The organism is Pseudomonas sp. USHLN015, assembly GCF_037153275.1.
In the GTDB taxonomy this organism is placed as follows: Bacteria; Pseudomonadota; Gammaproteobacteria; order Pseudomonadales; family Pseudomonadaceae; genus Metapseudomonas; species Metapseudomonas tohonis.
Window position 1 is genome coordinate 1 of record NZ_JBBCKP010000010.1, and the last position, 57,671, is coordinate 57,671.

General features: G+C 60.4%; 54 protein-coding genes. 16 read left to right on the forward strand and 38 right to left on the reverse strand.

Translation table 11 applies throughout. From position 1 onward, the window contains the following. Positions 1-166 precede the first annotated feature (166 nt). The 28 genes from WFQ67_RS20350 to mtnA form a co-directional block, all read right to left on the reverse strand. The gene (locus tag WFQ67_RS20350) at positions 167-484 is read right to left on the reverse strand and encodes a ComEA family DNA-binding protein (protein ID WP_285962594.1); all 318 of its coding nucleotides are present in this window, start codon (positions 482-484) and stop codon (positions 167-169) included. Between the two features lie 319 nt (positions 485-803). After that, the gene (locus tag WFQ67_RS20355) at positions 804-1,436 is read right to left on the reverse strand and encodes a hypothetical protein (RefSeq protein WP_285962261.1); all 633 of its coding nucleotides are present in this window, start codon (positions 1,434-1,436) and stop codon (positions 804-806) included. A 156-nt stretch (positions 1,437-1,592) separates the two neighbouring features. Then, entirely contained in the window at positions 1,593-3,626 is a 2,034-nt protein-coding gene (locus WFQ67_RS20360; RefSeq protein WP_285962262.1) for a polysaccharide biosynthesis protein, read from the reverse strand. 361 nt (positions 3,627-3,987) lie between these two features. Continuing rightward, a complete protein-coding gene (locus WFQ67_RS20365) occupies positions 3,988-5,463 on the reverse strand; it encodes an aminotransferase class I/II-fold pyridoxal phosphate-dependent enzyme (RefSeq protein ID WP_337058027.1) in 1,476 nt (491 codons plus the stop codon). Next, positions 5,463-6,074, reverse strand: coding sequence for an acetyltransferase (locus WFQ67_RS30465; protein ID WP_285962264.1), 612 nt, complete (start codon positions 6,072-6,074; stop codon positions 5,463-5,465). The genes WFQ67_RS20365 and WFQ67_RS30465 overlap by 1 nt, the downstream gene beginning before the upstream one ends. Continuing rightward, a complete protein-coding gene (gene neuC / locus WFQ67_RS20370) occupies positions 6,064-7,191 on the reverse strand; it encodes a UDP-N-acetylglucosamine 2-epimerase (RefSeq protein ID WP_337058028.1) in 1,128 nt (375 codons plus the stop codon). The genes WFQ67_RS30465 and neuC overlap by 11 nt, the downstream gene beginning before the upstream one ends. Continuing rightward, positions 7,191-8,225, reverse strand: a complete 1,035-nt coding sequence (gene neuB / locus WFQ67_RS20375; RefSeq protein WP_285962266.1) for an N-acetylneuraminate synthase — start codon at positions 8,223-8,225, stop codon at positions 7,191-7,193. Before neuB ends, neuC begins: the two co-directional genes overlap by 1 nt. 2 nt (positions 8,226-8,227) lie before the next feature. Continuing rightward, entirely contained in the window at positions 8,228-9,016 is a 789-nt protein-coding gene (locus WFQ67_RS20380) for an SDR family oxidoreductase (RefSeq protein ID WP_279804279.1), read from the reverse strand. Beyond that, positions 9,009-9,710 (reverse strand): acylneuraminate cytidylyltransferase family protein, encoded by a 702-nt coding sequence (locus WFQ67_RS20385; RefSeq protein ID WP_337058029.1) that lies wholly within the window; start codon positions 9,708-9,710, stop codon positions 9,009-9,011. Before WFQ67_RS20385 ends, WFQ67_RS20380 begins: the two co-directional genes overlap by 8 nt. Continuing rightward, positions 9,707-10,696, reverse strand: coding sequence for a Gfo/Idh/MocA family protein (locus WFQ67_RS20390; protein WP_337058030.1), 990 nt, complete (start codon positions 10,694-10,696; stop codon positions 9,707-9,709). The genes WFQ67_RS20385 and WFQ67_RS20390 overlap by 4 nt, the downstream gene beginning before the upstream one ends. Positions 10,697-10,763: 67 nt before the next feature. After that, on the reverse strand, positions 10,764-11,411 hold the full coding sequence (gene hisH, locus WFQ67_RS20395; RefSeq protein WP_285962269.1) for an imidazole glycerol phosphate synthase subunit HisH: 648 nt from the start codon (positions 11,409-11,411) through the stop codon (positions 10,764-10,766). Further along, positions 11,401-12,174 (reverse strand): imidazole glycerol phosphate synthase subunit HisF, encoded by a 774-nt coding sequence (gene hisF / locus WFQ67_RS20400; RefSeq protein WP_285962270.1) that lies wholly within the window; start codon positions 12,172-12,174, stop codon positions 11,401-11,403. Before hisF ends, hisH begins: the two co-directional genes overlap by 11 nt. 16 nt (positions 12,175-12,190) lie before the next feature. Next, complete coding sequence (locus WFQ67_RS20405) at positions 12,191-13,519, reverse strand: N-acetyl sugar amidotransferase (RefSeq protein WP_337058031.1); 1,329 nt, start codon at positions 13,517-13,519, stop codon at positions 12,191-12,193. Positions 13,520-13,749: 230 nt separating this feature from the next. After that, a complete protein-coding gene (locus tag WFQ67_RS20410) occupies positions 13,750-14,991 on the reverse strand; it encodes a CDP-glycerol glycerophosphotransferase family protein (RefSeq protein ID WP_337058032.1) in 1,242 nt (413 codons plus the stop codon). Continuing rightward, positions 14,988-15,977, reverse strand: a complete 990-nt coding sequence (locus WFQ67_RS20415; RefSeq protein WP_337058033.1) for a hypothetical protein — start codon at positions 15,975-15,977, stop codon at positions 14,988-14,990. The genes WFQ67_RS20410 and WFQ67_RS20415 overlap by 4 nt, the downstream gene beginning before the upstream one ends. 44 nt (positions 15,978-16,021) lie before the next feature. Next, positions 16,022-17,776 carry an asparagine synthase (glutamine-hydrolyzing) gene (gene asnB, locus WFQ67_RS20420; protein ID WP_337058034.1) on the reverse strand — a complete coding sequence of 585 codons (1,755 nt, stop codon included), beginning with the start codon at positions 17,774-17,776 and terminating at the stop codon, positions 16,022-16,024. A gap of 1 nt (position 17,777) precedes the next feature. Continuing rightward, positions 17,778-18,332 carry a sugar transferase gene (locus WFQ67_RS20425; protein ID WP_285962276.1) on the reverse strand — a complete coding sequence of 185 codons (555 nt, stop codon included), beginning with the start codon at positions 18,330-18,332 and terminating at the stop codon, positions 17,778-17,780. After that, the gene (gene murJ / locus WFQ67_RS20430) at positions 18,316-19,851 is read right to left on the reverse strand and encodes a murein biosynthesis integral membrane protein MurJ (RefSeq protein WP_337058035.1); all 1,536 of its coding nucleotides are present in this window, start codon (positions 19,849-19,851) and stop codon (positions 18,316-18,318) included. Before murJ ends, WFQ67_RS20425 begins: the two co-directional genes overlap by 17 nt. Continuing rightward, on the reverse strand, positions 19,851-20,681 hold the full coding sequence (locus WFQ67_RS20435) for an aldolase/citrate lyase family protein (RefSeq protein WP_285962278.1): 831 nt from the start codon (positions 20,679-20,681) through the stop codon (positions 19,851-19,853). The genes murJ and WFQ67_RS20435 overlap by 1 nt, the downstream gene beginning before the upstream one ends. A gap of 689 nt (positions 20,682-21,370) precedes the next feature. Continuing rightward, the gene (gene ihfB / locus WFQ67_RS20440) at positions 21,371-21,655 is read right to left on the reverse strand and encodes an integration host factor subunit beta (protein ID WP_021221182.1); all 285 of its coding nucleotides are present in this window, start codon (positions 21,653-21,655) and stop codon (positions 21,371-21,373) included. A gap of 149 nt (positions 21,656-21,804) precedes the next feature. Continuing rightward, positions 21,805-23,484, reverse strand: coding sequence for a 30S ribosomal protein S1 (gene rpsA, locus WFQ67_RS20445; RefSeq protein ID WP_337058036.1), 1,680 nt, complete (start codon positions 23,482-23,484; stop codon positions 21,805-21,807). A gap of 351 nt (positions 23,485-23,835) precedes the next feature. Continuing rightward, positions 23,836-24,522: a (d)CMP kinase gene (cmk, locus tag WFQ67_RS20450; protein WP_271105310.1), complete on the reverse strand. Its 687-nt coding sequence runs from the start codon at positions 24,520-24,522 to the stop codon at positions 23,836-23,838. Beyond that, complete coding sequence (locus WFQ67_RS20455) at positions 24,522-26,762, reverse strand: bifunctional prephenate dehydrogenase/3-phosphoshikimate 1-carboxyvinyltransferase (protein WP_337058037.1); 2,241 nt, start codon at positions 26,760-26,762, stop codon at positions 24,522-24,524. The genes cmk and WFQ67_RS20455 overlap by 1 nt, the downstream gene beginning before the upstream one ends. Next, complete coding sequence (gene hisC / locus WFQ67_RS20460) at positions 26,755-27,867, reverse strand: histidinol-phosphate transaminase (RefSeq protein ID WP_337058038.1); 1,113 nt, start codon at positions 27,865-27,867, stop codon at positions 26,755-26,757. The genes WFQ67_RS20455 and hisC overlap by 8 nt, the downstream gene beginning before the upstream one ends. A gap of 26 nt (positions 27,868-27,893) precedes the next feature. Continuing rightward, positions 27,894-28,988 carry a prephenate dehydratase gene (gene pheA, locus WFQ67_RS20465; protein ID WP_111259469.1) on the reverse strand — a complete coding sequence of 365 codons (1,095 nt, stop codon included), beginning with the start codon at positions 28,986-28,988 and terminating at the stop codon, positions 27,894-27,896. Then, positions 28,988-30,073, reverse strand: coding sequence for a 3-phosphoserine/phosphohydroxythreonine transaminase (serC, locus tag WFQ67_RS20470; protein WP_213628808.1), 1,086 nt, complete (start codon positions 30,071-30,073; stop codon positions 28,988-28,990). The genes pheA and serC overlap by 1 nt, the downstream gene beginning before the upstream one ends. A gap of 98 nt (positions 30,074-30,171) precedes the next feature. Beyond that, positions 30,172-32,943 (reverse strand): DNA gyrase subunit A, encoded by a 2,772-nt coding sequence (gene gyrA / locus WFQ67_RS20475; protein WP_213628807.1) that lies wholly within the window; start codon positions 32,941-32,943, stop codon positions 30,172-30,174. A 217-nt stretch (positions 32,944-33,160) separates the two neighbouring features. Continuing rightward, positions 33,161-34,237 carry an S-methyl-5-thioribose-1-phosphate isomerase gene (mtnA, locus tag WFQ67_RS20480; protein ID WP_173177101.1) on the reverse strand — a complete coding sequence of 359 codons (1,077 nt, stop codon included), beginning with the start codon at positions 34,235-34,237 and terminating at the stop codon, positions 33,161-33,163. Positions 34,238-34,350: 113 nt separating this feature from the next. On the opposite strand from mtnA, the gene WFQ67_RS20485 reads away from it, so the two are divergent. From WFQ67_RS20485 to WFQ67_RS20505, 5 genes are all read left to right on the forward strand, one after another. Continuing rightward, positions 34,351-35,676, forward strand: a complete 1,326-nt coding sequence (locus tag WFQ67_RS20485) for a TRZ/ATZ family hydrolase (RefSeq protein ID WP_213628805.1) — start codon at positions 34,351-34,353, stop codon at positions 35,674-35,676. 27 nt (positions 35,677-35,703) lie between these two features. After that, positions 35,704-36,402, forward strand: coding sequence for a bifunctional 2-polyprenyl-6-hydroxyphenol methylase/3-demethylubiquinol 3-O-methyltransferase UbiG (ubiG, locus tag WFQ67_RS20490; RefSeq protein WP_111259474.1), 699 nt, complete (start codon positions 35,704-35,706; stop codon positions 36,400-36,402). 5 nt (positions 36,403-36,407) lie between these two features. After that, complete coding sequence (gene mupP / locus WFQ67_RS20495; RefSeq protein WP_213628804.1) at positions 36,408-37,079, forward strand: N-acetylmuramic acid 6-phosphate phosphatase MupP; 672 nt, start codon at positions 36,408-36,410, stop codon at positions 37,077-37,079. Positions 37,080-37,179: 100 nt separating this feature from the next. Then, on the forward strand, positions 37,180-37,920 hold the full coding sequence (locus WFQ67_RS20500; protein ID WP_337058039.1) for a YciK family oxidoreductase: 741 nt from the start codon (positions 37,180-37,182) through the stop codon (positions 37,918-37,920). 241 nt (positions 37,921-38,161) lie between these two features. Beyond that, positions 38,162-39,088, forward strand: coding sequence for a GGDEF domain-containing protein (locus WFQ67_RS20505; RefSeq protein WP_213628803.1), 927 nt, complete (start codon positions 38,162-38,164; stop codon positions 39,086-39,088). Between the two features lie 69 nt (positions 39,089-39,157). On the opposite strand, the gene rluB is transcribed toward WFQ67_RS20505, so the two are convergent. From rluB to WFQ67_RS20535, 6 genes are all read right to left on the reverse strand, one after another. Then, positions 39,158-40,393 (reverse strand): 23S rRNA pseudouridine(2605) synthase RluB, encoded by a 1,236-nt coding sequence (rluB, locus tag WFQ67_RS20510; RefSeq protein WP_337058040.1) that lies wholly within the window; start codon positions 40,391-40,393, stop codon positions 39,158-39,160. Between the two features lie 87 nt (positions 40,394-40,480). Then, positions 40,481-40,660 (reverse strand): DUF1289 domain-containing protein, encoded by a 180-nt coding sequence (locus WFQ67_RS20515; RefSeq protein ID WP_173177091.1) that lies wholly within the window; start codon positions 40,658-40,660, stop codon positions 40,481-40,483. 22 nt (positions 40,661-40,682) lie between these two features. Continuing rightward, on the reverse strand, positions 40,683-41,486 hold the full coding sequence (scpB, locus tag WFQ67_RS20520; RefSeq protein WP_337058041.1) for an SMC-Scp complex subunit ScpB: 804 nt from the start codon (positions 41,484-41,486) through the stop codon (positions 40,683-40,685). Further along, positions 41,487-42,185 carry a segregation and condensation protein A gene (locus WFQ67_RS20525; protein WP_337058153.1) on the reverse strand — a complete coding sequence of 233 codons (699 nt, stop codon included), beginning with the start codon at positions 42,183-42,185 and terminating at the stop codon, positions 41,487-41,489. Between the two features lie 122 nt (positions 42,186-42,307). Next, positions 42,308-42,943 (reverse strand): L-threonylcarbamoyladenylate synthase, encoded by a 636-nt coding sequence (locus tag WFQ67_RS20530; RefSeq protein ID WP_173177087.1) that lies wholly within the window; start codon positions 42,941-42,943, stop codon positions 42,308-42,310. A 13-nt stretch (positions 42,944-42,956) separates the two neighbouring features. Continuing rightward, complete coding sequence (locus WFQ67_RS20535) at positions 42,957-43,820, reverse strand: PHP domain-containing protein (RefSeq protein ID WP_337058042.1); 864 nt, start codon at positions 43,818-43,820, stop codon at positions 42,957-42,959. Positions 43,821-43,886: 66 nt separating this feature from the next. On the opposite strand from WFQ67_RS20535, the gene WFQ67_RS20540 reads away from it, so the two are divergent. The 6 genes from WFQ67_RS20540 (at position 43,887) to WFQ67_RS20565 (ending at position 47,947) form a co-directional block, all read left to right on the forward strand. Next, positions 43,887-44,477, forward strand: coding sequence for a septation protein A (locus WFQ67_RS20540; RefSeq protein WP_337058043.1), 591 nt, complete (start codon positions 43,887-43,889; stop codon positions 44,475-44,477). Positions 44,478-44,485: 8 nt separating this feature from the next. Beyond that, entirely contained in the window at positions 44,486-44,782 is a 297-nt protein-coding gene (locus WFQ67_RS20545) for a YciI family protein (protein WP_173177083.1), read from the forward strand. 39 nt (positions 44,783-44,821) lie between these two features. Beyond that, positions 44,822-45,253, forward strand: coding sequence for a hypothetical protein (locus WFQ67_RS20550; RefSeq protein ID WP_337058044.1), 432 nt, complete (start codon positions 44,822-44,824; stop codon positions 45,251-45,253). A gap of 13 nt (positions 45,254-45,266) precedes the next feature. Continuing rightward, complete coding sequence (locus tag WFQ67_RS20555; RefSeq protein ID WP_173177079.1) at positions 45,267-45,944, forward strand: response regulator transcription factor; 678 nt, start codon at positions 45,267-45,269, stop codon at positions 45,942-45,944. Between the two features lie 154 nt (positions 45,945-46,098). After that, positions 46,099-46,527, forward strand: a complete 429-nt coding sequence (locus tag WFQ67_RS20560; RefSeq protein ID WP_271105302.1) for an LTXXQ domain protein — start codon at positions 46,099-46,101, stop codon at positions 46,525-46,527. A 79-nt stretch (positions 46,528-46,606) separates the two neighbouring features. Next, on the forward strand, positions 46,607-47,947 hold the full coding sequence (locus WFQ67_RS20565) for a sensor histidine kinase (protein WP_337058045.1): 1,341 nt from the start codon (positions 46,607-46,609) through the stop codon (positions 47,945-47,947). 57 nt (positions 47,948-48,004) lie between these two features. Here the strand turns inward: WFQ67_RS20565 and WFQ67_RS20570 are convergent, their stop codons facing one another. Then, positions 48,005-48,562, reverse strand: a complete 558-nt coding sequence (locus WFQ67_RS20570; protein ID WP_213628794.1) for a nitroreductase family protein — start codon at positions 48,560-48,562, stop codon at positions 48,005-48,007. 132 nt (positions 48,563-48,694) lie between these two features. On the opposite strand from WFQ67_RS20570, the gene WFQ67_RS20575 reads away from it, so the two are divergent. After that, positions 48,695-50,149: a TrkH family potassium uptake protein gene (locus tag WFQ67_RS20575; protein ID WP_213628793.1), complete on the forward strand. Its 1,455-nt coding sequence runs from the start codon at positions 48,695-48,697 to the stop codon at positions 50,147-50,149. A 76-nt stretch (positions 50,150-50,225) separates the two neighbouring features. Then, positions 50,226-51,680: a TrkH family potassium uptake protein gene (locus WFQ67_RS20580; protein WP_173177068.1), complete on the forward strand. Its 1,455-nt coding sequence runs from the start codon at positions 50,226-50,228 to the stop codon at positions 51,678-51,680. Positions 51,681-51,833: 153 nt separating this feature from the next. Here WFQ67_RS20580 and WFQ67_RS20585 read toward each other — a convergent pair whose 3' ends face one another. After that, on the reverse strand, positions 51,834-52,835 hold the full coding sequence (locus tag WFQ67_RS20585) for an AraC family transcriptional regulator (RefSeq protein WP_337058046.1): 1,002 nt from the start codon (positions 52,833-52,835) through the stop codon (positions 51,834-51,836). Between the two features lie 138 nt (positions 52,836-52,973). On the opposite strand from WFQ67_RS20585, the gene WFQ67_RS20590 reads away from it, so the two are divergent. The 3 genes from WFQ67_RS20590 to WFQ67_RS20600 all read left to right on the forward strand — a co-directional run bounded on the left by WFQ67_RS20590 (position 52,974) and on the right by WFQ67_RS20600 (position 55,456). Further along, entirely contained in the window at positions 52,974-53,291 is a 318-nt protein-coding gene (locus WFQ67_RS20590) for an Mpo1-like protein (protein WP_173177064.1), read from the forward strand. A gap of 35 nt (positions 53,292-53,326) precedes the next feature. Further along, a complete protein-coding gene (locus tag WFQ67_RS20595; RefSeq protein WP_173177061.1) occupies positions 53,327-53,914 on the forward strand; it encodes an HD domain-containing protein in 588 nt (195 codons plus the stop codon). Positions 53,915-54,067: 153 nt separating this feature from the next. Next, complete coding sequence (locus tag WFQ67_RS20600) at positions 54,068-55,456, forward strand: adenylate/guanylate cyclase domain-containing protein (RefSeq protein WP_111259502.1); 1,389 nt, start codon at positions 54,068-54,070, stop codon at positions 55,454-55,456. Between the two features lie 225 nt (positions 55,457-55,681). On the opposite strand, the gene WFQ67_RS20605 is transcribed toward WFQ67_RS20600, so the two are convergent. Together WFQ67_RS20605 and WFQ67_RS20610 are read right to left on the reverse strand one after the other, a co-directional pair. Then, the gene (locus WFQ67_RS20605; RefSeq protein ID WP_337058047.1) at positions 55,682-56,719 is read right to left on the reverse strand and encodes a glycosyltransferase family 4 protein; all 1,038 of its coding nucleotides are present in this window, start codon (positions 56,717-56,719) and stop codon (positions 55,682-55,684) included. Then, a complete protein-coding gene (locus WFQ67_RS20610; protein ID WP_173177057.1) occupies positions 56,716-57,549 on the reverse strand; it encodes a UDP-2,3-diacylglucosamine diphosphatase in 834 nt (277 codons plus the stop codon). Before WFQ67_RS20610 ends, WFQ67_RS20605 begins: the two co-directional genes overlap by 4 nt. Between the last annotated feature and the right edge of the window lie 122 nt (positions 57,550-57,671).

Consider the following 57,671-nt stretch of genomic DNA (forward strand, 5'->3'; position numbering starts at 1 on the left):
CTGCCAGTTTAAAAGCCTGCGTGTAATCACGCTGACTGCGACGGATACCTTCTGCCATCGGGGCTCTCCTGAAATAAGGGCGAAGGTGTAAACCTTATTCAGGACGGGACATAAGACACAAAAAAGCCGACTATAAAGCCGGCTTTTCTCCTTTGGGCATCAATGCTTATTCGACGCTAAGCCTGTCGCGGTTGGCCTCAAGGGTCTTGGCGCCAATCCCCTTGACCTGCAATAGATCGTCTACGGACGAGAAAGCTCCATTGGCTTCACGATATTCCACTATCGCCTTGGCCTTCAATTCACCGACTCCGATCATCACCTCCTGCAGTGCAACAGCGTCGGCCTTGTTGATATCGATCTTCTTGCTGACCTGTTCGGTGGCGACCTTCGCCGGCTCGCTCTTGGTTGGCACCTCTGCAGCAATGGCAGAACCGGCGAAGCCGAGAAAAACGAACAACAGGGACAGAATCCGTACGAGAATCATCACTTAAATCTCCATGTGACTAGCTTAAGGGGCGGTACTTCTAGACCCGCCGAGCCAAACTAGCCCTTAGTAGAGAGGCAGTTCAACTCTACGCTATTGATGGACTCAGTCAAAAACTTCCTATTCAGAGGGTAACTATTGACTGCTTCCTGTAGGATCTCACGAATCAATCCATGGCCATCCGTTTGAGAACCTCCTTACGGGTATAAGATCACCTCGAGAGCTCCTTGTTTCTCTTGGCGAAGATCAAGCGATCAAGAGCGTAACCCATCACGATAATAACCAGCCCTAACCAGACTGCGTAATATTGAAGCACCAATCAAACAGACCGGGATAATCTCGAATACAAACCGGTGACCATATTTCGCAAATCATTGAAAATCGCCATCATGGTATCAAGAGCACCATACTCTCCATCTAGGTATCCCTCCATATAAACGGCGAACTCGACAGTTCCACGAAGCCTTACTTCTCGCCCCACATCAACGGTAACCTCTCCGTTAACAATAGGGAGATAGACGCTGGAGAAAGTTACACGCCGGCGCTCCTCCTGCCAGTCGACGCCCCCACCCCAAGCTTCGCAATGAATAAAGTGGTTATTGTCAGGAACTCTCGCAAAAATCTGCGCATAGTTCATTCCACCACTAGCCGCATCAATAGGTATATAGGCTTTCATCTTGACCAATACTAGTACATGAGTCGCCGTAGATGGAATTTTCGATGGATCGACTTTATAGACATACCTAACCTGGCTGGCAGTCTCCGCAGCAGGCGAATTTGAAAGAACCGGTTCAAGCTCATCGTATACGATAGGTACAGCAGCACTACCAGTCATAATCATGGAATCATGCTTGGCTGGCGCTCCTGGAAACAAAAATAGTCGACCGCTTTTAGACTCACTCAAAGAATAAAAGCCCAGAAGAAAAAACAAGAAAAGCCAAAAATACTTCAATCAGCCCCCTATTAAAATAATGCCAATTCATAGCCCTGAACGACCATACCCAGGGCATAAAAACAGATTAAGAGATGCCGATTTCTACTCGCATGATATTCAAAAATCAAGCCAACAGCCTACTCCACAGGAAATAGACTAAACCCCAACAGGAACTCAGCTCGATGTGCGCTTCGAGTACATCCAGTCAACTATTTCACCCTCCGGGGCATAACCAGAAACTGCCTCACGCAGTAACTGACGCACGCGATCATAGTCATCCTGCTCGACCGAATCGATCAAATTTACAATAACTTCCTTGAAAGCTTCCCACGGTAGATGCTCTTCATTGGCGCGCATGATCATCGGGTGATCAGTAGGACTTACGTTGTCACCGATCAAGAGTTCTTCATAAAGCTTCTCACCAGGACGCAAGCCTGTGAATTCGATCGAGATGTCTCCATGGGGATTAGTCTCGGAGCAAACACTTAGCCCTGTTAGATGAATCATCTTCTCGGCCAATTCGGCAATCTTCACAGGCTGCCCCATATCTAGAACGAATACATCACCACCCTGCCCCATTGAGCCTGCCTGGATCACCAACTGTGCGGCCTCGGGAATAGTCATGAAGTAGCGGGTTATATTCGGATGAGTGACCGTTACGGGTCCGCCCTTACGAATCTGATCGTAAAAGCGCGGAATTACAGAGCCCGAAGAGCCCAGCACATTGCCAAAGCGCACCATGGTGAAGCGTGTCTTGTTTTCTTGATGCAGTTGCTCTTCATCACCGAATAATACCGGCGCAGCTTCTTGACTCAGCGCCTGCAAGACCATTTCAGCTAAACGCTTTGTGCTACCCATGACATTTGTAGGGCGTACCGCCTTGTCAGTAGAGATCAGCACGAAGTGCTCAACCCCGGCGCGTAGTGCTGCCTGAGCCGTATACAACGACCCCAGTACATTATTCATGACTCCTTCGGCAATATTGTGCTCAACCATCGGCACATGCTTATAAGCTGCCGCATGATAAACGGTGTTAACCGCCCATACTCGCATCAGCTCGTATAGACGATCCTGATTGCGGACTGAACCGAGAACTGGGAACAACCGCACGCTGAGAGACTCTCTGCGAATACGTTGCTCCAATTCCGTGTGAATGCTGTAGAGATTAAATTCGCTGTGCTCGAACAACAGTAATATCTTTGCATCAGTAGAAAGAATCTGCCGACACAACTCCGAGCCGATGGAACCACCTGCCCCCGTCACCATGACCACTTGGCCTCGGATGCAACGCTCAAACAACTCTTGTTGTGGTGGCACTGCGTCGCGCCCAAGAAGGTCGGCGATGTCTACTTCCTGAACATCCTCTACCTTTACACGACCACTCGCCAAGTCCATGAAACCGGGTACGGTTCGAACATGCAGCGGATACTGCTCCAGTGTTTCCAGTACTTGCCGTCTGCGTGTACGACTTGCAGATGGCACAGCCAAAAGAATTTCTACCGCACCTGTTTCGTCGATCATCTGCTGAATGTGAGCAGGTGAGTACACACGAAGACCTGCTATCACACGATTACAGATATTGTGATCGTCATCGATGAAAGCAACAGGCCGCATGGCGCGCCCCATGCGGAGGGCTGCAGCCAATTGATTTCCAGCAGCTCCGGCGCCATAGATCGCAACTCGAGAAAGTCGGCTATCCAACCCGCCGAATCTGGAAGGCTGCTCAGGCGAGAACCAGTTGCCCACAAAATAGTGACGCATGCATAGCCGCAAACCACCGACCAACATGATGCTCAACCACCAGTAATTCAGCACCATGGAGCGGGGAATCATTGCGGGAGCATCTCGATACCAGTACACCGCCAGCGCCAAGATCAAGGCAGATAGACTCACCGCCTTGACAATCACGAGAAGTGCGTCATTCCCGAGGTACCGTGTGACTACTCGGTACATACCAAAACGAATGAATAACGGTATGGATACCAATGGTGCAGCTAAGAACAACCATAAGTGTCCACTGAACGGAAAGATATTGTCCATGTCCCCGAGGCGTATCACGAATGCCAACCACAAGGCGACCCACAGTAACACGACATCCATGAAGATCTGGATTGATCGCTTGTAGCGACGCGGTAAGCGCAGCATACGCTCTCTGAGCTTGTCAGCTAGTCTCAACACAACAACAACACCATGTCCTTCAAAAAGCATGGTTCTGCGCTAGCAGCCCCAAGCAAAGTCCTGTAACCGAAGCGATCCCATCGACCGCAACGCACGCGTTTCCATACCATCGTGCCGCCCGCAACCGACAACGAATCAACTGTCCACTCTTGTGTAGTGGTTGCTCTCGCCAGCCACGCGCACTTTCGTGCATGACGCACACTGCGGCTTGAAGCTACGGAGACTCCGCCCCTAACCGCATGATCTGGTCTTAAGGTCTTGCCACACTATGGCCTGAGGAAGGGTGGAAGCAGGCAGCTAACATGACTCGCCACCAAGCAGCCACCCTCCACTTCCTACAGGCAACAGCCATATCATTCAGAGAGAAACGCAGCTCTCTCTCCTCACCTCGTCAAAACTCCGCAAAAATCTTCTTAGCGGTGTCTACTACACGATCCTGCTCCCGTTCTGTCATATTGGATCCAGAGGGCAGGCAGATCCCATGAGCGAAGATATGATCGCTGACTGAATACCCCTCATCATGAGGAAAATAGGCACACCCTTCGAAAAGCGGTTGTAGGTGCAACGGTTTCCATATCCTTCGAGCCTCAATACGGTGTTCCGCCAGCCGCTCGATAAAGCGCTGAACATCAATACGGCCATCAGAATCAAACACGCCGCAACTAAGCCAACGTGTCGAGCGACCAAAGGAGGCCTCAGGCATCCACTGAAAACTCTCTCCACCAATGCCGCTGTCGCGATATCGCTCGAACACCGCGCGTCGCTGACCAACGCGCTCTTCCAGAACGCGCAACTGCCCACGACCTATACCAGCCAGAACATTACTCATGCGGTAATTGAAACCAATATTCGTGTGCTGATACCACGGAGCAGGATCTCTAGCTTGCGTCGCAAAAAAGCGCGCTTTCTCAATCAACGCTCGATCATCCGAAACCAGCATACCTCCGCCGGAGGTGGTGATGATCTTGTTGCCATTAAACGAATAGATACCGAGCTTGCCGAAAGTACCACTGGCTCGGCCCTTGTAAGTTGCACCTAAAGACTCAGCAGCATCCTCAATCAGCGGGACATTGAATTTTTCACAAATCGCGACGATAGGATCAAAATCGGAACTCTGCCCATACAAATTGACGACAACAACGGCCTTTGGAAGGCGTCCATCCCGAGCGGCCTGCTCGAGGCCGCGCTGCAATGCTGCAGGTGACATATTCCAGGTTTCTGGCTCAGAATCGATGAATACCGGAACAGCCTTCTGATAGAGAATGGGATTGGCACTGGCGACAAACGTCAGACTGGAGCAGAACACGCTGTCCCCTTCATTGACCCCCAGAAGGATAAGTGCAAGATGGATGGCGGCAGTGCCCGAACTAAGCGCTGCTGCATGGCCAACACCAACCTTCTCCGCCAGCTCTCGCTCGAAAGCATCGACGTTGGGGCCAAGGGGGGCAATCCAGTTAGTATCGAAAGCCTGGTTGATGAACGAGAGCTCCTGATCCCCCATATGCGGCGTGGAGAGAAGAATAGGCGACTCAAGATCGCGAGCACGCAGTAGCCTTATCGGACGTCCAGAGTCATCAAGCATCGGGATATGGTTGACATCATTACGCTTCATCAAATCAAGAACCAGTTCTCGATCCGTCCCATCTCGGGCGGTAATTGGCGTCTTCTCTGGAAGCTCAAACTGCACCGCCTCCAGTGCGGTACCAGCCAATAACAAACGACGAAGATCGCCATCGGTAATGGTCCGGACCAAGCGGCCACCTTCATCTACCAATAGCAGGATTTCTGCACCGCCCTGATCCATGCGAGCAAGCAGCTCCCTCAAAGAAAGCCCTTGGTGAATAATGACACGCTGTAATTCAATCATCACAAAGAAATCCTAGCAGGAACACCAATCAAAACAGCGCCTGCAGGTGCGTTGCGTGTAACCACCGCTCCGGCACCAACGCGCACGCCATCTCCAATACAGATACCAGGCAAGATTACCGCCCCGCTGCCTACGAGAACCTCATTGCCAAGCGTAACTCCCCCACCCAATGTAGAGTTAGGAGCAACATGACAGCATTCACCGACCCTACAGTCATGATCAACTATGGCACCATGATTGATGATTGTAGATCGGCCAACAGTTGCATCTGGGCCAATAACAGCGTGGGCGGCTACAAAACAGCCGTCGGCCACGTTAGCGCTAACTGCAACACTTGAGTGAGGGTGTATAACGGTAAACCAGCCCAAAACTTGCCTCTCAAGCATCGTCAGCAGTCGACGCCGAGTTATATTTTCTCCGATCGCTAAGTGACCGTAGAATGAAAAGTCAGCCAGGGCAGGCTGCAACTCTATTGTATGGCCGAGCAACAACTTACCCACGCGAGTGGGATCATTATCGAACAAGCGGACGGTACGCCCATCTCGAACATAGGCATCCAGCACGACTTTGCCATGTCCACCAGCGCCGAGAATGAAATGCTTAATATGCATTGCACTTGAGCAACAAGTCGCGGTTCAAGGGAAGTCTCTCGAGCAGGTCGGTAATACGCAAACCAGCAGCACCATCTCCATACACATTCTTTACAGGCACCCTGCCTCTGGCCAAGGCCTGGATCAGTGCGCACTGTATTGCGGCTGCATCAACCTCGACATCCACCACATTGCCACTTCTCTCTCGCCCCAATTGACGATCACCGACATTCACCACAGGCGTATAAAAACTGGCGGCCTCAATGATACCGCTACTGGAATTCCCCACCATTACGTCAACAACCGACATCCAACGGCAGAAGTCATCTCGCTGAAGATGTTCAACTACTCGCACACCGAGAACTGGGCCTGACAAGACCGCGCGAATAGCTTCCCCACCAGCATCCGCGTTGGGCATCAACACCAGTGCCTGAAGGCCGTCCACCAGCAGGATACCTTCGAGCAGAGTTCGTATCTGCCGTTCAGCAAGCTCTGCGTGCTGCACTACCGGATGAAAGATAACCAACGCGATAGGGCGTGAGGGATCAAATCCATACCCCAATGCAATCTCCTCACGCACAGGTGGCCGAATGTCGACAAGACCGTCGAGCCCGGGCGCCCCTGTAACGAAAATATTCTCTTCTCGCTCCCCCATACGAATCAGTCGCTCACGCGCGCTAACTGTCGCAGTGAAGTGGTAATGTGCGAGTTTAGATATCGCGTGGCGTACAGGTTCATCGACAGTGCCCGAGCGCTCTCCGCCGTGAATATGAACAATCGGAATATTCAGATGAAGTGCGGCAATTGCCCCTGCCAGCATCTCCCCTCGATCGCCCAACAGCATCACCACATCGGGCCTCCACCGCTCGAACGCCTCGACCATTCCAAGGATCTCCACACCGATGGCCTTTGCCATGGCGGAGCCACTGTCGGAGCGAAGCTCTACAGGCACACGGGCAACTATCGAAATACCGCAGGACTCGACTTCACGGATAGTATCTCCGTACTGCGAATCCAGATGCATGCCCGTCGCCAGGATTCCAAGTTCCAAACCTGGACTACTATGCATCATGAGCAAGGAAGAACGCATGAGACCAAAGTCAGCACGGGTTCCAGTGATATATAAAATGCGGCGCATCAGCTTAGCATCTCCCACTGGAGAGTCGTTCCGCTGACCATAGACTCACCAAGGGTTTGACCTACTACCTGTTCGAGGGCAGCAGGTGGAATTCCATTACCTGGGCGCAACAGGCATAAATCTTGAGAGCTTAAAATCTCCCCCGCCTTAACATCGCGCGCCAGTGAAACGCTACGTCGCACCAATGCGCGAACAGGTAATTCAGATGCTGCGGGAGCTTTGATATTGGACCCCAAAGCAAGCTCAGCCACACGAATCTGGGCAACCAGTTGTGCAAGCTCATCAGGATCAAGCGATGCCTGATGGTCTGGACCAGGCAAAGACTTATCCAACGTGAAATGCTTCTCTATTACAGCAGCTCCAAGCGCTACCGCTGCTGTTGAAACCGCCAGCCCTAGCGTGTGATCCGAGTACCCGACTGGCAAACCAGTTGCCTCGGCAATCGTATTCATTGCTCGAAGATTCACATCCTGCGCAAGTGCTGGATAATTGGAGGTGCAATGCAGAACGCACAAGACACTGGACAGCGCCTCCATCAGGCCGGCACTTTTCCGAGCCTCTGCAATCACCGCTACAGCCTCCACAACCTCATCAAGAGATGCCATTCCAGTTGAAAGAATCAGGGGAACATTCTTTTTTGCCAAAAAGCGCAGAAAAGGCCAATTGGTTATTTCACCAGAAGGTATCTTGATTCGCCGCATGCCGGAAGCAAGTAAGAAATCAGCAGCCTCTTCATCAAAAGGGGTTGACATGAATTCGATCCCGAGCTCCGAGCAACGCAAGATCAGAGCATCGTGTAACTCTGGAGACATTTCCAACTGCTTAAGCATGTCAAACTGGTCACCTTCACCTGTAGCGCTCTTTTGATAAGCCGCTTTCTCTGCGCCACGTCGAACAAGCTTTTCCGCAGTAAAAGTTTGAAACTTTACCGCATCAGCACCACAGCGGGCAGCGGTCTCAACGAGCTTAATAGCCAGTTCTGGCGAACCATTATGATTGACACCAGCCTCAGCGATAACGAAAGTACTATTCATGCTCACCAGACCGTTAAACCGCCGTCAACCACTATATTTTGCCCTGTCACATACCCAGCCGCATCTGACAGCAGATAAATAAGAGCGCCAACCAAATCATCTGCTTGTCCCATACAGCCGAATGGAACCCGCTGGGAATAACGATCAACGAACACTTGATTCTGGCCGCTTTGAATGCCGCCAGGGGTAAGCGCATTGACGCGAACGTGGCGACTCCCCCAGTAGGAGGATAAATAACTGGTCAGCCCCCATAACCCCGCCTTGCTCGCACTATAGACCGCAGGGGTATTGATCGCTCGCCCGAGATACTCAGAGCCTTCGTATATTCGCTGATCAGGCGCAACAATACCGTATATAGAAAGAACATTGACGATACTGCCATAGCCTTGGAGCGCCATGCGGCCTCCAAACTCCTGACAGCAAACGAACGCCCCCTGTAGATTAACGGACATGACATGATCCCAATCCTCCAGCGGGAACGTCTCAAACGGCTCGAAGAAATTCTCACTTTTAGTCGCGGCATTATTGAGCAGCCCATCTATACGACCAAACTGCTCAAACACCGCATCATGGACCAAGCGCAGCGCTTCTCTGTCTCTAATATCAACGCAGTAAGTAGTCAGGCGCGTCGACAGTTGCCGCTTCGTAAGCTCTGTCAATGCTTGACTATTGGAGTCAAGCCCAATCACCTGGGCGCCATACTCAAGTAACGCATCGCAAAATCTGCTACCAAGTATGCCTGCCGCACCGGTTACGACAATAACTTTCCCTTCAAGGGAGAATCTATCCATTATTCACCTCCGCATCACGTGCAGACAGAAGCATCTCGACTATCTTGAAATCCAGCGGACTATCAATATCGATTGATCGCTCCCTCGGCATCACATGAAGCTTAAGCGCTCCATTCCAAAGCCCCTTGGCGAGCGTCTCACGATGCCAAACATAAATAGAGGCATTCATCGAATAAACTGAAGGTGCTAGCTGACGAGCAACGACTCCACCCGTGGTATCGCAAACCAGCCCTAAAAGCCCTGAATCTTTGTACTCCACCATATTGAAATATGGATTCTTCTCTGACTCGAATGCTGTTATGACCGCGTCGGTTTTATTATCCAACAGGCTTATGCAAGCCTCGATATCAGAAATAAGCCTTAAAGGAGAAGTAGGATCAAGGTCAACAATGCGATCAAAAGGCCCTACATTTTCGAGAACCCAATTGCATAGATGTTGAATTACAGGAATTTTAGCGGCGGTACTTGTCGCCAACTCGGCTGGACGGAGAAACGGGACAATTGCCCCATAAGCACGGGCTACTTCAGCGATTTCAGGGCAGTCTGTTGACACATAAACAGATTCGATTTGGTGTACCGATAGCGCCTGCTCAATGGTGTAAGCGATAAGCGGCTTGCCTTTGAGAAGTGAAATATTCTTTCTCGGCACGCCCACAGAGCCGCCTCGAGCACAAATGGTAGCGATAGTTCTCATACGCCATACCGTGGTAAACGAGTTGAATTAGAGCTAAAAATCAGCTCCAAAGCCGAAATACCATCTTCAATACCTTGCGATGTCACAGCTTGCTCATCGATTGCCCGCAGAAGCTCGGACATCGCTGCTACATAGGTCTGAGAAATATCGAATGCATCTGGCCCCAGCGGTGCTGCAGTGGATCCCTTATCCGTTGTCACGCAAAGCGTTCGACTGGGCAAGTCCCACTCAGCGGTGCCTCGGTCGCCAACGATTCGATAACGCCTAAATGGTGAGCGACTTACATAATTGACATGTACAGAGACGAGCGCACCCAAGCGAGACTTCATCAAAAAAGAAGCTGAGTCTTCAACATCGATCTCAAGCGCTGAAGCTTTCGCGAAAATGGCTTGTATGTCGTACAACTCACCCAGCATCCAGCGCGCAGAATCAAGCTCATGAATAAGGTCTAGAGCAACTCCGCCACCTAAGCTTCTTCTCGCACTGTAAGAGGTCCTGTAGTCAATGTCGGGCCGCCAGTCTGGCAGCCATTGTCCAGCCTCGAAGCTAGCGTGAACAATGTTCCCTAGGTCGCCACTCTCAATGATCCCTTTTAGCGCTTGCAGGGAGGGCAGAAATCGAAGATTACAACCTACAATGTTAGGCGGCAGCACTTCATGCCCGCAGATACACCTTTTGAGCGCATCTAAATCTTCGATCGAAGATACAACAGGCTTTTCAGCGTAGAAAGGAACACCTTCTTCAATAGCAGCCTCCAACAGCGGCAAGTGCAGCGCGCTGGGGTTGGCGATTACCATCAACTGAGGCCGTTTACTCATGGCCTCAGTCAGACTAGAAGACACTGTGAAATAAACGCCCTCCTCAACTATCCTTGATTTCGGAGGACGCTGTCGCAAAACATCGAAGCGCACATCTGGACGAAGCGCTTGAATGGTCCGCATATGCCTTCTGCCAATTGATCCGGTTCCGATTACTAAAACGCGCATTCGCAGGATCCTGAAAAGCTGCCATCTTCACGAAGTCATTGATGAAAACAACAAAAGGGACCAGCCCCTAGCCTATGAATTTCTTAATTAATTCAAGACCCGTTGCACCACTGCGCTCTGGATGAAATTGGGTGGCAAAAATATTATCTCGACGAACCGCCGCGCATAATCGATGCCCACCGTACACGCACTCAGCCAGCTTATCTTCATCACGGTCGGGATGGGCGGAGTACGAATGCACAAAATAAAATGCGGGCTGTTCATTTTCCCACCCATCCAGAGGCGTTCCTGCCCATGTAGGCTGGGAGTGCGGCAATATGAGATGATTCCATCCAATATGAGGTACGCGCTGCGCCTCGCCATCAACGGATCTGCCCGGCACTGCCTTTACTTGGCCTGAAAGTATCCCCAGGCCTTTATGCTCCCCAAATTCCTCGCTTCCATCGAAAAGCATCTGCATCCCAACGCAAATACCAAACAATGGCCGCTCGGTTTCCGAGAATCGGCGAATGGCTTCATCGAGTCCACGCTCCGCCAGCTCTCTAATTACATCTGCAAAAGCGCCCACACCTGGAACTACGAGATGATCAGCAGAAGCAACTTCTTTAGGATCCTCAACAATGCGAACAGTAGCACCGCAATGCTCAAATGCCCTGGCGACATTCAGCAAATTTGCCATACCGTAGTCAAGTAACGTGATATTTTTATTTACCAAAGGCCACCTTCCTAACAGGCAAATCAGCCGCCAGTGCCGCACTACGAATGTCATCAATAGTCATTCGGTTATAATGCAATACATCAGCCATTGCGATGGCATCTGCTTTACCTAACTTAGCAGCATCCACCATATGCTCGACTTTACCCATACCACCGCTGGCGATAATAGGTACCGAAACAGCCTCGCTTATCTGGCGAATCAAGTCGATGTCGAAGCCTTTTCGCGTACCCTCTCGGTCCACTGAGGTGATGAGCACTTCACCAGCCCCCAACTCAACACCTCTAACAGCCCACTCGACAACATCTAGCCCTGTACGCTCTCGACCATTATCCGTGTAGGCCTCCCACTTACCTGGCACTTGCTCTTTTGCCTCAATAGACAAAACCATAGCCTGAGAGCCAAAACGTCTTGACACCTCGCGAATGAGTTCCGGCCTTAAGACCGCAGCCGTATTTATGGCAACTTTATCCGCCCCGGAACGCAGGATGTGTCTCGCATCATCAACACTACGTATCCCGCCCGCTACGGTAATAGGCACAAACACTCTATCGGCAGCACGACGAATAATATCGCTCAGATTATTTCGACCATAGAGGCTTGCAACGATATCAACATAAAGCAACTCATCAGCACCCGCCTCCGCGTAGCGGACTGCATATTCCTGAGGGTCACCGACAACACGCAACCCCTCAAGGTGAATACCCTTGATGAGATTGGGCCCCTTGATATCTAAGCGCGGTATTAATCGCAAATTGCTCATTTAAAAGTCCAGCCCATTACTTCTTGTGCTGTTCGTGCCATACCGCATGGCGCAGCTTCCACTCACCATTGTCCCACGCCCAAAGATGTGGACTGCGGAAAGTGTCAGCCAAGGTAGTGAAGTATTCGCGCGACATAATAGGCTCTTCAAACATCTGGCTAGCACGAGGGAACTCTTCAGGCGTGATACTCAGGTAGCGGAAAATCTCCTCAGCAAACCGCTCCGGAAACTCATGATCAAACCGTTTTACAAGCGCTGCCCCTTCCTCGCGAGTGATGTCGCCCGATCGAATTTCCTGCGCAGCATCGTAACTAGCTCGACCCAGGCCAAATTTCACGCCTGTCGTGTAGTAGTGGAAGTCATCAATCCTGTCATCAATGCTATTGTACTTACTGTAAGTGCCTGGCGTTCTTTCTGGTGAAGCCTCAAAACCGCCATGCTCAACGGCATAGTAATAGCAACTCTGCGGATGCCATTTCAAGTAATAGCCCAGATAATGGACCTCGACCTTCTGCTCTTCAATCTGGTGCGGATCAGCGGGCAGATAAGGCAGCAAGTCTTGCTGCTCTACATCGAAGAGTTTCTTTAAATCAGGTACAGACACGCCACCTAGACTGACCTTCGACTGATCGTCGGAAGTAAAATATGACCAATCTCGTTTGGCAGATTCAGTATCCCCAATTGGATTACCATATTCAGCTTCGTTTTCACCAAAAAAAACCAATGGTATTTTATGCAGAAGCGCCATTTTGGGCGCAAGTGCCTTTTGCCCAAACATAAAAGCTTGGAAAGGATGAAAGAGATTATCTACCGCGAGGCGAGTTAATAGGCGATGAACTCGACCATTGGGTGTCATCAGGAGGTTGTCATGGCCTGCATGAATCCAACTTTGGAAATTACGCCACCCCCACTCTGTGTATACGTGTGGTGCCCACGTCACAGTTAGCGGGTGCATACCATACTTGGTTCTCAATATATGGGACGCGTAAAAGCTATCCTTACCACCAGAACCGGGAACAATACAGTCGTAGCTACCGTCCTTACTACGGTGCTGGTCGCACAACTCACGCAACTGACGCTCGCGATCATCCCAGTTGATACTGGCATGCTTTCTCTCCGCGAACCGGCAGGCATCACACACGCCGTGCTCATCAAAGTGAATGGTCTTCTTTTTGGTTGCCTTAGTGTGGGAGTATTCAACTGCCGAGTTTGGTCGCTGATTGGAAATGACACAGCGCACGCAATATTGCACTTCGCTAGGCAAGCCATATTTAGCTTCGGAAGTAGCTGCCGAAACTGAAAATGCAGCCTTATCAATTTTCGAAGGGTACGGAATTTTGTTCATAAGAAACCACTATCCATCAATAAATATTTTAACGCTCTATCAGCTAGTCAACACACTACAACTAACCAATACCCGTATCATCAGCACTCTACCTTTAATTGCCATGAGACAATAAAATAAGGTGCCCTTTAAACTGAAGCCTTCCAGTATCAGCGCGACACTTGACCTTCAGCATATTACAAGATTTATTCAGGAAACGCATCGCGCGGCACCCATGCAGGCCCTGAAGCTCACACTCCGCCTTCCAGCAGCTCCAGAATCACCGCCTCCACTCTCGCAGCAGCACCTCCGTCAAAAAGGTGAGGCCGCTGAAGCTCAAGAGGACGGTCGAGAACGTCGCGAATTTCCCCCCCCAGATCTCTATGAGTCTCTACCGCTCTGGCTACGCCAAGCTCTGCAAGCGGTAAATCGTGAGAAAAAATAGAATCCATGCACTGGATGACTGGCAGGCCTAGGTAAGCTGCCTCCAGCCCGACAGTCGAGCTTGCGGTGACAATACAGTCCGCGGCGCAGAGCAAATGGTCCAGCGCCTCAGACGAATCACTGTAATGAACACGATCTGCCACAATTGCCGGGGGGCGAGACTCGCTGGGATGCAAGCGCATGATCAGGTGCACATCAGGATCATCGCCAAATGCCTCAAAGAGGTATTTTTCGACATTAACAGGATAGTTTTCGTCACCAAGGACGCCAGAAAAAGGATGCCGACTTGGTTCTGGCTGCGAGATCCATACAACTAGCGATTGAGATTCCTCAATGCCTAATCGATGACGGAACATACACCTACACTGAGAGCGGTCAATGTGAGCCAATCGATCAAATGCAGGATTACCCGTGACGCTGATTCGAGACAAATGCAAACCCGCTCTCTCGAAGCGCTCGCAAACCTGCTGGTTCAAGACGCAGACCTTACTTGCGTAGCGATCTGACGCACACCATTCAATTTCATAGTATGCATACAGATCGACCAAGCAAACGGAGGGAATACCCAGTTCGCGTGCAGCCTCGAGTGCCGCACGCTCTGACCTTGGAGAGTTGGTGGAAACAACCAGCCTTGGTCGCTCCTTTTTAAAAAGTTCAATAAAGAAATCAGTGGGGAGGAATATCTGCCTGCCGGAGAGGGCGTACATTTCTTTGGCTTTTACCAAGCCGTGATCTCTCACCAGCGCATGAAATCCGACACCTAGGTAGGCAGCCGTATCCCGGAGGCTAACCACGGGATGAGAAGCGTGAGCCTTGGCCAGTATTGAACCGACATAGGGAGCACGCCTATAGGGTCGTACCCTTCCAATAAGAGCACTAAAATCTAATGTACTGATTCCCGCGCGCTCTATAGCCTGCTTTGCTGTTGTCAACCCAAGGACGGCAACATCCACCTCCCGATTTCTAAGGCGCTTTATTACAGGCAACAACGCAGCGGAATGCCCACCACCGTAGCAGACAAATAGAATCTTATCCTGAATGCTACTCATACCCTTTCCTTGTACCATGCCCGAGTTGACGGATAACATTCTGCCCTCACCGCAAGTGGAACCTGACAGATAAACATGAATAGAGGAACAATCAAAGCAACAACACCTAGCCCCTCCAGAAAGAAAGCCGGAAGGCCCGCAAAAAACAACAAGCCATACCCTCTAAACTCTCGAACACATAGAGACAAGAGTATAATCAAGAGCGCCGCAAATAAAAACGCAAGATATACCCCACCTCTGATGTAGTCGCCCTCATAGAAGGAGGTAAAAATAGTATTCCTAGTCAGCACTCCCAAAAGCCCACCCCCACCTATCGGCACGGTGGGTTGATAGCCAATACTGGCCGACATGAAGCCAACTATTTTGTCCTGCAATGAGACCACAAAGGAGAAGATCAGACTTATAAGAAATGCACCTAAGCGCCAGTTCCACGCCGAAAACCTAAAAGCATAGATACAAACCACCAGGATACCGATCAACACAGACGCGGAGCTTAGATTCAAGAACACAAAAGAGCATATTAGATAAAACGCCCGCCTAGAACAGAGAAAGTACAAAAAAATATAACCAACAGACAAAGCAACAAACACAGCACGGTAGCTAACCAATGCAATCAAGACAGGCAGCAAGATAGAAAGATATGAAGATCTCGCATAGACAAAGAGCCGCATGATCGGAATGAAGAACAGCGCAACGCCGAATGCCACCAGCCACGCTCCACCTATATAATTCAAGAAATCAAAATAATAAAACAAACTGGACCGTATCAAGTGGATCCAAATAAGTGGAGGCTGATCAAGAATATTACCTCCGAGATCAAGGATTTCGCGCACATAGAGAACTTGTGACGTATACCCATCAATCGCCTCCCCCTCCCCTGCCACCGGCAAAAATCCCTTACCACTCAGGGACACTTGAACCCAACATACGAAGAGAGAAAAACAAAACAGGATTTTAAAAAAAACCTTATTGATTGATTCCTGCATAGATCTCTCTTTTATCTAACCAGCACCGTCAAGCCCTCTAAAAATCAGACCATGCCTGCCCAGTGCTTTAGCGCGATGAGAGCGCGCAACTCTCTAGTCCGGTTTCGCTTACTCGAAAAATGCTCTTCACAAATAGTATTTAATTCATCATTGGAGAAAGAATCTTTGGGGAGATTGGACAGGCAGTATTCTTTCTTGGTCGTTTTGAACCACTCACCTACAGGGACTGTAAACATCTGCTTTTTTCGATAAGCGAGATGCTCACCAATAAGTGGCGCCACGGCCTTCTTGTAGATGTATTTGGTCACACCATCCTTGAGTTTTAATTCACCCGGCATACGAAAGGCAAATTCCATCATCCGGTAGTCGAGAAACGGAGTACGCGCTTCAAGAGAAACAGCCATCCCCATTCGATCAGGTTTTACTAGATTATTGCCACTGAGCAGTAATTGCATATCCAGGAATAGAGCCTGATTAATCCTGTCCTGATGAGAAACTGCTTGAAAATAGGGAGCAGCAATATCGAAGGACTCAATACCACGCAGACGGGCAGCCATGTCTGGCTTGTAAAGTGCAAACTTGCCATGATCGGTAAACAAGGAAATACTATCAAAATAGCGACGCTGAAACTCGCTATCTGTAAGTGCCCCAATATCAGGATTGGAGAAGAAATCCTTGTGCTTGTCATAACCGGCAAACAACTCGTCGCCGCCATCACCTGTTAGCACGACCTTTACATGTTTAGCTGCTAGCGCAGAAACGCGATAGGTAGGAAGAAACGACACATCGCCATGGGGTTGATCACAGTGATAAGTCGCCATGGGCCAGAGCTCGAGCATGTCAGGCGCGACACGTTCCATAATGTGCTGAGTGCCGAATCGACTGGCCGCCTCTTGGGCGAATATCGACTCATCGTAGCGGGGATCATCAAAGCCAATACAGAATGTCTTGACCGGCTCACTCATATGCCGGGCCATTAAACCTACGACAGTGCTGGAATCCACCCCACCCGACAAAAAAGCGCCAAACGGAACATCGCTTCTCAAGCGAAGCCGTACTGCATCATCGAGGATGTAGTTGAACTCTTCTATCCAATCAGCTTCGGATCGGCCATGTACCGGCTCGACGGAAGCCAAGTCCCACCAGCGTGATACCGAGCTGCCCGCTCGGGTAATCTTCATCACATGTCCCGGCATGAGATGATGAACACCCTGATATAGAGTGAGCGGGGCAGGTACATAGTTAAAGGTCAAGTAATGATGCAAGGCCTCCTCATTCATTGCAGGACGAGGCATCCCAGCACGGAGCAGTGACTTTATTTCGGAACCAAAAGTCAGCTGAAGTCCATCGTCGTGCACATAAAGAGGTTTAACGCCAATCCGATCCCTGACTAAATAGACGGACTGCTCACGGGCATCATAAATGGCAATGGCAAACATTCCATTTAGCTTGCTGACAAAAGAAATGCCTTCACGCTCATACAAGCGCAATAGCACTTCCGTATCCGAGTGAGTGCGGCACGGGTATCCCGTCTGGGCTAAATCAACGGCGAGTTCAACGTGGTTAAATATCTCTCCGTTTTGCACGACGACAATTTGCCCGTCATCTGAAACAAATGGCTGATGACCGCCTGCAAGATCAATTATCGAAAGTCTCTGATTGCCCAGCGCGAGGCCGGGGGCACTGAAAATCCCCTGATCGTCAGGCCCGCGATGCTGAATCGCCATTCCCATGGCGCTCAATTTCTCAGGGGAAAGGGAGCGTACTCCCCGGTGGAAATAGCCAAAAATGCCGCACATTTCAGTTGCCGCCCTTTCCGAAAACTTGTTTGAACGTCAGCAGGATAATCTGAATATCCTTGAGCAGGGAGACCTGTCGAGCATATTGCAAATCCAACTCCTTGCGCTGACTCTCTGTAGCCGCCGAACGTAACGTTGCCTGAGCAAGACCCGTGATACCCGGACGCACGCTGAGGCGTAGGCTCCATTCCGCATCAGTGTAAAGCGACCGCTGCGCAGGTACATCTGGGCGCGGCCCCACAACACTCATTGATCCCGTAAGCACATTCAGTAATTGAGGCAGCTCATCAAGGCTAGTTCGCCTGATAAACCGTCCCACTCGGGTGATACGGGGGTCACCATCTGCGGTGGAATAGCCCCCGAGCCTATCAGCATCTATTACCATGCTGCGAAATTTATAGATGAAGAACTCATGCCCACCCCGACCAATACGCTTCTGCTTGAACAGCACGGGGCCGAAGTCAGAAAAATAGATAGCAGCTGCAACTCCGATCATGAGTGGTGAAAGAATAACAATCGCCACAAGTGAGCTAGAAAAATCAAATATTCGCTTCATTACATGCAACTCTTTCCCGTGATCGCATCATATGGAGTACCGCGATAGCACTGATACCGAATGCTATTCCCGCCAATCCTAAGCGCCATATTGCCAACGGCCCCACTAGCCATGACCCGGCAGGCTTCAAACAGAAGAAATCTATCAATACTGCTACTGAGACCACGACGGCAATTAGCGCGCCGAGCGGAAGAATGTACGCCCCTCCTAGCCCAGCGTTAAGCACAGCCCCTCCGGCAGCCCGAGCAAGATTAATAGCCAGCATCATATGAAAAATCGGTAGAGCCAACATCAGAGCAATAGGTTCTTTCAGCCAAAGGCCGGGAATGCAAAGTAAAGGAAGGAACAACATGACCGCAGCGGTACGGCGCAGAACCTGCCCGGGCCGTCTTTGCGCATTTACAGCAGCCGCAGCGAGGCTTGAAATACCAACGAAGGGTACACTTAGCAACGCGACCTGTGTGAGAGTCGTAATGTGCTGTAGACCCGCGGTGCTTATCTGCCCACCACTAAACAGTATGAATATCGCAGCATCGATGAATGGAAGCCCACACAGTACGATTACGATGGACAGCAGCACCGACCGCTGTAACGACACACGCAGAATCTCGTTGAAAGCAACGATATCCTGTTGATCATGAGCCTCACTCAATCGAGGAAAGGCCACAGTAGCGAGGGTGGTAATAAGAATGCCAAGCGGCAATTCGATCAACTTAACGGCATAATTGAACGCTGCTAACTCGCCCTCTCCGAGCCATGATGCCCCCGCCCGAAGGAACAGGGGCACTATCACCAGTAGAGAGGCCGAAGCAAGCCCCGCAACAAAGCCAAGCAATAGCTGGCGATCCAGAACCCACCCATAAGACACGCCATGCTTTTTAGGCAGACGTCCGACTCGAAGCGCTGAAAGCTGACCAACCCAACGAACTAATGCACCTAGGAAAATCCCGGCACATAACCAAGAGAGATACCCCCCACCAACAGCCAACGCGTAGAACAGCCCACCGATGATGCAGAGGTTGAATATCAACGTACCGCAGCCTGCCACAAAAAAACGGTCTTTTGAATTCAACGCCGCCGAACTAACACCAGATAGCGCAGTTAGCGGGATAGCAGCCGCAATGGCATAGATCATCCAACTGTCCAGCCAGCGCAACGGATTGAGCAGACCTGGAGCAAGCAAGTAGAGCCAAACAGTCGGCGCCACTGCAAATATCGCCGCTAACACGGCGAATCCCCCTCCCACTACAATAGAGGCTTGGAGAAAAAGCGCCGCCGCTTTGTCTGAGCCTGCCGATCTCAATGCAGGAACTAGCGCGACACTTATTCCCCCGGACAAGAGGAGATTGACAAGAAGATCAGGGATCGAGAGAAGAATGATTGCGATATCTGCTTCAGCGGACAAACCGAATGAAGACGCGATTAAAACTTCCCGACCGAAACCTGCCAGCCGCCCGCCCATCAAAGCCAAGCCCAAAAAGAGCCCAGCCCCAAGCAAGTTTCGCTGCGCCTGCGTCATCACTTCAACCTGCGCGCCTTTATCGACTCAACTATCATCTCTACTTTTTCTTGAACGTCTCGATGCTTAGCCTGCAAAATTTCCGAATCATACCCCTTACTTTCCTGATATGCGCTCTTTAGTTTGCTAACTTCGGCGGAGAAATCCATTTGCTTTTTAATTTCGGCAACAGACGAAGCCTGACGATGAAACGTTCTAGACAGAATGGCGGCACTGGATCCTAGACGAGCATGCTCGGCCAGTAGCAGCTCCGCCGGCAACAACCCCTCGCCGACACGAGCTATGCCGCCTATGCCAAAAGGTTTACCACTATCGCGCAATATCGCAGCCATGCTATCGACCATTCCGCTGGCCAAAGGCTCAAACATGAAATCCAGGCCAAGCTCCAGATGAAGATCGTTTAGACCGATATGCACCTCATCAACACCTGGCACTTCGATGCATGCTTTCAAATTGGCAGCAGCAGATACCGTCTCGACGAGAAGATTGCAACGTGCACGCCCCCCCACAGCCGCTATAAATAGCTCAACCTCATCTACACGATGAAACATCGGAAGCATGAGTACATCGGCACCGGCCTCAATCGCGAGATCAATCTCAGCCTTGCTTCCCTCATGGATTGGGTTGACACGAACCAGCAAACGCCCCTCTGGCACTACAGGCCGAATCCGACGAACATCATCCAATGTGTGTCGACTGATCACGGTATTCAGGTGCCCTTGACGCGCATCCTTACCAAGAATTTCAGTATCTACAAAGACACGTTCCACACCACTAGTAATGGCAAACTCTGCCAAATCGGGGCAATTGGTTATCATGAAAAGCTTCATCAAGAAACCTCTGCACCCAAGACATCATGATCAGTAGAAAAAACCATATAGTCATCCATAAAACTTTAGCCAAGGAGCCTTACAAAACTCCAGACACCAGAAGCAACCTTGAATATATTTAGTTCAAAAACAAAAAACAGACAAGCCAATAACGAGCCTTCACAGTAAACTTGGAGCAGACCATGTAAAATATTTTACACCCTTTAATAGTCAAAAACAGATCACTTGGCACTTAAGTATTACCAACAATCACTTCAACTTTCACTGTACCAATGGCGCGCAGCGCGAGCGACCCCTGGGGGAAGCTGGAGCCAATCGATAGGAAATCCAATCGAAACACTCAAACGCACGCGGGTCGAATTTAGAGCGCCTAGTCCATCGAAAGAAAATTGGCGAGCTGCAACGGTATCGTACAGCGCCGAAGAGAAAATCCAGAGGAAAAATCGAGGAGCACCGCACAAGCAAATCCCTTAACGATAACGAAGCAGAGGGACTCAGCCCTAGGTGCGAGTTATTAGCTTAGCTACTGCAATACGCCAGAAAATAGAGAGACGACCTTGCTCCAGCTAGACAACTGGAGCCGCATTCTGCCTGCTTCCTACTATTTCGCAAGCAGGAGGTATGAGTACCAGCCTTGAAGACGGGGATTTTACAGCAAGTCCCTACGCTCAATTACTTCAAGCTAATGCCTACTCTTCTTCGTTAACCCGATCCCGCAACTCCTTGCCCGGCTTGAAATGCGGTACGAACTTGCCATCCAGGCGAACGGACTCTCCGGTCTTGGGATTACGGCCCGTGCGAGGCGCACGGAAATGCAGGGAGAAGCTGCCAAATCCGCGTATCTCGATACGATCCCCCGTGGCCAGTGCCTGGGACATCTGCTCGAGCATGGTCTTGATGGCAAGCTCTACATCTTTCGAAGAAAGCTGGCCTTGGTGGGTAACGATTCGTTCGATCAACTCCGACTTGGTCATGGTTTTCCCTTCTATATCAAGCGGCTAGATCAGCTCTACGCGGTTTTAGCATGACCACGGAGCTTTGAACAGCCCTAATAACCAAGGGTAAAACTCGGGCAACAAAAAGGGCGGCCTAGGCCGCCCTTTTTGCTGAAAGGAGTCAGGACTTAGCCCTGGTTCTCCATCTGAGCGCGGATCAGATCACCAATGGTGGTCGGGCCGGTGCTCTCGGATTCCTGCTTGCGCAGTTCCTTCATTGCGTCTTTCTCGTCGTCCACGTCTTTCGACTTGACGGAGAGGCTGATGACGCGGCTCTTACGGTCGATGCTGATGATCTTGGCTTCGACTTCTTCGCCTTCTTTCAGCACGTTGCGCGCGTCTTCAACGCGGTCACGGCTGATTTCGGAGGCTTTCAGGATGCCTTCGATATCGTCGCCCAGGGTGATCACAGCGCCCTTGGCATCAACTTCCTTGACGGTACCGCGCACGATTGTGCCTTTCTCGTTCAGGGAGGCGTAGTTGGAGAACGGATCGTCTTCCAGCTGCTTGATACCCAGGGAGATGCGCTCGCGCTCCGGATCTACGGACAGGATGACGGTATCCAGTTCGTCGCCCTTCTTGAAACGACGTACGGCTTCTTCGCCAACTTCGTTCCAGGAGATATCGGACAGGTGAACCAGGCCGTCGATGCCGCCTTCCAGACCAATGAAGATACCGAAATCGGTGATCGACTTGATGGTACCGGAGATCTTGTCGCCTTTATTGAAGCGACCGGAGAAGTCTTCCCACGGGTTGGACTTGCACTGCTTGATACCCAGGGAGATACGACGACGCTCTTCGTCGATGTCGAGAACCTGAACTTCCACTTCGTCGCCAACCTGAACGACTTTGGACGGGTGGATGTTCTTGTTGGTCCAATCCATCTCGGAAACGTGCACCAAGCCTTCCACGCCCTCTTCCAGCTCTGCGAAGCAGCCGTAGTCGGTCAGGTTGGTAACGCGCGCGGTTACGCGGGTGCCTTCCGGGTAGCGAGCCTTGATGGCAACCCACGGATCTTCGCCCAGCTGCTTCAGACCCAGGGAGACGCGGTTGCGCTCGCGGTCGAACTTCAGCACCTTGACGTCGATCTCATCGCCAACGTTGACGATCTCGGACGGGTGCTTGATGCGCTTCCAAGCCATGTCGGTGATGTGCAGCAGGCCGTCTACGCCGCCCAGGTCAACGAATGCGCCGTAGTCGGTGAGGTTCTTGACGATACCTTTGACTTGCTGGCCTTCCTGCAGGGATTCCAGCAGAGCTTCGCGCTCGGCGCTGTTCTCGGCTTCCAGGACGCTGCGGCGGGAAACGACAACGTTGTTGCGTTTCTGGTCGAGCTTGATGACTTTGAACTCGAGCTCTTTGCCTTCCAGATGAGTGGTGTCGCGCACGGGGCGCACATCCACCAGGGAGCCCGGCAGGAACGCGCGGATGCCGCTGACGTCGACGGTGAAACCGCCTTTGACCTTGCCGTTGATAACGCCCTTGACCACTTCTTCAGCAGCGAAAGCAGCTTCCAGAACAATCCAGCACTCGGCGCGCTTGGCTTTCTCGCGGGACAGCTTGGTTTCACCGAAGCCATCTTCTACCGCGTCCAGCGCAACGTGAACTTCGTCACCCACGCTGATGGTCAGCTCGCCCTGTTCGTTGTAGAACTGCTCGACCGGGATGACGCCCTCGGACTTGAGGCCAGCATGCACGGTGACCCAGTCACCGTCGATGTCGACCACGATGCCGGTGATGATGGCACCCGGCTGCATGTCGAGGGATTTCAGGCTTTCTTCAAAAAGTTCTGCGAAGCTTTCGCTCATGATCATACCTGTAGTCAAAGGCCACTAAAGGCCCTATTCCGCACTACCAGCAAATGCGGTCAAGTCAGTGATTAAAGGTGGAGGGGACGTCAACTGGTATCCCGTTCCACCCCTGTGGCACCACGCTCAGTCGGATGACTGGCAATGAGGCACTTCCTTTCGGAATCAGAACCGGCGTGACGCCTCCATTAGAGAAATCAAGCCGACATAAGGGCTGGAATGTTAGCAATGGGGCTAGCGGCCGTCAATTGCCCCGCCCCGGCACTCCGGGTAGATCCGCCGGACGGAGCCGACTCGGAAAAACAGGAACGCCGTGCTCAAGTAACACGGCATCGCAGAGTGCGACCCCGATCAGTCATCCAGCCCCAGCGCGGCAAAGGCTGCGAGAATGCGCTCCAGCACTTCGTCGATGCTCAGGTGGGTGGAGTCGAGAATCAGGGCATCCGTCGCGGGCTTCAGCGGCGCAACGGAACGCTGGGTGTCGCGCTCGTCACGCTCGATGATCTCGGTCAGCAGGGAGGCCATCTCGACCTCCATGCCCTTGCCCTTCAACTGCAGATAGCGCCGACGTGCACGCTCCTCCGCGGTAGCGGTGAGGAAGATCTTCAGCGGTGCATCCGGAAAGACCACCGTCCCCATGTCCCGACCATCAGCGACCAGCCCGGGCGCCTCCTGGAAGGCACGCTGACGCTGCAGCAAGGCATCGCGCACCGCCGGCAGGGCAGCGACCTGCGAGGCGCCCGCCCCTACCGTCTCGGTGCGGATGACATCGGAAACATCCTCACCCTCGAGGATGATCCGCTGGACGCCGCCCGCATTGGATAGGAACTGCACATCGAGATGGGCCGCCAGGACTTTCAGCGACTCCTCGTTGGTCAGGTCGACGCCGTGGTTACGCGCCGCGAAGGCCAGCAGCCGATACAGCGCACCGGAATCCAGCAGGTTCCAGCCAAGACGCTTGGCCAGCAGGCCCGCGACCGTGCCCTTGCCCGAGCCACCCGGGCCGTCGATGGCGATGACCGGCGCTGCAGTACTCATCACTTGCCCTCTTCGGCGACTTGGATGCCGACCTGCGCCGCCAGCCCGAGGAAGTTCGGGAAGGAGGTCGCGACGTTGGCGCAATCGTGGATACGGATCGCACCGCTGGCACGCAGCGAAGCGACGCTGAAGGACATGGCGATGCGATGGTCGCCATGGCTCCACACCTCCCCCCCGCCGAACGCACCACCGTCGATGATGATGCCGTCCGGGGTCGGCTCGGCCTTCACGCCCAACGCGACCAGCCCGTCGGCCATCACCTGGATGCGGTCCGACTCCTTGACCCGCAGCTCTTCCGCGCCACGCAGGACGGTGCGCCCTTCGGCACAGGCGGCAGCGACGAACAGCACCGGGAACTCGTCGATGGCCAGCGGAACCAGGTCTTCGGGGATATCGATGCCCTTGAGCTTCGCCGCGCGCACGCGGATATCCGCCACCGGCTCGCCACCGACTTCACGCGGGTTCTCCAGGGTGATATCGGCGCCCATCAGCTTGAGGATATCGATCACACCGGTACGGGTCGGGTTGATACCCACGTGCTCCAGCAGCAGCTCGGAACCCTCGGCGATGCTCGCTGCCACCAGGAAGAAGGCTGCGGAAGAGATGTCCGCCGGCACTTCGATATGGGTGGCGGACAGCTTGTGGCCGCTCTCGACGGTCGCCGTGCTGCCATCGACGGCAACCGGATAGCCGAAGCCCTGCAGCATGCGCTCGGTATGGTCGCGGGTCGGAGCCGGCTCGGTCACCGAGGTTTCGCCCGCGGCGTAGAGGCCGGCGAGCAACAGGCAGGATTTGACCTGGGCGCTGGCCATCGGCATCTCGTAGCTCATGCCGGTGAGGCGCTGGCCACCACGGATGGTCATCGGCGGGCGACCTTCCGGAGCGGTCTCGATCACCGCCCCCATCTCGCGCAACGGCTTGGCCACACGGTTCATCGGGCGCTTGGACAGCGAAGCGTCACCGGTCAGGGTGGTGTCGAACGGCTGGGCAGCGAGCAGCCCGCTGAGCAGGCGCATGGAGGTACCGGAGTTGCCCAGGTACAGCGGCCCGGGCGGCGGCTTAAGGCCATGCAGGCCAACGCCATGGATGGTCACGCGACCATGGTGGGGGCCCTCGATGACCACCCCCATGTCGCGGAAAGCCTGCAGGGTCGCCAGGGCGTCCTCACCCTCGAGGAAACCTTCCACCTCGGTCGTGCCCTCGGCCAGGGAGCCGAGCATGATCGAGCGGTGGGAAATGGACTTGTCGCCCGGAACGCGGATACGCCCGGAAAGGCGGCCACCCGGCTGGGCCAGGTAAATCAGGTCGTTATTGTGCATGGCGTCCACATAGGCCCTGCGGGCCAGGATTTTACTGAAATGTTCGCGGGCGACGCGGGCGCGGGTGAACACGCCCAGCAGTTGATGCCCATCCCCTGCGTCGACCGCGTCGCGCAAGGCGTCGAGGTCGCCACGAAATGCGTCCAGCACCCGCAGCACGGCCTCGCGGTTGGCGAGGAAGATGTCGTGCCACATGACCGGATCGCTACCGGCGATCCGCGTGAAATCACGGAAGCCACCAGCGGCGTAGCGGAATATCTCCAGGTTCTCGCTGCGCTTGGCAAGCGAGTCGACCAGCCCGAAAGCCAGCAGGTGCGGCAGGTGGCTGGTCGCCGCAAGCACCTCGTCATGGTGCTCGACCTGCATGTGCTCGACATCGGCCCCCAACTCGCGCCAGAGCCTGTCGACCAAGGCCAGCGCCCCGCCGTCAGTGGACTCCTGAGGCGTCAGGATCACCTTGTGGCGACTAAAGAGAGCGCCATTAGCCGCCTCCACCCCGCTCTGCTCGGACCCTGCAATAGGATGACCGGGGACGAAGCGAGCCGGCATGCCATCGAAGGCCAGGCGCGCGGCACGCACCACATTCCCCTTGGCGCTGCCGACATCGGTGAGCACGACATCGCCAAGATCGAGCTTCGCCAGCTCAGCCAGCAATCGCTCCATGGCCAGGATAGGCACGGCCAGCTGGATCACCGCCGCCCCCTGACAGGCGGCGGCGAGATCGGTCTCGCAACGGTCGACCACGCCCAGCTCCACGGCCAGGCGGCGCGACTCGGCGTCCAGATCGACACCCACCACTTCATCGAACGCCCCCTTTTCCCGCAGCCCCTTGGCAAAGGAGCCGCCGATCAGGCCGAGCCCGATCACCACGAGGCGCCCGAGCTTAGGAGAGCGCTGTTGCAGCGGCATGACATCAGCCACGGGCAAGCACCTGCCCCAGGACGTCGAGGAAGCGCTGGTTCTCCTCGGGCAGACCGATGGAGACGCGCAGGAAGTTCGGCATGCCGTAGCCCGCGACCGGGCGCACGATCACGCCTGCCGCCAGCAAGGCCTGGTTGATGCCCGTCGTATCGCGACCGAAATCGATGGCGATGAAGTTGCCACGAGACGGAATCCAGCCCAGGCCCAGCGCGCGGCAACCCGCTTCCAGCTGCGCCATGCCAGCGTCATTGAGGCGACGGCTCTCGGCCAGGTAGTCGGCGTCCGCCAGCGCGGCGCAGGCGGCGGCCAGGGCCAGGCTGTTGACGTTGAACGGCTGGCGCACGCGGTTCAGGACATCGGCGACACGAGCGGACGAAATCCCGTAGCCGACCCGCAGCGCCGCCAGGCCGAAGGCCTTGGAGAAGGTGCGGGAAACCAGCAGGTTCGGGTAGCGCGACAGGTAGTCGAGGCCGTCGGGCAGCTCGCCACCCGACGCGTATTCGATATAGGCCTCATCCAGCACCACCAGCACGGTCTCCGGGACCTTGGCGAGGAATTCTTCCAGCGCCTGCGGACCAAACCAGGTGCCGGTCGGGTTGTTCGGGTTGGCGACGAAGACCACGCGGGTCTGCTCGTCGATGGCCGCCAGCATCGCCGGCAGGTCATGCCCCCAGTCCTTGGCCGGCACGACCTTGGCGGTGGCCCCGACAGCCTGGGTGACGATGGGGTACACGGCGAACGCGTGCTGGCTGAACACCGCGTTCAGGCCCGGGGCCAGGTAGGCGCGACCGACCAGTTCGAGGATGTCGTTGGAGCCATTGCCGAGGGTCACCTGGTCCGGCTGGACGTCATAGCGCTCGGCCAGGCGGCGCTTGAGCTCGAAGCCATTGCCATCCGGGTAGCGGGTGAGATCGGCCAGCTCGGCACGGATGGCCTCGAGAACCCTGGGGCTCGGGCCCAGCGGGTTCTCGTTGCTGGCCAGCTTGACGATGCCGGCCGGGTCGAGGTTCAGCTCACGGGCCAGCTCGTCCACCGGCTTGCCGGGTACGTAGGGCGAAAGTTTCTGCACGCCCGGCTGTGCCAGGGCGAGGAAGTCGCAGCTCATGGGCGCTCCTTGGAAATCTCTTGGGTTCAGAGAACCGCTTTCGGGTAGGACCCCAGCACCTTCAGCGCCACGGCCTCCTGGTTGATCTTCTCCAGCACGTCCTTGATCAGCGGGTCACGGTGATGGCCGACGAAGTCGATGAAGAACACGTAGGTCCATTTGCCACTGCGGGACGGGCGGGTCTCGATGCGGGTCAGGTCGATGCCGTTGGTGTGGAAGGGCACCAGAAGCTCGTGCAGCGCGCCAGGCTTGTTGCGCATGGAGACGATGACAGAGGTCTTGTCGTCGCCGGTAGGCGGTACTTCCTGGCTGCCGATGATGAGGAAGCGCGTGGAGTTGTCCGGGCGGTCCTCGATCTTCTCGCAGAGCTTGGTCAGCCCGTAGAGACTGGCCGCCATGTCGCCGGCGATGGCGGCGGAGTTCCACTCGCTCTTCACCCGCTTGGCGGCATCCGCATTGCTGGAGACAGCGACGCGCTCGACGTTCGGGTAGTGCGCGTCCAGCCACTTGCGGCACTGGGCCAGGGACTGGGCGTGGGAATAGATGCGGGTGATGTTGTCGGTCTTGGTGGTATCGCCCACCAGCAGGTGATGGTGGATACGCAGCTCCACCTCGCCGCAGATGACCATGTCGTGCTCGAGGAAGCTGTCCAGGGTGTGGTTGACCGCACCCTCGGTGGAGTTCTCCACCGGCACCACGCCGAAATTGACCGCACCGGCCGCCACCTCGCGGAACACCTCGTCGATGGCGGCCATCGGGGTGCTGATCACGGCGTGGCCGAAATGCTTCATCGCAGCGGCCTGGGTGAACGTGCCCTCGGGTCCCAGGTACGCGACCTTGAGCGGCTGCTCCAGCGCGAGGCAGGACGACATGATTTCGCGGAACAGCCGCGCCATCTCCTCGTTGTCCAGCGGCCCCTTGTTGCGTTCCATGATGTGCTTGAGCACCCAGGCTTCGCGCTCGGGGCGATAGAAGACCGGCTTCTCGCCTTCCGGCAGAGCCGCCATCTTCACGCGAGCGACGTCCTGGGCGCAGCGGGCGCGATCACTGATCAGTTCGAGGATCTTCTCGTCGAGGCTGTCGATGCGCAGGCGCAGGGCCTTCAATTCCTGTTCGGACATCAGGCGCGCTCCTTCTCGAACTCCGCCATGTAGGCCACCAGGGCCTCGACTGCATCCAGGCCGACCGCGTTGTAGATGGAGGCACGCATGCCTCCCACCGAACGGTGGCCCTTGAGGTTGAGCAGGCCACGGGCGTCGGCGCCAGCGAGGAAGTCCTTGTCCAGGCGCTCGTCGGCGAGGCGGAACGGAACGTTCATCCAGGACCGCGCATTCACCGCGATGGGGTTGGTATAGAAGTCGCTCTTGTCGATGTAGCCGTAGAGCAGCTCCTTCTTCGCACGGTTGCGCTGCTCCATGGCTTCGACGCCGCCCTGCTCCTTCAGCCACTCGAACACCAGGCCCGAGAGGTACCAGGAGAAGGTGGCCGGGGTGTTGTACATGGAGCCGTTATCCGCCGCGACCTTGTAGTTGAGCATGGTCGGGCAGGATGAGCGGGCACGCCCCAGCAGGTCTTCGCGGACGATGACGACCACCAGGCCGCTCGGGCCGATGTTCTTCTGCGCGCCGGCATAGATCAGGCCGAAGCGGGACACATCGAGCGGACGGGAAAGGATGTCCGAAGACATGTCCACCACCAGCGGTACGTCACCGGTCTCGGGGATCCAGTCGAACTGCAGGCCGCCGATGGTCTCGTTGGAGGCGTAGTGCAGGTAGGCGGCATCCGCACTCAGCTTCCAGTCGTTCTGGCCAGGGATGGCGAAGTAGTCCAGGCCCTTGGCACTGGCCGCGACGTTGACGCGGCCGTAGCGTGCCGCCTCCTCGATGCTCTTCTTCGACCAGATGCCGGTCTCGACGTAGTCGGCCACGCCGTTTTCCGGGAGCAGGTTCAGCGGGATCTCGGCGAATTGCTGGCTGGCACCGCCCTGGAGGAACAGCACCTTGTAGTTGGAGGGGATGGAGAGCAGGTCGCGCAGGTCCTGTTCGGCCTTTTCGGCGATGGCGACGTAGTCGTCACTGCGATGGCTCATTTCCATGACGGAAAGGCCCTTGCCTTGCCAATCGAGGAGTTCCGCCTGGGCGCGTTGCAGGACGGCTTCCGGAAGCGCGGCCGGGCCGGCGCAGAAGTTAAAGGCTCGCTTGCTCACATCCACTCTCACTGGGTAGCGCGGGGGCACCTGTGCCCCCGCTGATGGTCTTCTACCGAGTGGACAGGCCGGCTAGGACCCGCCCGCTCCGCAGCGTGTTACTCGTCACCCGCCGGTTGCGCGTCGTCCTGCTGGACATCGTCCGCCTGGACTTCGGCGACGGCATCGGCCGTCACTTCGCCGTCTTCCAGCTCGTCGTCCTCGTCAACACCGGACGGCTCCTGCACGCGCTCCAGGCCGACCAGGGTCTCGTCCTTGGCCAGCTTGATCAGGGTCACGCCCTGGGTGTTGCGGCCGGAACTGGAGACTTCGTCGACACGGGTACGCACCAGGGTGCCCTGGTCGGAGATCAGCATGATCTCCTCGCCGTCCTGCACCTGGATGGCGCCGACCAGCTTGCCGTTACGCTCGTTGATGACCATGGCGATCACGCCCTGGCCGCCACGACCGCGGCGCGGGAACTTGCCAAGGCCGGTGCGCTTGCCGAAGCCACGCTCCGATGCGGTGAGGATCTGCGCGCCGGATTCGGGGATCAGCATGGAGATCAGCTGCTGCTCCTTGCCCAGGCGCATGCCACGCACGCCGCGGGCGGTACGGCCCATGATGCGCACCATGCTCTCGGCGAAGCGGATCACCTTGCCGGCGCTGGAGAACAGCATGACTTCCTTGGCGCCGTCGGTGATGGCGGCGGCGATCAGGGTGTCGCCCTCGTCCAGACGCAGGGCGATCAGGCCACTGGAACGCGGCTTGCTGAACTGCACCAGCGGGGTCTTCTTGACGGTGCCGAAGGCGGTGGCCATGAAGATATAGGCACCGGTGGGCTCGGCCACCAGCTCCGGGGTGTCGCCTTCGACTTCTTCGACTTCCGGCTCCACCACTTCGCCTTCGAGCACTGCGCCCTCGGCGTCCTCGAGATCATCCTCGTCACCGGCTTCGCGCTGCAGCGCTTCCAGGTCGATCTGCAGCATCGCGGTGATGCGCTCGCCCTCGTCCAGCGGCAGCAGGTTCACCAGCGGGCGGCCACGCGCGGTGCGCGAGGCTTCCGGGATTTCGAAGGTCTTCAGCCAGTACACCTTGCCCTTGCTGGAGAACAGCAGCAGCGTGGCATGGCTGTTGGCGACCAGCAGGTGCTCGATGTAGTCCTCGTCCTTCACGCCGGTAGCGGACTTGCCGCGACCGCCGCGGCGCTGGGCCTGGTAGGCGGCCAGCGGCTGGGACTTGGCGTAGCCGCCATGGGAAATGGTGACGACGCGCTCTTCTTCGGTGATCAGGTCGGCGATGGTCAGGTCCACCTGGGACGCGACGATCTCGGTACGGCGGGCGTCGCCGAACTCGGCCTTGACCTTCTCCAGCTCCTCGCGAATGACTTCCATCAGGCGCTCGGGACTGGTCAGGATGCGGATCAGCTCGCCGATCAGGGTCAGGATTTCCTGGTACTCGGACAGGAGCTTCTCGTGCTCCAGGCCGGTCAGGCGGTGCAGGCGCAGCTCCAGGATGGCCTGGGCCTGTTCCGGCGACAGGTAGTACTTGCCGTCACGCAGGCCGTATTGCGGGGCCAGGTCTTCCGGACGGCAGGAGTCGGCACCGGCGCGCTCGACCATCGCTTCCACGGCGGAGGACGCCCACGCGGTGGCGATCAGGCGCTCCTTGGCCTCGGCGGGAGTCGGCGAATTCTTGATCAGCTCGATCACCGGGTCGATGTTCGACAGGGCGACGGCCTGGCCTTCGAGGATATGGCCGCGCTCGCGCGCCTTGCGCAGCTCGAAGACGGTACGGCGGGTCACCACTTCGCGACGGTGACGGATGAACACCTCGAGCATGTCCTTGAGGTTCAGCGTGCGTGGCTGGCCATCCACCAGGGCCACGACGTTGATACCGAACACGCTCTGCATCTGGGTCTGGGCGTAGAGGTTGTTGAGCACCACCTCGCCGACTTCGCCGCGACGCAGCTCGATCACCACGCGCATGCCGTCCTTGTCGGACTCGTCGCGCAGCTCGGTGATGCCCTCGAGCTTCTTCTCCTTGACCAGCTCGGCGATCTTCTCGATCAGACGCGCCTTGTTCAGCTGGTAGGGCAGCTCGGTGACGATGATCTGCTGGCGGTTGCCGCCCTTCTCCATGTCCTCGATTTCGGCGCGGGCACGTATATAGATGCGGCCACGACCGGTGCGATAGGCCTCGATGATGCCGGCACGGCCGTTGATGATCCCTGCGGTCGGGAAGTCCGGGCCGGGGATGTACTGCATCAGTTCATCGACGGTCAGCTCGCTGTTGTCCATCAGCGCCAGGCAGCCGTCGATGACCTCGGAGAGGTTGTGCGGCGGGATGTTGGTGGCCATGCCCACGGCGATACCGCTGGAACCGTTGACCAGCAGGTTGGGGATCTTGGTCGGCATGACCGCCGGGATCTGCTCGGTGCCGTCGTAGTTGGGCACCCAGTCGACGGTTTCCTTGTCCAGGTCGGCCAGCAGCTCGTGGGCCAGCTTGGACATGCGCACTTCGGTGTATCGCATGGCCGCGGCGTTGTCGCCGTCCACCGAACCGAAGTTGCCCTGGCCGTCGACCAGCATGTAGCGCAGGGAGAAGGGCTGGGCCATGCGCACGATGGTGTCGTACACGGCGGTGTCGCCGTGGGGGTGGTACTTACCGATCACGTCACCGACCACACGGGCGGATTTCTTGTACGGCTTGTTCCAGTCGTTGCCCAGTTCGCTCATGGCGAACAGCACGCGACGGTGAACCGGTTTCAGACCGTCGCGCGCATCCGGCAGGGCGCGCCCGACGATCACGCTCATCGCGTAGTCGAGGTAGGACTGTTTCAGCTCGTCTTCGATATTGACCGGGAGGATTTCTTTGGCCAGTTCGCCCATGAGAAGCCTGATTCCTTTTTCTAGTGAAGCCCGACACATCCATCCTGGATGACGCAGGGCTCGTCGCCTGGCAGCGCCAGCACGACTCACGACAAATCAACGAGTTAAGCCACGGATCCGCACGGAATGCCGACCTTGCAAAGGGAGGCTCGATAACTGCCGGAGCTTACCATAGTCACCGCCCTGCACCCAGCCCCGCCGGGCGCAGGCCTCAGCCTCAATGGAGGCGCTTGCGGCACATCAACTGGGCCAGCTTGGCGGTATCGGGACGCTCGACAACCCCCTTCTCGGTCACGATCGCGTCGATCAGGTCGGCCGGGGTCACGTCGAACACCGGGTTCACCGCATGCACATCAGCCGCCACGCGCCTGCCGCCCAACTCGAGCAACTCGCGCCCGTCACGCTCCTCGATGGGGATGTCGTCACCGCTCTCCAGCGCCATGTCGATGGTCGAGCTCGGCGCCACGACCATGAAACGCACGCCATGGTGCATGGCGCAGACCGCCAGCTGGTAGGTACCGATCTTGTTGGCCACATCGCCATTGGCGGTGATGCGGTCGGCCCCGACTATCACCCAGGTAATGCCGGCCGTCTTCATCAGATGGGCCGCCGCCGCGTCGGCGTTGAGGCTCACCGGCACGCCTTCGTTCGCCAGCTCCCAGGCCGTGAGGCGAGCGCCCTGCAGCCAGGGGCGCGTTTCGTCGGCGTAGACCCGCTCCACCAGCCCATCCAGATGGGCCGCACGGATCACCCCGAGCGCGGTGCCGAAGCCGCCCGTGGCCAGGGCGCCGGTGTTGCAGTGGGTCAGCAGCGCCTGGGGATTGCCCTGGTGCTTGCGGATCAGCTCCATGCCCAGCTGGGCCATGGTCAGGTTGGCTTCGCGGTCGCTTTCATGGATGGCGATGGCTTCCGCCTCCAGCGCCTGCAGCGGCTCCTCGCCCTCCTTCAGCCGATCCAGGCGCTCGCGCATGCGGTTGAGCGCCCAGAACAGGTTGACCGCCGTGGGCCGCGAATCGGCCAGCACACCGAAGTCCTCCTCGAGGGCTTCACGCCAGTCACCGCCCGCCGCCAGCCGCGCGCGCGCACCCAGCACCAGCCCGTAGGCGGCACTGATGCCGATGGCCGGCGCACCGCGCACCACCATCAGGCGGATCGCCTCCGCGACACCGGCCGCGGTGCCGTATTCCAGCCAGGTTTCCTCCTGGGGCAGGAGGCGCTGGTCGAGCAGACGCAGGACCCCGTCCCGCCAGTCGATGGCGATCACCTTCTCGGCTGCCAACAGTTGCTCACGCATGGAACACCTCGCCACCAATAAACCCGCGGAAAAACCGCGGATTATAGCGATCCAGCGCCCGTCTGGCTCGGGTATACTGCCGCGATATTTTCCTGCGCCCAGGATGCGCCACCATGCCCGACGCCAAAGCCCCGCTCGACCTGCTCCTGCTGCCGACCTGGATCGTCCCCGTGGAACCGGCGGGCGTCGTCCTCCGCGACCATGCCCTGGGCGTCCGCGACGGTCGGATCGCGCTGATCGCCAAGCGCGAGGAGGCGCTGCGCTGGCCGGCCGCCGAGGTACGCGAGTTGCCCGGCATGCTGCTGTCACCCGGCCTGGTCAACGCCCACGGGCACGCCGCGATGTCGCTGTTCCGCGGCATGGCCGACGACCTGCCCCTGATGACCTGGCTGGAACAGCACATCTGGCCGGCCGAGGCCAAGTGGGTCGACGAAGCCTTCGTCCGCGACGGCACCGAACTGGCCATCGCCGAACAGATCAAGGGCGGCATCACCACGTTCTCCGAGATGTACTTCTACCCCGCCATCGCCAGCGAAGCGGTGCACGGATGTGGCGTGAAGGCGCAGATCACCATCCCCGTCATCGACTTCCCGATCCCCGGCGCCCTCGACGCCGCCGAGGCCATCCGCCATGGCCTGGAGCTGTTCAGCGACCTCAAGCACCACCCGCGCATCAAGGTCGCCTTCGGCCCCCACGCGCCCTACACGGTCAGCGACGACAAGCTGGAGAACATCCGCATGCTCGCCGAGGAACTGGACGCCGGCATCCACATGCACGTCCAGGAGACGGCCTTCGAGGTCCAGCAGAGCCTGGAACAGCGCGGCGAACGCCCCATGGCCCGCCTCGCCCGCCTCGGCCTGCTCGGCCCGCGCTTCCAGGCCGTGCACATGACCCAGATCAGCGATGACGACCTGGCACTGCTGGTAGAAAGCAACACCAGCGTCATCCACTGCCCCGAATCCAACCTAAAGCTCGCCAGCGGCTTCTGCCCGGTGGAGCGCCTGTGGCTCGCCGGGGTCAATGTCGCGGTCGGCACCGATGGCGCCGCCAGCAACAACGACCTCGACCTGCTGGGGGAAACCCGCACCGCCGCCATGCTGGCCAAGGCGGTCGCCGGCTCCGCCACCGCGCTGGACGCCCATCGCGCGCTGCGCATGGCTACGCTCAATGGTGCACGGGCGCTGGGAATGGAACAGGACACCGGCTCGCTGGAGATCGGCAAGGCCGCCGACATGGTCGCCTTCGACCTCACCGGGCTGGCCCAGCAACCGGTGTACGACCCGGTTTCGCAACTTATCTATGCCACCGGTCGCGATCGCGTCCGGCACGTGTGGGTCGACGGCAAGGCCCTGCTCGATGCAGGCCGCCTCACCCGCCAGGACGAAGACCGCCTGATCGCCACCGCGCAAGCCTGGGGCGAGCGGATCGCCGGCCACTGAATTCTGATTGATGGAAAAGGTGTCTCCATGAGCAACGTCGACCACGCCGAAATCGCCAAATTCGAGGCCCTCGCCCACCGCTGGTGGGACCGCGAAAGCGAATTCAAACCGCTGCACGACATCAACCCCCTGCGGGTCAACTGGATCGACGAGCGCGCCCGCCTCGCCGGCAAGACGGTGCTGGACGTCGGTTGCGGCGGCGGCATTCTCAGCGAAGCCATGGCCCAGCGCGGCGCCAAGGTCACCGGCATCGACATGGGCGAAGCCCCCCTGGCCGTGGCCCGCCTGCACCAGCTGGAATCCGGCGTACCGGTGGAATACCGCCGCATCACCGCCGAGGAGCTGGCCGCCGAAATGCCCGGGCAGTTCGACGTGGTCACCTGCCTGGAGATGCTCGAGCACGTGCCCGACCCGTCCTCGGTGATCCGTGCCTGCCAGACCCTGGTCAAGCCGGGCGGCCAGGTGTTCTTCTCCACCATCAACCGCAATCCCAAGGCCTACCTGTTCGCCATCGTCGGCGCCGAATACATCATGGGCCTGCTGCCTCGCGGCACCCACGACTTCAAGAAATTCATCCGCCCCTCCGAACTGGGTGCCTGGAGCCGCGCCGCCGGCCTGCAGGTCAAGGACATCATCGGCCTGACCTACAACCCGCTGACCAAGCACTACAAGCTGGCCAGCGACGTGGACGTCAACTACATGATCCACACCCTGCGCGAGGAGTGACGGCCATGCGCCTCAGAGCGGTTCTCTTCGACATGGACGGCACCCTGCTGGACTCGGCGCCGGACTTCATCGCCGTCGCCCAGGCCATGCGCACGGATCGGGGCCTGCCGGCCCTGGACGACAAGCTGATCCGCGACCAGGTTTCCGGTGGCGCCCGCGCCATGGTCGCCGCCACCTTCGGCATGAACCCGGAAGCCGAGGGTTTCGAAACCCTGCGCCAGGAATTCCTGGAGCGCTACCAGGCCCATTGCGCCGTGTTCACCCGCCCCTTCGACGGCATCGACGCACTGCTGCAGGACATCGAGAAGGCCCGCTTGATCTGGGGCGTGGTCACCAACAAGCCGGTGCGCTACGCCGAGCCGATCATGCAGCAGCTGGGCCTGGCCGAGCGCTCGGCGATCCTCATCTGCCCGGACCACGTGAAGAACAGCAAACCCGACCCCGAGCCCCTGCTGCTGGCCTGCAGCCGCCTGCAACTGGACCCGGCCAGCGTGCTCTTCGTCGGCGACGACCTGCGCGACATCGAGTCCGGCCGCGCCGCCGGCACCCGCACCGCCGCCGTCACCTACGGCTACATCCACCCCGACGACAACCCCAGCCACTGGGGTGCCGACGTGGTCGTGGACCACCCCCTCCAATTGCGCGCCGTGCTCGATCGCGCGCTGTGCAGCTGCTGACGCAGCAGGGGCGAGCTTCAAGCCACAAGCCGCAAGACGCCCCCTTCACCTCACTTTCAGCTTCAGGCTTGCCGCTTGCAGCTCTCCGAAGGAGCCCGACATGTTCCAGTATTCCGCCCGCCCCGACCTGCTCAAGGGCCGGGTCATCCTGATCACCGGCGCCGGCCGCGGCATCGGTGCGGCCGCCGCCAAGACCTTCGCCGCCCACGGCGCCACCGTACTGCTGCTGGGCAAGACCGAGGCCAACCTCAACCAGGTCTATGACGAGATCGAGGCAGCCGGCCATCCGCAGCCGGCGGTGATCCCGTTCAACCTGGAAACGGCCCAGCCGCACCAGTACGACGAGCTCTCGGCCATGGTGGAGAACGAGTTCGGGCGCCTCGACGGCCTGCTGCACAACGCCTCGATCATCGGCCCGCGCACGCCGCTGGAGCAGTTGTCGGGCGACAACTTCATGCGCGTCATGCAGGTCAACGTCAACGCCATGTTCATGCTGACCAGCACCCTGCTGCCCCTGCTGAAGCTGTCCAGCGACGCCTCGGTGGTCTTCACCTCCAGCAGCGTCGGCCGCAAGGGGCGCGCCTACTGGGGGGCCTACGGCGTCTCCAAGTTCGCCACCGAGGGCCTGATGCAGACACTGGCCGACGAACTGGACGGCATCGCCAACGTGCGCGCCAACAGCGTCAACCCCGGCGCCACCCGCACCAGCATGCGTGCCCAGGCCTACCCGGGCGAGAACCCGGAGGTCAATCCGGAGCCCGAAGCCATCATGCCGATCTACCTCTACCTCATGGGCGCGGACAGCACCGGCGTCAATGGCCAGGCGTTCGACGCGCAGTAACCCGCACCACGCGGCGACCGGCGAGGTCGCCGCCCCTTCCGCCATTAAACCGGCACCGTACACGCGTGAACGGCATCACATTGCCAAGCGTTCGCCAAATCACCGGCAAGAGCTTGCCACCGGCGTTTTGCCAGCATCCTCAAGATATTGAATCCAAACGCTTTTACGGTCGAAATTGGATTCTGGCACGGAAATCGCTCTGACCTCTCCGTCGTCGCTTCGAGCGTCAGAGGTTCGCCAAATGGTCCCGTCCACCCCTACCAACACCATAGATTTCGATGCCGCCAAGCTGCAGCGCCTTGGCTTCACCAGCCCGGCCCAGAGCAAGCTGCGGCAGATGACGCTGCTGGAACTGCGCCGCCAGTTGAGCATGCAGTTGCAGACCAGCCTGGATGTGGAACGCATCGTCAGCCTGTTCTTCCGTGAAGTGCAGCGCCTGGTGCCACTCGATGCCCTGGCCTATCAGCACCAGAGCAGCGACCTGCGCCTGGAATATGGCGAACGCGCCGCGCATTCGGCCGGCTACCGCCTGAGCCACGAAGGCGAATACCTGGGCGAGTTGATCTTCCGTCGCCGCCAGCGCTTCGACGAAGCCGAACTCGGCCAGCTCGAATCCCTGCTGGCCTGCATGCTCTTCCCGCTGCGCAACGCGCTGCTCTATCGCACTGCAGTGCAATCGGCGCTGCGCGACCCGCTGACCGACACCGGCAACCGCATCGCCATGGACCAGGCGCTGCAACGCGAGGTGGACCTGGCGCGTCGCAGCCAACAGCCGCTGTCGGTCCTGATGCTGGACATCGACCACTTCAAGCGCATCAACGACGAATACGGCCACAGCACCGGCGACGAAGTGCTCAAGGCCGTCGCCACCACCCTCAAGGCCAAGCTGCGCAACGTCGACATGGTGTTCCGCTACGGCGGCGAGGAATTCCTCGTCTTGCTCTCCAGTACCTGCCGCGAAGCCGCCGGCATGGTCGGCGAACGCCTGCGCATGGGCGTCATGGAGATCCAGTACCTGGTCGGCGGACGCCCGATCGAGCTGTCCATGAGCCTGGGCTGCGCCACCCTGCTGCCGGCCGAATCGGTAGACAGCCTGCTGCGCCGCGCCGACAGCGCCCTCTACGTGGCCAAGCGCAACGGCCGCAACCGCCTCTCCATGGCCGGCTGACCGCTCGACGACGCGAACGACACCCATGAGAAAGGGGCCATCAGGCCCCTTTTTCATTGCATCGGCGGATCAGCGCTTGCGGCCGAAACCCGGTCGCTGGCCATCGCCCGCCGACGGGTTGGTGCGCTTGTTCACCGGACGCTGCGGCTTGCGCTGCGGGCGCTCGGCCACTTCGCTCGCATCGCCCTGGGGCTTGCCACGGGGCTTCTTGGCGACATCGCGCGGGCGTTCGGCCAGCGGCGTGCTGCGGCCCTGCTCGCCACGGGCAGCCGGGCGCGGTGCCCGGGCCGGACGCTCGGCGCCTTCGCCACGCGGGCTGCGCGCCGGACGCTCGGCACCTTCACCACGCGGCGCGCGGCTCGGACGTTCGGCCCCCTCGCCACGACCACGAGCGGGACGCTCGCCACCTTCGCTGCGCGGGCCACGGGCGGGACGGTCACTGCCCTGGCGACTGCCACGGCCGCTCACCGGCTTGACCAGCTTGCGTTGCATGCGCTCGACCTTGTCCTTGTGCTTGGTGGAGACCTCCGGCAGCAGGACCGGCTTGAGGCCGACCTCGCCACTGAGGATGTCCACCTCGGCCTGGCCCATCTCGCGCCAGCGGCCCATGGTCAGGTCGGAAGTGAGGAACACCGGACCGAAGCGCACGCGCTTCAGGCGGCTGACCACCACGCCCTGGGATTCCCACAGGCGACGCACTTCGCGGTTGCGGCCCTCCATGACCACGCAGTGGTACCAGTGGTTGAAGCCTTCGCCGCCGGGCGCTTCCTGGATGTCGGTGAACTTGGCGGGGCCGTCTTCCAGCATCACGCCGTTCTTCAGGTTCTCCAGCATCTCCTCGGTGACTTCGCCGCGCACGCGCACGGCGTACTCGCGGTCCATCTCGTAGGAGGGGTGCATCAGGCGGTTGGCCAGCTCACCATCGGTGGTGAACAACAGCAGGCCGGTGGTGTTGATGTCGAGACGGCCGATATTGATCCAGCGACCGGCACGCAGGCGCGGCAGACGTTCGAAAACGGTGGGGCGGCCTTCCGGGTCGTCGCGGGTGCAGACCTCGCCGTCGGGCTTGTTGTAGATCAGCACGCGGCGGACGGCTTCGGTCTCTTCCTCGCGCTTGAGCAGGCGGCCGTCGACGCTGATGGCGTCATGACGGTCGACGCGCTGGCCAAGGGTCGCGGCCACGCCGTTGACCTTGACGCGGCCCTCGGTGATCCAGGCCTCGATATCGCGGCGCGAAGCCAGGCCGATACGGGCCAGGACCTTCTGCAGCTTTTCCCCAGCGGGGCTGTATTCGTCTTCGTTCATCTGGGCACCTCCCGGTGTAGTCGTTCAAAAAGGTCGCGCATCATACGCGGCGGGCGAACCTCAGGCTAGCTGAGTCCGCAGGGGTCGTCAGTGTTTTCGCCGGCCGGTCGCGGCCAGGGCCAGCAGGCGCATATCGGCCTCGGCCAGCACCTCGCGGCGCTCCGCCTTGCCCAGTTTCTTCCAGGCCTTGATCTCGCCACGGGTGCGCCCGCAGCCCCGGCAGACATCGTCCGCGAACTGGCAAACCTTGATGCAGGGGTCCTTCATCGTCGCGCCTCGCCTTCCGGCCTCAGTGGCGGGTCTCGTCGGAGCCATCGCCCAACAGCGCCGCGTCGCCCTCCTCCGCCTCGGCCTCCGGCTGCTCGACCTCGGGGGCGGGCAGGTCGTCGAAGTCGGTCTTCAGGCCCTGCTCCATGGTGTCCAGCTCCGCCAGCAGCGAGCGGAAGCTGGTCTCCTCGCGGGGCTCGGCGGGCTCTTCCCCGGCCAGGTCGGCACGCGCTTGCAGCCCTTCCGGAACCGGTACGTCGACATCGTCGAGGGCCAGCACCGGTTCGGGCTCCAGCTCGCGCAGGGCGGCCAGCGGCGGCAGTTCATCGAGGTTCCTGAGGTTGAAATGGTCGAGGAAGGCCTTGGTGGTGGCGAACATCGCCGGCCGGCCGGGCACGTCACGGTAGCCGACCACGCGGATCCACTCGCGCTCCATCAGTGTCTTGACGATCTGGCTGTTCACCGTCACGCCGCGGATGTCCTCGATCTCACCCCGGGTGATCGGCTGGCGGTAGGCGATCAGGGCCAGGGTCTCCAGCATGGCGCGCGAGTAGCGCTGCGGACGCTCCTCCCAGAGGCGGCCGACCCAGGGGGCGAAGCGCTCGCGCACCTGCAGCCGGTAGCCGGATGCCACCTCCTTCAGCTCGAAGGCCCGCCCCTGGCAGGAGGCGGTGAGAATCGCCAGCGCATCGCGGATCTGCGCCGGCTCCGGGCGCTCGGCTTCCTCGAACAGCTCGCCGATGCGCTCCAGCGACAGGGGTTTGCCGGAAGCCAGCAGGTAAGCCTCGAGCAGGGAGGCCAGCTCCTTGGGGTCGTTCAGGTTCATCTACTCGGCTCTTGCACGGACGTGGATGGGTGCGAAGGGCTCATTCTGCACCAGCTCCACCAGTTGTTCCTTGATCAGCTCCAGCACCGCCATGAAGGTCACCACCACGCCCAGGCGCCCTTCCTCGGCGGTGAACAGGCTGACGAACGGCAGGAAGGCGCCGCCCTTCAGGCGCTCCAGCACCTCGCTCATGCGCTCGCGGGTGGACAGCGCCTCGCGGGTCACCTGGTGGCTTTCGAACATGTCGGCGCGGCGCAGCACCTCGGCCATGGACAGCAGCAGCTCTTCCAGGCTGACGTCCGGCAGCAGCTTGCGCGCCCGCGCCTCGGGAGCCTCCAGGCGCGGCACGGTGTTGTCGCGACCGACCCGCGGCAGCATGTCGATGCCCTCGGCGGCGGCCTTGTAGCGTTCGTACTCCTGCAAGCGACGGATCAGCTCGGCGCGGGGGTCTTCCTCCTCCGCCTCGGCATCGCTGGAGCGCGGCAGCAGCATGCGCGACTTGATCTCGGCGAGCATGGCAGCCATCACCAGGTACTCGGCGGCCAGCTCCAGGCGCACGGATTTCATCAGCTCGACGTAGCCCATGTACTGGCGGGTGATCTCCGCCACGGGGATGTCGAGGATGTCGATGTTCTGCTTGCGGATCAGGTAGAGCAGCAGGTCGAGCGGCCCCTCGAAGGCTTCGAGGAACACCTCCAGGGCATCCGGCGGGATATAGAGGTCGACAGGCAGCTCGGTGACGGCCTGCCCGTAGACCAGGGCGAAGGGCAGCTCCTGCTGGGCTCCGGCCTGGCTGTCGACCTGGGGCGCAGCTTCTGCGCTCACGCCTCGGCGTCCGTCATGAAGGGCGTCGGGTCACCGCAACCGGCACGCACCAGGCGCGGCTCGCCTTCGGACAGGTCGACCACGGTGGAGGCCGCCATGCCGCCGTAGCCGCCGTCGATGATCAGGTCCACCTGGTGCTCGAGGATCTGGCGCATCTCATAGGGGTCGCTCATCGGCAACGCCTCGCCAGGCAGGGTCAGGGTTGCGCTCATCAGCGGCGCCCCCAGCTCTTCCAGCAGTGCCAGGGCGATCGGATGGTCCGGCACCCGCAGGCCGATGGTGCGGCGCTTGGGGTGCAGCAGCATGCGCGGCACCTCGCGGGTGGCGCTGAGGATGAAGGTGTAGGGGCCGGGGGTATGCGCCTTGAGCAGTCGGAACGCGGCGGTGTCGACCTTGGCGAACAGCCCCAGCTCGGAGAGGTCGCGGCAGACCAGGGTGAAGTTGTGCTTGTCGTCCAGGCGGCGCAGGCGGCGGATGCGCTCCACGCCGTTCTTCTCGCCGATTGCACAGCCGACGGCGTACGAGGAGTCGGTCGGATAGACGATCACGCCCCCCGCCCTGACGATCTCCACCGCCTGCTTGATCAGCCGCGGCTGGGGATTCTCCGGGTGGACCTGGAAAAACTGACTCACGTTATCTCCCTGCTCAGCATTCAGTTGGTCGTTGTGCATGTTGGAAACGCGCCGCCAGGGGCGACAGGTCCTCCGGTATGGGTCGGTACACGCCCAGCTCCGACCAGTCCCCAGGTGCGTGGAAATCGCTGCCGGCGCTCACCAGCATGCCGAATTCGCGGGCAAGGATGGTCAGCGTGCCCACCTGCTCCGCAGGCTGCATGCCGTTGACCACCTCGAGCGCATGGCCGCCGGCAGCGATGAAATCGGCCACCAGCTTGCGACGCTTGGTCTTAGTGAAGTCGTAATGGTAGGGATGCGCCAGGCTGATCCAGGCCCCGGCGGCGCGCAGCGTACCCACGGCCTCGGCCAGGGTCGGCCAGTGCTGCTTGACGTCGCCGAGCTTGCCCGAGCCCAGCCACTTGCGAAAGGCCTCCGCACGATCGCGCACATGCTTCTCGCGCACCAGGAACTCGGCGAAGTGCGGCCGTGCCGGCGCGTTGCCGCTGTCACCCAGCTCGCGCTGGATCGCCCGCGCGCCTTCCAGCGCACCGGGCATGCCCTTGGCCGCAAGGCGGCGGTCGATCTCCTCGGCCCGCGACCAGCGCCCCTGGTGCAGGTCGGCGATGGCCTTGCGCAACTCCGGGGCGTCCGGACGGAAGGCATAGCCGAGCACGTGAATCGTGGCGCCACCCCAGGTGCAGGACAGCTCCACGCCATCGATCAGCTCGATATCCAGCCCGGCGGCGGCACTGCGGGCCTCTTCCAGCCCCTCGAGGGTGTCGTGGTCGGTCAGCGCCAGCACCCGAACGCCCTTTTCATGGGCGCGCGCCACCAGCACGGCGGGCGCCAGGGCGCCGTCGGAGGCCGTGCTGTGACAGTGCAGATCAATGTGCATGGCGTGCGCTTTCGCTAAGGGAATGGTTTGTTATTATGCCGGCACATCCCGCTTCTGGCTGCCGCCGTGAAACAATTCATCGACTTCATCCCGCTCATCCTCTTCTTCATCGTCTACAAGCTCGAACCCCGCGCCATCGAATTCGCCGGGCACAGCCTCATGCTGGGCGGCATCTTCAGCGCCACCGCCGTACTGATCGCCGCCTCGGTGGTGGTCTACGGCGCGATCTTCCTCACCCAGCGCCGCCTGGAGAAGGGCCAGTGGCTGACCCTGGCCGCCTGCCTGGTGTTCGGCGGCCTGACCCTGGCCTTCCACAGCGAGACCTTCCTCAAGTGGAAGGCACCGGTGGTCAACTGGCTGTTCGCCCTGGGCTTCGCCGCCAGCCACTTCATCGGCGACAAGCCCCTGATCCAGCGCGTCATGGGCCATGCCGTCTCGCTGCCCCAGGCCATCTGGGTGCGCCTGAACCTGGCGTGGATCGTCTTCTTCCTGTTCTGTGGCTTCACCAACCTTTATGTCGCCTTCACCTACCAAGAGTTCTGGGTCGACTTCAAGGTCTTCGGCAGCCTGGGCATGACCCTGCTGTTCCTCATCGGCCAGGGCATCTTCCTGGCGCGTCACATGCACGATCCCGAATCCGAGAAACCTCAAGAATAAGGACCATCATGCTCTACGCGATCATCTCCTCCGACGTTGCCGACTCCCTGGAAAAACGCCAGGCCAACCGCCCCGCGCACCTCGCCCGCCTGGAGCAGCTGAAAGCCGAAGGCCGCCTGGTGCTGGCCGGTCCGCACCCGGCCGTGGACAGCAACGACCCGGGCGCCGCCGGCTTCACCGGAAGCCTGGTCGTCGCCGAGTTCGAATCCCTGGTCGCCGCGCAGTCCTGGGCCGAAGCCGATCCGTTCCGCACTTCGGGCGTCTACGCCAGCGTGATCGTCAAACCCTTCAAGCAGGTCTTCTGACAGCAGCACACCGAATCCATTCAGGAAACAGGAGTTCCGATGCGCCACGCCTCGCTGTCCCTGCTGTTCGCCCTGTCCCTCCTCGCTCCGCTGGCCCAGGCCGAAGAAGCCTTGCCGACCGTCGCCCCCAATGCGTCGGTCGAGCCCCGCCCGGTGGAGAACGTCGCCGCGCAGGAGCTCACCGTCCTGCAACAGCGCCTGGCCGAAAGCGAGCGCCAGCGCAACGAACTGGCCGCCCAACTGGCCAACGGCACCACGGCCGAGCGCGACACGGCGCTGCTCTCGCGCCTGCGCCAGGAAAACCAGCGCCTGAAGCTGCAACTCAAGGAAGCCCAGGCGAACCGCTCCCCGAGCCTGGTCAGCGATGACCAGATGTGGTTCGCCATCGGCGGCGGCGTGGCGCTGCTGTCCTTGCTGGTCGGCCTGTTCGCCCGTGGCGGGCAACGCCAGCGCCGGCAGTGGATCAACTGACGAATCGACGGCCATGAGCGAACTGCTGCTTATCGATGACGACCAGGAGCTCTGCGAGCTGCTCAACAGCTGGCTCAGCCAGGAAGGCTTCAGCGTGCGCGCCTGCCATGACGGTGTCAGCGCCCGTGCCGCCCTGGCCGCCCATGCCCCGGCGGCCGTGGTGCTCGATGTGATGCTGCCCGACGGCAGTGGCCTGGAGCTGCTCAAGCAACTGCGCAGCGACCACCCGGATCTGCCGGTACTGATGCTCTCTGCCCGAGGCGAGCCGCTGGACCGCATCCTCGGCCTGGAACTGGGTGCCGACGACTACCTGGCCAAGCCCTGCGACCCGCGCGAACTCACTGCCCGCCTGCGTGCCGTGCTGCGCCGCACCCAACCGCCCTCGCAGTCCAGCCAGCTGGAGCTGGGTGACCTCTGCTACAGCCCGGTGCGCGGCGTGGTCAACGTCGGCGAACACGAGATCAGCCTCACCGTCTCCGAAGGCCGCCTGCTCGAAGCCCTGCTGCGCCAGCCCGGCGAGCCGCTGGACAAGCAGGAACTCGCGCAACTGGCCCTGGGCCGCAAACTGACCCTCTACGACCGCAGCCTCGACATGCACGTCAGCAACCTGCGCAAGAAGCTCGGCCCACACGCCGACGGCAGGCCGCGCATCGTCGCCCTGCGCAGCCGCGGCTATTACTACAGCGCCTGAGGCAAGCTACTCGCTCCTCGCCCCGAGCCAGTCGTATCAGCGTCCTGAACGTCTCTTTACCCAAGCTTTACCCAGGCCTGACCGCCCTTGACCTTGCCCTCCCTAGACTGAGCACATCCGGCAACCAGCCGGTTCAGAGACAAGGAGATAGACCATGCGCAAGACAATCGCCGCCCTGCTGCTCGCAGCCGCCCTGCCCACCGTCGCCATGGCCATGCCCGAAGACGGCCCCGGCCCGGAGCGCGGCTTCGGCGGCCCCGGTCACGGTGGTCCCGGCCTGTTCAAGGAGCTGGACCTGAGCCGCGAACAGCGTCACCAGGTCGGCAAGCTGATGGGCGACTCCATGAGAAGCCGCCACGACATCACCCAGAAGTACCTGGACAAGCTGCCCGCCGCCGACAAGAAGGCCATGCAGGACGAGCTGAAGGCCAGCGAGGAAAAGAACCGCGCCGAGATCCGCGCGCTGCTCAAGCCCGAGCAGCAGAAGGAGTTCGACGAGCTGCAGAAGAAGATGGAGGAGCGCCGCGCCGAACGTGCCGAGTTCGAAGCCTGGAAAGCCCAGCGCGCGCAGAAAGCCCAATGACCGTGGCGGCCTGACCGCCAGCCCCAGCGCCCATCAGGCACCCGCCTGATGGGCTTTGCCGTTTCCGGAGGAGACTCGCGTGCGTTCACTGTTCTGGCGGATCCTCGCCGCCTTCTGGCTCGCCCTGGCGCTGGTCGCCGGCCTCGCCATGCTGCTGGGCCGCGCCCTCAACCAGGACGCCTGGATCCTCAGCCGCCACCCCGCCCTGCAGGGTTTGGCGGAAACCCTGGTGCAGCGCTACGAGATCGGCGGGCCGGACGAGGTGCAACGCCTGCTCGAACAGTTCAAGCGCCGCGCCCGCATCGACGTGCAGATCCTCAACGACAGCGGCCAGCCGGTGGTGCGCGGCACCTTCCCGCCCCGCGCCGCCGCCTTCGAGGCCCGCCAGCACGACGAGCGCCTGCCCTGGCGCCGCCTCACCGAGGAATATACCAGCCCGCGCAGCGGCGACTCGTTCCTGCTGATCTACCGCATCCCCTACCCCGAACTGGAAGCCTGGCACCGCGGCAGCCTGCTCTGGCCCTTCAGCGCCCTGGGCATCGCCCTGGTGGTGCTGAGCCTGTTCAGCCTGGCACTGACCCTCTACATCACCCGTCCGTTGAACCGCCTGCGCCGTGCCGTGCACGACCTCGGCAAGACCGCCTACCAGCAGGACAGCCTGGAACGCCTGTCGCGGCGCCGTGACGAACTCGGCGTGCTCGCCGGCGACTTCAACCGCATGGGCCAGCGCCTGCAGGGGCTGATCGGCAGCCAGCGCCAGCTGCTGCGTGACGTCTCCCACGAGCTGCGCTCGCCCCTGGCGCGCCTGCGCATCGCCCTGGCCCTGGCCGAACGCGCGGCCCCCCAACAGCGCGAGGCCCTGTGGCCGCGCCTGGGCCAGGAATGCGACCGGCTGGAAGCGCTGATCAGCGAGATACTCGCCCTGGCGCGCCTGGACGCCGAACCCGGCGCGACCCACCCGATCGAGCTGCGCCCGCTGCTGGCGGGCCTCGCCGACGATGCGCGCCTGCTCTACCCCGAGCAGCGCATCGAGATCCGCTGCCCCGCCGAGCTGCGCCTGGACGGCTGGCCGGACATGCTGGAGCGCGCCCTGGACAACCTCCTGCGCAACGCCCTGCGCTTCAACCCGGCCGAACAGCCGGTTGAGCTGGATGCCAGCCAGGCCGACGGCCTGTTGCGCGTGCAGGTCCGCGACCACGGCCCTGGCGTCGCACCGGAGCACCAGGCGCAATTGGGCGAACCCTTCTACCGCGCGCCGGGCCAGGCCGCAGCGGGCCATGGCCTCGGGCTGGCCATCGCCCGTCGCGCCGTCGAACGCCACGGCGGCTCGCTGGCACTGGCCAACCACCCCGGCGGTGGCTTCGTCGCCAGCATCGAACTGCCGCTGCACCCGCAAGGCCGAGTGCCCCCCAGGCAATAAAAAACCCGGCGGAGGCATCTCCAGCCGGGTTCTTCGGTCTCGCCGCCGATCAGTCGATCAGCCCCAGGCGCTCACGAAATCAGCCGGAGCCAGCTCCGGCGGGCTGCGGCGGTCGCCTTCCACACTGCCCAGGTAGAGGAAACCCACGACCTGCTCGTTGTCGGCCAGGCCCAGGCCACGGGCGACATGGCGGTCATAGCTCAGCTCGCCGGTGCGCCAGATGGCGCCCAGCCCCTGGGCATGGGCGGCCAGGAGGATGCCGTGGGCGGCGCAGCCCGCCGACAGCACCTGCTCACTTTCCGGCACCTTGTGCCCGGCGGTCAGGCGGGCGATCACCGCCACCAGCAGCGGCGCACGCAGTGGCATGCCGAGGGCCTTGTTCACCGCAGCCTCGGGTGCCTGCGGGTCCCTGGCCTTTACCGCCTCGGCGAACAGCTCGCCCAACCGGTTGCGTGCCTCGCCCTCGATGGTGAGGAAGCGCCAGGGCCGCAGGTAGCCATGATCCGGGGCGCGCAGGGCGGCGCGGAACAGCACCTCGCGTTGCGCCGCATCGGGCGCCGGCTCCACCAGGCGAGACAGGGATACGCGGTTGAGCAGAGCGTCGAGAGCCTCCATCGGGCCACCTCCAGGTTCGAGTGAAGCGGCATTCTAGCCGAAGTTGCGAAGCATTCCGGATATACGACATCGCTTTACAGTCCCATGCACCTGCGTAGAATCTCGCTCCTCGTCCACCGGGCCAGACTTGCCATGGCGCTGCCGACCCTCCGCATCATCGCCTTCATCATCGGCATCTTTCTCATCACCCTGTCCGCCAGCATGGTCATTCCCATGCTGGCGCTGCTGGTGTTCGAGCGCACCGACGACCTCAGCGCCTTCACCTGGTCGAGCTTGATCACCTTCGCCTCCGGCATCGCCCTGGTGGCCCAGGGGCGGCCCGAGCACTCGCACATGCGCCCCCGCGACATGTACCTGCTGACCACGGCGAGCTGGGTGGTCGTGTGCTGCTTCGCGGCACTGCCGATGGTGTTCATCCAGCACATCAGCTACACCGACGCCTTCTTCGAAACCATGTCCGGCATCACCACCACCGGCTCGACCGTCCTCACCGGGCTGGACTCCGCCTCGCCCGGCCTGTTGCTGTGGCGCTCGATGCTGCACTGGCTGGGGGGCATCGGCTTCATCGGCATGGCCGTGGCGATCCTGCCGCTGCTGCGTATCGGCGGCATGCGCCTGTTCCAGACGGAGTCCTCCGACTGGGGTGAGAAGGTCATGCCGCGTTCGCACATGGCGGCCAAGTACATCCTCCTCGTCTACATCGGCCTCACCGCCCTTGGCACCCTGGCCTTCTGGCTGGCCGGCATGACCCCTTTCGAAGCGCTCAACCATGCCGCTTCCCTGATCTCGACCGGCGGTTTCTCCACCTCCGACAGCTCCATCGCGCACTGGCCGCAGCCAGCGGTGCACTGGGTCGCCGTGGCAGTGATGATCCTCGGCAGCCTTCCCTTCACCCTGTATGTCGCCAGCCTGCGCGGAAATCGCAAGGCCCTGGTCCGCGACCATCAGGTAAGGGGCTTCCTGTTCTTCCTGGTGGTCACCTGGCTGCTGTTCGGCACCTGGTACTGGGCCAACTCCAGCAACAGCTGGCTCGACGCCGTCCGCATCGTCGCCGTCAACGTCACCTCGGTGGTCACGACCACCGGTATCGCCCTGGGCGACTACACGCTGTGGGGCAGCTTCTCGGTGATGCTCTTCTTCTACCTGACCTTCGTCGGCGGCTGCTCCGGCTCCACCGCCGGCGGCCTGAAGATATTCCGCTTCCAGGTCGCCCTGGTCATGCTCAAGGCCAACCTGCAGCAACTGGTGCACCCCCGGGCGGTGATCCGGCAGAAGTACAACGGGCACAACATCGACGAGGAAATCGTGCGCTCGTTGATCACCTTCTCCTTCTTCTTCACCGTGACCATCGGCGTCATCGCCCTGGGCCTGTGCCTGATCGGCCTCGACTGGACCACCGCCATCACGGGCGCCGCCACCGCGGTCTGCAACGTCGGCCCCGGGCTGGGACCGACCATCGGCCCGGTCGGCAACTTCTCCAGCCTGCCGGATGCGGCGAAATGGCTGCTGACCTTCGGCATGCTCCTCGGCCGCCTGGAGATCCTCACCGTCCTGGTGCTCTTCACCCGTGCCTTCTGGAAGCACTGACCCCCGGAGGCGGTGAGCATGGACAGGTCGCCCAGCCCGGATAGAATGGCGACCTCGACAACTCAGAGCTCGACCCATGGCATTGCCGACCCTGCGCATCATCGGCTTCATCATCGGCATATTCCTGATCACCCTGGCCGTGAGCATGGCCATCCCCGTGCTGACGCTGTTCATCTTCGAACGCACCCAGGACATCCACTCCTTCGTCTGGTCGAGCCTGATCACCTTCCTCGCCGGCCTGGCGCTGGTCATCCCCGGGCGCCCCGAGCACGTGCACCTGCGCCCGCGCGACATGTACCTGCTCACCGTCTCCAGCTGGGTGGTGGTGGCGATCTTCGCCGCGCTGCCGTTCCTCTTCACCCAGCACATCAGTTACACCGACGCCTTCTTCGAGAGCATGTCGGGCGTCACCGCCACCGGCGCCACCGTGCTCAGCGGGCTGGACACCATGTCGCCCGGCATCCTCATCTGGCGCTCGCTGCTGCACTGGCTGGGGGGCATCGGCTTCATCGGCATGGCCGTGGCGATCCTGCCGCTGCTGCGCATCGGCGGCATGCGCCTGTTCCAGACGGAATCCTCCGACCGCTCCGACAAGGTCATGCCGCGCTCGCACATGGTGGCCAAGTTCATCGTCCTGGTTTACGTCAGCTTCACCCTGCTCGGCACCCTGGGTTTCTGGCTGGCCGGCATGAGCCCCTTCGACGCGGTCAACCACGCCATGTCGGCGATTTCCACCGGGGGCTTCTCCACCTCCGACCAGTCCCTGGCCAAATGGCACCAGCCGGCCGTGCACTGGGTCGCGGTGGTGGTGATGATCCTCGGCAGCCTGCCCTTCGCCCTCTACGTCTCCACCCTGCGCGGGCACCGCAAGGCGCTGATCAAGGACCACCAGGTACGCGGCTTCCTCGGCCTGCTGCTCGCGACCTGGCTGGTGCTGGGCACCTGGTACTGGCTGACCACCGACCTGCCCTGGACCGAGGCGCTGCGCCACGTCGCGGTCAACACCACCTCGATCCTCACCACCACCGGCTTCGCCCTGGGCGACTACAGCCTGTGGGGCAACTTCTCGCTGATGCTGTTCTTCTACCTGGGCTTCATCGGCGGCTGCTCCGGGTCCACCGCCGGTGGCATCAAGATCTTCCGCTTCCAGGTCGCCTACATCCTGCTCAAGGCCAACCTCTACCAGCTGATCCACCCCCGCGCGGTGATCAAGCAGAAGTACAACGGCCACCGCCTCGACGAAGAGATCGTCCGCTCGATCCTCACCTTTTCCTTCTTCTTCACCATCACCATCTGCGTCATGGCCCTGGGCCTGTCGCTGATGGGGGTGGACTGGATCACCGCACTCACCGGCGCCGCCAGCACCGTCTCCGGCGTGGGGCCGGGCCTGGGCGAGGTGATCGGGCCGGCGGGCAACTTCTCCAGCCTGCCGGACGGCGCCAAGTGGCTGCTCTCCCTCGGCATGCTGCTGGGCCGCCTGGAGATCATCACCGTGCTGGTGATCTGCACGCCGTATTTCTGGCGGCATTGAGGCGGCGTCGCGCACAGGCACCTGCGTGCCGCGTCACCCTCGCGAACGCGCAGCTCCACTAAACAGGGGTGGCGCCTGGCCTCCCCCAGCCGCGCTGGGCGAGCCGGGCGACTGAAGTCGCCCCTACATCCCCCTACAGACTCCGGGAGGCGATTACAGGCGCGCGCGGTACTCGCCCGGCGTGGCGTCGAACCAGCGGCGGAAGGCGCGGAAGAAGTTGCTCGGGTCGGCGAAGCCCAGCAGGTAGGCAATCTCCAGCAACGTCAGGTTGGGCTGTGCCAGGTACTGCTCGGCGAGCTCGCGACGGGTGTCGTCCAGCAGTTGCTGAAAGCTGGTGCCCTCTTCCTGCAGGCGGCGCTGCAGGGTGCGCTGGGACAGGTGCAGGGTGCTGGCCACCACCTCGCGCTTGGGTTCGCCCTGGGGCAACAGACGGCACAGAACCTGGCGCGCCTGGTGGGTCACGCGGCTGCCGGAGAAACGCGCCAGGTACTCGCCAGCGAAGCGGTCGTGCAGCTGCGCCAGGGACTCGTTGGCCGTGGGCAGCGGCGTCTCCATGTCGGCGCGGTCGAACAGCAGCGCATAGTGCTCGGCATTGAACCGCAGCGGCGCCTGGAACACCTGGCGATAGGGCTCCAGGTCCGCAGGCGGCGGGCCCTGGAAGCGGATTTCCAGCGGGTTGATCGGCCGCCCCGTCATCCAGCGGCAGAAGGCCAGGGAATAGGCCATGGACGCCTCGGCGCTCTGCCGCGCCGGCGGCAGGCGGTCGCCATGGATCGCCAGGATCAGCGCATAGCCGTCTGGGGTGGCGCGAAAGCTCAGGTCCGCGCCCTCGGCGATGATCCGCTGGTAGCGCACCAGGCGGGCGAAACCCTCCTTGAGGGTGCGGCTGGACATCAGCGCATAACCCACCACGTGGAAGGACGCCGGCCTCACCACCTTGGCCATGTTCAGGCCAATGGCCGGGTTGCCCGACAGCTCCACCGCGCGCAACCACAGGCGGGTCATGCCGTCCTGGGGGAAACGGGCATCGGGATCGTTCAGGGCGGCGTAGTCGAGCCCCAGTTCGGGAAACAGGTTGCGGCAGTCGACGCCGCCCATTTCCAGCGCCTGGACGATCCCCAGGGCCCAGCTCGATGACGTGGTACGTTCGCTCATGGCGCCTTCTTGTTCTGTCAGACGGAGACCACAGGACAGGGTCTGGCGACGAAGGATACTAAACTGGCACCTAATGTCACTGGTCTGGAAAGGTACCAGTCCTACACTCTCTTCCTACAAGAAAGAGGAGACATCCCCATGAGCACCGCGCCCGCCGAGCGTTTCAGCAGCTTCGCCGAGTTCTACCCCTATTACCTCCAGGAACACAGCAACGACGTATGCCGCCGCCTGCACTACGTCGGCAGCCTGCTGGTCCTGAGCATCCTCGCCTACGCCCTGGTCACCCAGCAGTGGCTGTGGCTGCTGGCCCTGCCCGTTGCCGGCTATGGCTTCGCCTGGGTCGGCCACTTCGTGTTCGAGAAGAACCGCCCCGCCACCTTCAAGTACCCGCTCTACAGCCTGATGGGCGACTGGGTGATGCTGAAGGACGCCTTCACCGGCCGCATCCGCTTCTAGCAAGCCCCCGAAAACAACAACAAGAGAGGCCCCTGATGAATGCCCACGCCCGCTTCACCCACATGGAAGACGGTACCGCCGAGGACTGGAGCATCATCGCCCAGGACTTCGCCCGCTATGCCGCCCAGCTCCCGGACCGCATCCTCACCCACCTCAGGCTGCTGGATGGCGACTTCGGCGGCTTCCCGGTCGACCGCCTGACCCACTCGCTGCAGACCGCCACCCTCGCCCACCGCGACGGCCAGGACGAGGAATACGTGGTCTGCGCCCTGCTCCACGACATCGGCGACACCCTCGGCTCCTTCAACCACGCCGACATCGCCGCGGCGATGCTCAAGCCCTTCGTCAGCCCCGAGAACCACTGGATGGTGGAGAAGCACGCGATCTTCCAGGGCTACTACTTCTTCCATCACCTGGGCCTGGATCGCCACCTGCGCGAGCAGTTCAAGGACCACCCGCAATACCGCCAGACCATCGAGTTCTGTGCACGCTACGACGCCGCCGCTTTCGACCCCGAGGCCGAGCACCTGCCCCTGGAATACTTCGAGCCCATGCTGCGCCGCGTCTTCGCCCAACCCCGGCAGTCGATCTACAAGGCCGTGATGGAGCGCAACGCGAGCTGAACGTCGAGGCCGTGCCACCGTTCGGCGGCCATGCTTGGCCGCCGTAGTGGCACTTGGTTATGATCCCGCACCCGCCAGGCATTGGCTCAGGTCTTGCAGACCATCGGACGCCCGTACGTCGCGTCAGAAAATCATCAGGGATCGTTCGTTTACATGAAGTCAGCCAATCTAGACCGGCTCAGCAGTCTTCCGACCCCGCCGCTTCGCGAGTATTACTCCCGCGTACTGGCGTATATCGCCACGGCCGCCAGCATCGCCGCCGGCAGCTACATCCAGTACTTCTCCTACGACGTGCTGTGGATGGTCCCCTACGCCCTGCTCTATCCGCACCTGGCCCATCACCTGAGCCTGCGCTTCAAGCGTGACCACCCCGAGCGCACCCACCTGATCCTGCTGTTCATCGACGCCCTGCACGCCGGCGCCGGCGCGGCCCTGCTCGGTTTCTCGGTGGTGCCGAGCCTGATGTTCATGCTCACCCTCTCGTTCAGCGCACTGATCATCGGTGGCCTGCGCCAGCTGGGCCTGGCGATCCTCGTGGCCGCCAGCGCCACGGTGCTGACCACGGTGGTCGCGCACCCGGACCTGAAGCTCGCGACCCCGGCCCTGGTGTCCTTCGTCAGCATCTGCTTCACCACGCTCTACGTCTGCATCACCGCCTTCTTCGTGCACCAGCAGGGCCTGCGCCTGGCGCTGGCGCGCAGCGAGATCAAGCTGGAGCAGGAAAAGGCCGCGCGCCTGGCCCGCAACCTCGCCAAATACCTGTCGCCGCAGGTCTGGGAAATGATCTTCAGCGGCAAGCGCCACGTGCGCCTGGAGACCCAGCGCAAGAAGCTCACCGTGTTCTTCTCCGACATCAAGGGCTTCACCGAGCTGTCCGAGGAGCTGGAGGCCGAGGCCCTGACCGACCTGCTCAACAACTACCTCAACGAGATGTCGAAGATCGCCCTGAAATACGGCGGCACCATCGACAAGTTCGTCGGCGACTGCGTGATGGTGTTCTTCGGCGACCCCTCCACCCAGGGCGCCAAGAAGGACGCCGTGGCCGCCGTATCCATGGCCATCGCCATGCGCAAGCACATGAAGGTGCTGCGCCAGCAGTGGCGCGCCCAGGGCATCACCAAGCCCCTGGAAATCCGCATGGGCCTGAACACCGGCTATTGCACGGTGGGCAACTTCGGCGCCGACACGCGCATGGACTACACCATCATCGGCCGCGACGTGAACCTCGCCAGCCGCCTGGAAAGCGCCTCCGAGGCCGGCGAGATCCTCATCTCCCACGAGACCTACTCGCTGATCAAGGACGTGATCATGTGCCGCGACAAGGGCCAGATCACCGTCAAGGGCTTCGCCCGCCCCGTGCAGATCTACCAGGTGGTGGACTTCCGCCGCGACCTGGGCGCCACCTCCAGCTACGTCGAGCACGAATTGCCGGGCTTCTCCATGTACCTGGACACCAACGGCATCCAGAACTACGACAAGGAAAAGGTCATCCAGGCGCTGCAACTGGCTGCCGAGAAACTGCGCGACAAGGTCATTCTCTGACCGAATGGGTCACAGCAAGGCCGCCCTCGGGCGGCCTTTTTCATGGGCGCGGTGCAGGCATCAGGCACCGCGAGGACAGTGGCGCCGCGCTCACGAAGCGCTTCGGTGCGCACGTCGCCTCCCACGACGAAGCTTCGTGCTGTTCGTAGGATGGGTAGAGCGGAGCGAAACCCATCAATGCGGAGTGCCGAACAGCGCGGCTACGCGGATACATGGCTGCGTGCCCTACGACAACGCCCCTTCCCCCACCGCCTCACCGCACAACTCGCCATCCAGCAGCGGCTGGCGTGCCAGGAACTCCTGGGCGGAAGCCCGCCAGGACAGGCGCGCGGCCCGTTCGGCGCAGGTGGCGCGGTCCAGCTCCAGGGCGCGCAGGCAGGCCCCCTGCAGGTCCTCGTCCATCACCCCGGTGACATCCGCTTCCAGCACGTCCAGCGGCCCCGGCACCGGCAAGGCGGCCACCGGCGTACCGCAGGCCAGGGCCTCCAGCATCACCAGCCCGTAGGTGTCGGTACGCGAGGGGAAGACCAGCACGCTGGCGCCGGCATAGGCCCCGGCCAGCGCCTCGCCGTGGCGGTAGCCGAGGAAGCGTGCATCGGGGTAGTCCGCTTCCAGTTCAGCCCGCTGCGGCCCATCGCCCACCAGCCATTTCTCGCCGGGCAGTTCCAGGTCGAGGAAGGCCCGCAGGTTTTTCTCCGGGGCGATGCGGCCGACGTAGAGGAACACCGGCTTCAGCGGCCGGGGCTGCTGCGGGCGCGGGTGGAACAGGCGGGTGTCCACGCCCTTGCGCCACAGCGACAGGTGCCCCAGCCCCCGCCCGGCCAGCTCGCCACGCAGGCGCTCGGTGGTCACCAGCACCGTCTGGCTGGGGCGATGGAAGGCGCGCAGCACGGCGTAGCCCAACTCCAGCGGCACGCCCGGCCAGCGGGTGTGCACGTATTCGGGAAAGCGCGTGTGCACGGCGCTGGAGAAGGCCAGGCCACGGCGCATCAGCCAGCGCCGCGCGGCCCAGCCCAGCGGCCCCTCGGTGGCGAGGTGCACGCAATCCGGGCGGAAATCGCGGATCGCCGGACCGACGCGCCAGAGGTCCCACACCAGCGGGATCTCCGGGTAGGTCGGGCAGGGCCGCGAGCGGAAGTCGCGGGGCGACAGCAGCTTGACCAGGTGGCCGAGCCCACGCAGTTCGGCCACCAGGGCCTGCAGGCTGGTCACCACGCCGTTGACCTGGGGCGCCCAGGCATCGCTGACGATGAGGATCCTCATGCAGCCGGCTCGAGGGCGGGCTGCCGGGTCTCGGCGGCGAGGCGCGCCTGGTCGTCGGCGAGGCGGTAGAGCTCGATGGTGCCGTCCCAGTGTTCGATCAGCGCGGTGCAGGACTCGACCCAGTCACCGCAGTTCATGTACTCGACACCGCCCACCTGGCGGATCTCGGCGTGGTGGATGTGGCCGCAGACGGCGCCATCCAGCCCGCGCTTGACGCACTCGTGGGCGATGGACTCCTCGAAGTCACTGATGAAGTTCACCGCCGTCTTGACCTTGTGCTTGAGAAAGGCCGACAGCGACCAGTAGCCGTAGCCCCAGCGCTCGCGCCAGTGGTTGAGCCAGCGGTTGAGGGTCAGGGTGAACTCGTAGGCCGAGTCGCCGAGGAAGGCCAGCCACTTGTGGTAGCGGGTGATGACGTCGAACTGGTCGCCGTGGATCACCAGCAGGCGGCGACCGTCGGCGGTCTCGTGGATCGCCTCGTCCACGAGCTGGATGTTGCCGAGCAGCAGGCTGGAGTAGCGACGCAGGAATTCGTCGTGGTTGCCGGTGACGTAGATCACCTCGGTGCCACGCTTGCTCATGGTCAGCAGGCGGCGGATCACGTTGGTGTGCGCCTGGGGCCAGTAGATGCCGCTGCGCAGCTTCCAGCCGTCGATGATGTCGCCCACCAGGTAGATGCGGTCGGCGTGGTGGCGCTTGAGGAAACGCGCCAGGTGCTCGGCCTGGCAGTCGCGGGTGCCGAGGTGAACGTCTGATATCCACAGAGTGCGGACGCGTTGCTTGCGGGGACGAGCCGGGTCGACCGGCTCCAGGCGTTGAACGCTGCTCATGGGCGGCCTCCAGCTGGGTTTTTCCGATCTTGCGCAGGCCCGGTGAAGTGCAGGTGACGGTTAGCTTGCAGAACGATGACACTGCCGGCGCCCGCGCCACGGAGTAGACTGGCGGCCTGCCG

Bases quoted from the DNA above. Each gene is read 5' to 3' on its own strand.
- WFQ67_RS20350 (WP_285962594.1), bottom strand. From the start codon at position 484: ATGATTCTCGTACGGATTCTGTCCCTGTTGTTCGTTTTTCTCGGCTTC.
- WFQ67_RS20360 (WP_285962262.1), bottom strand. From the start codon at position 3,626: ATGCTTTTTGAAGGACATGGTGTTGTTGTTGTGTTGAGACTAGCTGAC.
- WFQ67_RS20365 (WP_337058027.1), bottom strand. From the start codon at position 5,463: ATGATTGAATTACAGCGTGTCATTATTCACCAAGGGCTTTCTTTGAGG.
- WFQ67_RS30465 (WP_285962264.1), bottom strand. From the start codon at position 6,074: ATGCATATTAAGCATTTCATTCTCGGCGCTGGTGGACATGGCAAAGTC.
- neuC (WP_337058028.1), bottom strand. From the start codon at position 7,191: ATGCGCCGCATTTTATATATCACTGGAACCCGTGCTGACTTTGGTCTC.
- neuB (WP_285962266.1), bottom strand. From the start codon at position 8,225: ATGAATAGTACTTTCGTTATCGCTGAGGCTGGTGTCAATCATAATGGT.
- WFQ67_RS20380 (WP_279804279.1), bottom strand. From the start codon at position 9,016: ATGGATAGATTCTCCCTTGAAGGGAAAGTTATTGTCGTAACCGGTGCG.
- WFQ67_RS20385 (WP_337058029.1), bottom strand. From the start codon at position 9,710: ATGAGAACTATCGCTACCATTTGTGCTCGAGGCGGCTCTGTGGGCGTG.
- WFQ67_RS20390 (WP_337058030.1), bottom strand. From the start codon at position 10,696: ATGCGCGTTTTAGTAATCGGAACCGGATCAATTGGCAGAAGGCATATG.
- hisF (WP_285962270.1), bottom strand. From the start codon at position 12,174: ATGAGCAATTTGCGATTAATACCGCGCTTAGATATCAAGGGGCCCAAT.
- WFQ67_RS20405 (WP_337058031.1), bottom strand. From the start codon at position 13,519: ATGAACAAAATTCCGTACCCTTCGAAAATTGATAAGGCTGCATTTTCA.
- WFQ67_RS20410 (WP_337058032.1), bottom strand. From the start codon at position 14,991: ATGAGTAGCATTCAGGATAAGATTCTATTTGTCTGCTACGGTGGTGGG.
- WFQ67_RS20415 (WP_337058033.1), bottom strand. From the start codon at position 15,977: ATGCAGGAATCAATCAATAAGGTTTTTTTTAAAATCCTGTTTTGTTTT.
- asnB (WP_337058034.1), bottom strand. From the start codon at position 17,776: ATGTGCGGCATTTTTGGCTATTTCCACCGGGGAGTACGCTCCCTTTCC.
- WFQ67_RS20425 (WP_285962276.1), bottom strand. From the start codon at position 18,332: ATGAAGCGAATATTTGATTTTTCTAGCTCACTTGTGGCGATTGTTATT.
- murJ (WP_337058035.1), bottom strand. From the start codon at position 19,851: ATGACGCAGGCGCAGCGAAACTTGCTTGGGGCTGGGCTCTTTTTGGGC.
- WFQ67_RS20435 (WP_285962278.1), bottom strand. From the start codon at position 20,681: ATGAAGCTTTTCATGATAACCAATTGCCCCGATTTGGCAGAGTTTGCC.
- ihfB (WP_021221182.1), bottom strand. From the start codon at position 21,655: ATGACCAAGTCGGAGTTGATCGAACGAATCGTTACCCACCAAGGCCAG.
- rpsA (WP_337058036.1), bottom strand. From the start codon at position 23,484: ATGAGCGAAAGCTTCGCAGAACTTTTTGAAGAAAGCCTGAAATCCCTC.
- cmk (WP_271105310.1), bottom strand. From the start codon at position 24,522: ATGAGTACTGCAGCGCCGGTCATCGCCATCGACGGCCCGGGTGGCTCG.
- hisC (WP_337058038.1), bottom strand. From the start codon at position 27,867: ATGAGCTGCGACTTCCTCGCCCTGGCACAGCCGGGCGTGCAGAAACTT.
- pheA (WP_111259469.1), bottom strand. From the start codon at position 28,988: ATGTCCGAACAGGAATTGAAGGCCCTGCGCCTGCGCATCGACAGCCTC.
- gyrA (WP_213628807.1), bottom strand. From the start codon at position 32,943: ATGGGCGAACTGGCCAAAGAAATCCTCCCGGTCAATATCGAAGACGAG.
- mtnA (WP_173177101.1), bottom strand. From the start codon at position 34,237: ATGCGTGAGCAACTGTTGGCAGCCGAGAAGGTGATCGCCATCGACTGG.
- WFQ67_RS20485 (WP_213628805.1), top strand. From the start codon at position 34,351: ATGCCCGACGCCAAAGCCCCGCTCGACCTGCTCCTGCTGCCGACCTGG.
- ubiG (WP_111259474.1), top strand. From the start codon at position 35,704: ATGAGCAACGTCGACCACGCCGAAATCGCCAAATTCGAGGCCCTCGCC.
- mupP (WP_213628804.1), top strand. From the start codon at position 36,408: ATGCGCCTCAGAGCGGTTCTCTTCGACATGGACGGCACCCTGCTGGAC.
- WFQ67_RS20500 (WP_337058039.1), top strand. From the start codon at position 37,180: ATGTTCCAGTATTCCGCCCGCCCCGACCTGCTCAAGGGCCGGGTCATC.
- WFQ67_RS20505 (WP_213628803.1), top strand. From the start codon at position 38,162: ATGGTCCCGTCCACCCCTACCAACACCATAGATTTCGATGCCGCCAAG.
- rluB (WP_337058040.1), bottom strand. From the start codon at position 40,393: ATGAACGAAGACGAATACAGCCCCGCTGGGGAAAAGCTGCAGAAGGTC.
- WFQ67_RS20515 (WP_173177091.1), bottom strand. From the start codon at position 40,660: ATGAAGGACCCCTGCATCAAGGTTTGCCAGTTCGCGGACGATGTCTGC.
- scpB (WP_337058041.1), bottom strand. From the start codon at position 41,486: ATGAACCTGAACGACCCCAAGGAGCTGGCCTCCCTGCTCGAGGCTTAC.
- WFQ67_RS20535 (WP_337058042.1), bottom strand. From the start codon at position 43,820: ATGCACATTGATCTGCACTGTCACAGCACGGCCTCCGACGGCGCCCTG.
- WFQ67_RS20545 (WP_173177083.1), top strand. From the start codon at position 44,486: ATGCTCTACGCGATCATCTCCTCCGACGTTGCCGACTCCCTGGAAAAA.
- WFQ67_RS20550 (WP_337058044.1), top strand. From the start codon at position 44,822: ATGCGCCACGCCTCGCTGTCCCTGCTGTTCGCCCTGTCCCTCCTCGCT.
- WFQ67_RS20555 (WP_173177079.1), top strand. From the start codon at position 45,267: ATGAGCGAACTGCTGCTTATCGATGACGACCAGGAGCTCTGCGAGCTG.
- WFQ67_RS20560 (WP_271105302.1), top strand. From the start codon at position 46,099: ATGCGCAAGACAATCGCCGCCCTGCTGCTCGCAGCCGCCCTGCCCACC.
- WFQ67_RS20570 (WP_213628794.1), bottom strand. From the start codon at position 48,562: ATGGAGGCTCTCGACGCTCTGCTCAACCGCGTATCCCTGTCTCGCCTG.
- WFQ67_RS20575 (WP_213628793.1), top strand. From the start codon at position 48,695: ATGGCGCTGCCGACCCTCCGCATCATCGCCTTCATCATCGGCATCTTT.
- WFQ67_RS20580 (WP_173177068.1), top strand. From the start codon at position 50,226: ATGGCATTGCCGACCCTGCGCATCATCGGCTTCATCATCGGCATATTC.
- WFQ67_RS20585 (WP_337058046.1), bottom strand. From the start codon at position 52,835: ATGAGCGAACGTACCACGTCATCGAGCTGGGCCCTGGGGATCGTCCAG.
- WFQ67_RS20590 (WP_173177064.1), top strand. From the start codon at position 52,974: ATGAGCACCGCGCCCGCCGAGCGTTTCAGCAGCTTCGCCGAGTTCTAC.
- WFQ67_RS20595 (WP_173177061.1), top strand. From the start codon at position 53,327: ATGAATGCCCACGCCCGCTTCACCCACATGGAAGACGGTACCGCCGAG.
- WFQ67_RS20600 (WP_111259502.1), top strand. From the start codon at position 54,068: ATGAAGTCAGCCAATCTAGACCGGCTCAGCAGTCTTCCGACCCCGCCG.
- WFQ67_RS20605 (WP_337058047.1), bottom strand. From the start codon at position 56,719: ATGAGGATCCTCATCGTCAGCGATGCCTGGGCGCCCCAGGTCAACGGC.
- WFQ67_RS20610 (WP_173177057.1), bottom strand. From the start codon at position 57,549: ATGAGCAGCGTTCAACGCCTGGAGCCGGTCGACCCGGCTCGTCCCCGC.